Below are 57,438 nucleotides of genomic sequence, written 5' to 3'. Positions count from 1 at the left end.
ATGCTAAGTATTTGAGAGTAGCTAGCAGCCATAATCCTTTTGGTGGGACTTGTCCCAAGTAAATAAGCAGGCCAAGCAACGCTAACACAAATAGATTTTAAACTCCTTGGCGGTATATTGATTATTAAACGGTTAATATCTGCCGTTTTGCACGGCATTTAAATAATCGGTAATTATTCTTATATGTTTACTTGGGTAATACTCTGCTCCCGGATTAATAGTATTAAATACCTTAATGATAAAGCTATGAAAATCCTGCCGTAAAATAGAATTTAAGAGTTCTTTAGAATGGAGCATTGTACCTACATCGTCATTGCGAGCGACTGAAAGGAGCGTGGCAATCTCGTCAAATATCCTAAGATTGCTTCGTCGAATTACTATGTAATTCTTCTTGCAATGACGTTAAAACCTTATCGCAAATTATCATTGCCATTAATCCCCCATAGTATATAATTTTGAAAAATAATATGTTTATTTATGAAGTTACTAAGAATTGTTTTTATCACGATCATATGTGCTTACTCTTCTATATTTGCAGAGAATTTAGAGTCGGTCACTACAACCGAAGATATTGAAAACGATGTATTTATTCCTCTTGATAAAAACCATCCTGTTTTAAACACCAATGATAATATTAATGATAGTTCCGAGTTTAAGAGCTATACAAACGGTAAAATTATTGCTCTAAATAAAATTACCGCTACTTCCGAAGAAATGAATTTTAAAGTTGGAGAGGAAAAATATTTCGGTAATATAAAAATCAAATTGCATAAATGTATAAAAAACCTTGATCCGTATAATGAAAATAATTATTTACTGATGACCGTAACAGAATATAAAATAGATGAAGATCCTAATTTACTCTTTCAAGGATGGATGATTTCTTCAAGCATTTCACTTTCAACATTTGAACACCCAATCTACGAAATTTTTGCTAAAGATTGTTTTTAATTGAAATGATAAATTATTTAACTTCAACTTTAATATTCCTAATTCCAAGCCTTGGAATGGTAGCGGGCTTATCGGTTGCAGCTACTGTAACAGTATTTTTGCTGAGTATGTCATACCGTGGCTTGACCACGGTATCCAGCAAAAATAAAAAAGACTGGACCCCGTGGTCAAGCCACGGGGTGACAGTAATATTCACCGCTTGGTACTTTATATCTTGTTTACTTGCAATTCATCCTATTAATAGTTTAGCTACTTTTATTCAAGTTTTCATAATCTTATTTCTCGGCTTTGCAGTTAGTAATTCCGCTCCTTTCGGGAATCGCTTGCAGCTCAAAAAAGCTTTAATACTCGGAATTCTCACGGCAATATTATTATTCTTCATTGAATATTCTTCTCATGGTTTTTTAACAAGAACATTCAAAGCTAGTTTTGGCTTATATATGCTAGATCGTGGTTGTGCTTTACTTTCAATTACTTCTTGGGTAGCGATTATAATTTTACTCTCTAGCGGTAAAAGAAGACACGCATTAATGCTATATATATTAGTGCTTTATTTATTAAGTATTTCCGATAGTTTAGCAAGTTTTTTAGGCTTTAGTATAGGCGGAGTAATATTTATTTTAGCAAGGCTTATAAAGCCGATATTTTTCAAATTAATTGCAATAAGTTTAATTACCGGCTCGTTACTATTTCCTGTTATAGCTAAACAAATAGAACCACGAGATTTATCTGAAAAATATTTAGCTACACAACCTTCCACTGCTCATCGTTTATTTATTTGGCATTTTGTTGCAAATAAAATCACCCTAAAACCAATTTTAGGCTATGGCTTTGCTTCTTCTAAATATATCGAAGTTGGTGATAATGAAATGATCGATTATAAAGATGAAAAATGGCATCCGTTACCGCTACACCCTCATAATAATATATTACAAATTACTCTTGAACTTGGTATAATAGGATTAGTATTATTTTTATGCTTAGTTTATAAATACTTAAAACAAGTCGATAATATAAAGAGTTCTAATTTTAGAGCAGCTTCTTATTCATGCTTCATAAATTACTATATTATCGGCATGATTTCATATAATATTTGGCAAATATGGTGGATATCAAGCGGTATTTGGGTACTAGTTTTAATGAAGTTACTAGTTAAACCTGATATTGTCGTTGATAATTGATGCTATTTGGTATAGATATAGAATATTGTCATTAAACATACGTCATTGCGAGCAGCCGTAGGCTGCGTGGCAATCTCGTCAAACATCCTGAGATTACTTCGTCGAATCACTGTGTAATTCTCCTCGCAATAACGAAAAACAATAAAAACATATGCTACAAAATTCAGAGCTTTTACAAGAATATCTACCGATTGCTATATTTTTCGGCATTGCGGTATTGGTTTCCGGTTTAATAATGATTCTACCTACCCTATTATCGACAAAGAAATATAATAAAGATAAGCTAGAGCCTTATGAGTGTGGTTTTGAACCTTTTAGTGATGCAAGGTCAAAATTTGATATACGCTTTTACTTAGTTGCCATTTTATTTATCATATTTGACCTTGAAATCGCATTTTTAGTACCTTGGGCTATTAGCCTTAATATGATAGGTAAAATAGGCTTTTTCTCAATGATATTTTTCTTATTCGTACTTACTATCGGGTTCATATATGAATGGAAGAAAGGAGCTTTAGACTGGTAATTATATGAAACACAGTTTTTATCAAGAAAACGAATTATTAAATAATGAGCTTTCTAATAGAGGATTCTTACTCACTAAAGTTGATGACGTTATAGGCTGGGCGAGAGCTAATTCCTTATGGCCTATGACTTTTGGGCTTGCTTGTTGTGCTGTTGAGATGATGCAGGCAGCAGCAAGTAGATATGATATGGATCGCTTCGGTATGTTATTTAGACCAAGTCCAAGGCAGTCCGATCTTATGATAGTTGCAGGAACGCTTACTAATAAAATGGCACCGGCTCTACGTAAAGTATATGATCAAATGGCTGAGCCTAAATGGGTGCTTTCAATGGGTAGCTGTGCTAATGGCGGCGGCTATTATCATTTCTCTTATTCGGTAGTGCGTGGCTGTGATAGAATCGTACCGGTTGACGTATATGTCCCTGGCTGCCCTCCTACCGCCGAAGCATTAATTTACGGACTTATGCAGTTACAGAAAAAAATTAAACGCACTACAGGTTTTAAGTATGACGCTAGACAAACTCATTGAAAAATTTGCAGCTAAATCTAGCACCTTAATAACACCTATTATAGTTAAGGATTACTTAGCTTATAAAATCGAGCTGAATTTTTTATTACCGTTTTTAAAAGCTTTAAAAGAATCGGAAGAATTACGCTTTACTGTACTTACTGATTTATTTGGGGCTGATTTTCCTGAAAGAGACAAGAGGTTTGAAGTAGTATATAATTTACTAAGTTTAAAATTAAATAAGCGTTTAATAATAAAAGTAAACATATCTGAAAAAGAAACTATACCTTCGGCAATGAATATATTTAGTGCCGCTTGTTGGTATGAGCGTGAAGTTTACGATATGTACGGGGTAAATTTCGATGGCAATGACGATAAAAGACGAATACTAACCGATTATGAATTCGAGGGACATCCATTACGTAAAGATTTCCCGTTAACAGGTTATACACAAGTTAAATATGATGAGCAGCTAAAGAAAGTAGCTTATGAGCCGGTCGATTTAGATATAGAATATCGTGAGTTTGATTTTAGCTCTCACTGGCATAGCCCGACTTACGTATTACCCGGGGATGAAAAGGCAACTGATGTCATTCCTGCGAAAGCAGGAATCCAGAAATAGAATTACATCAAAACCGTCATTGCGAGCAGCCTTAGGCTGTGTGGCAATCTCATGAAATAATACTCCTGAGATTGCTTCGTCGAATTACTACGTAATTCTTCTCGCAATAACGTTTGATCAATATATAATTACTAACCATGACTAACAACACCAAAACTATAACTCTGAATCTTGGTCCGCAGCATCCGGCAACTCACGGGGTTTTAAGGTTAATTCTTGGGATGGAAGGGGAAGTAGTAAATAACGCCGATCCTCATATTGGGTTACTGCATCGTGGTACGGAAAAGCTTATTGAGCATAAAACATATTTGCAGGCTATACCATATTTTGATCGCCTTGATTATGTTTCGCCAATGTGCCAAGAACATGCGTTTGCTTTGGCAGTCGAGTCGTTATTAGAATGCGAAATCCCTAGAAGAGCTCAGTTTATCAGGGTACTATTCTCAGAACTAACAAGAATTTTGAACCATACTTTGAATATTGGCAGTCAGGCTTTAGATATCGGTGCTACTACTCCTTTATTATGGCTTTTTGAAGAGCGAGAAAAAATCATGGAATTTTACGAGCGTGTTTCCGGCTCTCGTATGCATTCAAACTACTTTAGACCTGGGGGCGTTACAGAAGATTTACCTGACGGTTTACTTGAAGATATAGATAAGTTTATAGAGCAGTTTCCTCCTAAACTTCATGATATAGAAAGCCTACTAAATGAAAATAGGTTATGGAAACAACGTTTAGTAGATATCGGCGTTGTGTCTCAAAAAGAGGCAATGGATTGGGGGTTTTCAGGACCGATGCTTAGAGGTTCAGGCATAGCTTGGGATTTACGCAAGTCAAACCCTTATGACGTTTACGATGAAATGGACTTTAAAGTACCAATCGGCAAAAACGGTGATTGTTACGACAGATATTTCGTCCGCATGCTTGAAATGTATGAATCTATTAAGATAATCAAGCAATGTATAGAGAAAATGCCGAAAGGTGCAGTTAAAACTGATGATCCTAAGCTTACACCACCGACAAGGGCTAAAATGAAAGAATCTATGGAAGCAATGATTCATCATTTTAAGCTCTATACGGAAGGATATGACGTCCCAGCCGGTGAGACTTATAAAGCAGTAGAAGCTCCTAAAGGCGAGTTTGGTGTATATTTATACTCGCAAGGAGGTAATAGACCTTATAGATGCCGAATTAAAGCCCCAGGCTTTGCTCATTTGCAAGGACTAGATTTTATATCTAAAGGTCATTTAATGGCAGATGTTATTACTATTATTGCAACGCTTGATATAGTATTCGGTGAGATAGATAGGTAGACTCGTCATTACGAGCAGGCATTGCCTGCGTGGACATTAAGCCGTCATTGCGAGCGACTGCAAGGAGCGTGGCAATCTCAGGACTTTAGCCCGAGATTGCTTCGTCGAATTACTACGTAATTCTTCTCGCAATGACGATGAAATCGAACCACACAGAAACAACACAAAAAATATATGAGTACAAATTTTACATTTGATAAGAAAAACTTAAATCTAGCAGAAGATATTATAAAAAAATATCCGCCGGAAGGTAAAAGAAGTGCTATATTGCCACTGCTAGATCTAGCGCAACGTCAAAATGGCGGTTGGCTACCCGTGCCTGCTATCGAATATGTCGCAAATATGCTAGAAATGCCTTATATGCGAGCTTATGAGGTTGCAACATTTTATACTATGTTTAACTTAAAACCTGTCGGTAAATATCATATTCAAGTATGTACTACTACCCCTTGCTGGCTGCGTGGTAGTGATGATATCATGAAAATTTGCGAAAAAAAATTAGGTATAAAACTCAAAGAAACCACTGAAGATCAAAAATTTACTTTAAGTGAGATAGAATGTTTAGGAGCATGCGTTAACGCACCAGTCATACAAATCAATGATGATTATTATGAAGATCTAACTGAAGAAAAAATGGAAAAACTAATAGATGAGTACTCAAATGATTTTAAGAATTGAATTTTCTTTTAAAAGGTGAACACCCGCAACCTATACTTAATAGGTAAGGATATGAATCCTTGAAAAAATGAAAGAGCAATTCTTAAAATCAGAAGAGTAAACTACAAAATGACTAGAATCTTATTATTACTTAGATTTTATCAATATTTCATTTCCCCGCTACTTGGCAATAATTGCCGATTTCACCCCACTTGTTCAGAATATGCTAAAGAAGCTATAACAATACACGGCAGCATAAAAGGCTTGTGGCTTACCTTTAAAAGAATCATCAAATGCCAACCGTTTTGTAATGGTGGGTATGATGCTGTTCCACTCTCTATAAAAAATTCCAAATCATTTAATAAGAAAATATAAATTATGTTTATTGTAAATCTTAAATATACCTTAGGCTTAGACCTTTCTTCCATTGAAAAATTTATTACAGAACATAGAAAATTTTTAGATAAATATTATGATAAGGGATATTTTATTTTATCAGGTCCTATACATCCGAGAATTGGTGGTATTATTTTAGCTAATATAGAAAAACTAAGTCAACTTAAAGATATATTAAAAGAAGCCCCCTTTTACATTAATGATGTAGCAGAATATGAAATTACTGAATTCACTCCTACAAAATGGCACAAAAATTTAAATATCTTTTAAAAAAAATATGAATAAATTAATCCCATTATCTCGTGAATTTTTTACAAGAGATACTAACTTAGTAAGCACTGAGTTAATCGGTAAAGTCTTATATTTCCAAGGTAAAACAGCTATCATTACTGAAACTGAAAGCTATATAGGACAGGATGATCCTGCTTGCCATGCAGCAAGAGGGCGTACCAAAAGAACAGATATAATGTTTGGTCCTGCAGGCTTTAGCTATGTCTATTTAATTTACGGAATGTATTATTGTTTAAATTTCGTAACTGAAACTGAAGGCTTTCCGGCTGCAACCTTAATTCGAGGTGTACATGTTATTTCACCTAAAAATCTATATCTAAATGGTCCGGGTAAATTATGCAGATACCTTGGAATTAATATTTCTCATAATAAATGCGATCTTATCAATAATAACGAATTTTTTGTCGGCGATATCGGCTTAAAGCTACCCTACTCTACTACTGCTCGTATAGGTATTACTAAAGGCACGGATAAATTATGGCGTTATGTTGTTACTGATATAGTATAGTACCGGACAGTTTTTAAAAAATCCTCGATGTCATCCCTGCGAAAGCAGGGATCCATGCTAAAAAAATCTTAACTTAACTGGATTCCCGCCTACGCGGGAATGACATAGAACACTTTTCTCAAGCCATACGAGCAACACCGTAATTTACTATTAATTTATATAAAAGGTGGAAACCGCTTTTCACCTTTTATATTCAATCTTTCTAGCCGAATAGCGGATTATGCAATAATTCGCTATTTGCGTTAAACAAAATCATGCCACACTAAACTATGTCCACTAACAAAGCTTTTTACTTCTAGATGATCACCGTTATGGTCAAAATTTAACAATAACTCTCCTTCCTCATTGGTACTTACGTGGTTAGTATACACACGCTCATCACCGTCTATTTTAACTTCAAAAGCTTTTTTAAGAAACTTTACGCCGTTCTGTCCGAATTTACGGCAAATTAATCCTTTTTCTTCTAAAATCTTTTTAAAAATATCAAATTTAGATGAACCGACCTTAGCTTCAAGTTTTTCTGAAATGACTCCGTAGCAATTTTTTCCTTTAAATTTACCGATAAATTTAGCCTTTTCGGTAGTAATTATTTCGCCGCCTTCAAGCTTCCAACCGCCTATAGGGGTTTTAGTCACTTGTTCTCTTATAAGCAGAAGATCATGTTTCTTTTTTGTCTGATAATATTCATGAATTTTCTTAGCATCAAACTGCTCGACGAATTGTTCTACACTATCTATTTGTTCATCGTTTGAAGAAAAATTAGTAATAATTTCTTCTTGTTTTTCTTCACTTAATTGCTCTATACATTCTTTATCTTCTGCTTTATTTCCGCCTAGTAAAGCAACAACAAATTTCATTTCAAATAAAAATTCATCACTAATTCCGGCATTTTGTTTTTGAACTTCAAGTACTTTAGTAAGTAATTCGGTTCTATTTTCTATTATTAAAGAATTACATGCTATCTTAAAAATAGCTACATTCTCTTCGTTATCTATATCTCCGTATTTTTCCTGTAACGATAATATTGAGGTAGGATCAAGTAAAGCTTTAAGCCTTATTAAGTTAGGAAATGTTTCAAAAAAAAAAAAACTTTAGGAAGTTCTTTTAAAATATCTAAAGCTATTTCATTTTGTTTTGTGTAAAGTGCTACACTAAGTACAAAAGCTTTATCAACATTTGTCGAACTAATAATTTTTTTAAAATCATTAGTTAATTGTTTTTGCTGTTTCTCTTTTTCACTATTTGAATAATTATTATACTTAGCAATATATTCGTAATATTTGTAATTTTGCAAAAGATTAAAAGGTAAGTTTTTTTTATTAATCGTCGCTAATTTTTTTGGAGTAACCTTATCTATACCTAAAGATAAGGTTAAATAATCTTTTATATCTTTGGATGAAATATTAATTAATAATTCTTTTGCTTCTGCTATTCTATAAGTAACGATATAAATGTCATATAAGCTCATTATTAAATCTAAATCATCTTTAGGTAATCCTGCTGAGGAATTTACGAGATATTGCTCTGCTTTGTTATAATTTCCTATACTCATATAAGATGAACCTAGATTATACATACCTTGAGCTATTATATTATCAACTGAAGTAATATTTAATAATTTCGGTTCAAGTAATTCTATTACTTCTTCATATAGGTTATTATCCATAAGTACTTTTGAAGCATGTACTAATGCAATGGTATTTTCCTTTAAATGCTCTTTTAACGCCATTACCGGTTTAAGTTGAAATTTTGGTTCTATACACTGAATTGATGAATTAATTATTTTAAGAGTATGTTGATATTTTGCCGGTTCTTTAGAAAGTAAATCTAAAATTTCTTTAGAATTTTCTAATAAATCTTTAGTAATATTCGCAGTATTCGTAATATTATTGTTTATTATACTTGGTGCTAATGCAACATTTATTGCTTTAATTTTCTCAAATTTATCAATAGGATTTGTTTCTTTTTCTCCGACGGTACATTCTCTCATGCGATTACCCGGATCTAAAGAAGGTATTTTATATGTAAATTTCTTAGGATCTTTTGTTTTTAATATTTTGTAATTACGAAACAATTTATGATTACTATATTCCGAATATTCAAATCTCCTAAATACATCTCCCATAATTTCTTCTATCAATTTTTCTTCAATCGTTTTTTCTTCAACCATTTTTTTTCAGTTTTTTTAACCTTATTAGCTACCCGATTAATACAAAAAAGAATTATTTCTCCTATGTAATCTAGATTATCTAAAAACGGCATAGCATTATGATAATATTTTATATCTTCTTCCTGTAACATTTTTATTATTGTTTTTATGTCCGATATAGAATTTTCTGAAACAATTTTCTCACTAGGTAAAAAAGTTATCTTATTATTATCGCCTTTAGGGATCGTAATATTAGTTTGTGAATTTTGCATGATAAAACCTTAAGATATTAATATTTAATTAAATTAGTAACGCATTATATACAAAATATTAATAAAGTAAAGGGAAAATAAATTTATCTTAAGGATTTATTGAAATATGCACACTTTCCCGCTGCCTTTTATGTCATTCCTAGCTAAAGGCGGTATTGTTGAATGGATTGTTTTATGTCATTCCCGCATGGCATTGTTGCGTGGATCAGTTTTACCTCTGTCATCCCGTGGCTTGACCGGCGTTGTTGCATGGCTCGATTTCACCACTGTCATCCCGTGGCTTGATCACGGGATCCAGTTAAAAATACTAAAATTATTAGTATTTGTTATTGTTTTTATGGACCTAGTTAGCAAGCGAACTAGGTGACACAGTAGGTTTTACCAGTCTACGCAACAATGCCACGCAGGAATGACATAGAACAAAAGCTGTCCGGTACTATAAGGAATGACACAGAATAAAAATTGTCCGGCACTATGAGTCAATTAAGACGTTCGATATAATGTACAGCCTTAATAAGGTCATATTGATTAACGGCAAAAGGACCACGGAAAGGTTTATCAAGGATAAATAATAAAAAGAGCATTTATGATGAAGTGATACAAACTAAACCAACCGAAATCTTATGTAAATAAAGCTTGGTGCCAAGCATACAGACAAAAATTAAATTAATAGCGGTCATTATACATACAACTATCCAATATTGAATATTTAAGGAAAAATAGGACATTTTAATCCTGTTATACCTTACGGTATAAAGCTCTTTTATCTCCTCAATGATTTCCTGCTTAGTAAATAGCTGCATTTGCTCGCTTGCTTTATAAGCTTGTAGTCGCTTATTAATATCTTGGAGGAAAATAAGAGCTTCATGACCGATTTTCTTGCCGTCTTTCATTAATTGCCATTCACGCTGCATTACATCTTTGGTATAATTTTTAATATCTAGATAAATTGCAGGTCTCATTTCATGAGGAAGCCAACCTACACTATCTGCAAGCCTCATCAATACTATAGATTCTGCTGCCACCCCTCTTGTGCTTTATTAAAATTACCGAGTAAATAAATTAATACAAAACCGGTTGATACCGCATACATACTACCGACTACACCTGATAAAAACCCGCCAAGGCTTCCAAGATCTTCTTTTTGAAAATTATTAGGAATAATATATTTTGTTAAATATAAACATCCCGCACAAAAACTCATCAAAACAATATTAGGAACGGTATAGATAAAGTCAATTATATGATTAAGCATAAGCATTGTAGTTTTTACGTTATGTCATTCCCACAGGGCATTAGTCTTGTTGTATGGATACCTAGTCGTCATTGCGAGAAGAATTACATAGTAATTCGACAAAGCAATCTCAGGATGCTTGACAAGATTGCCACGTCGCTTCGCTCCTCGCAATGACGACTAGCTATTCAGACAGGCAATGCCTTGCGAGCTACACTTCCGTCTCTTCTAAGACCACTGTAGAATCAGCAAGTTTAATAATTTTTTCAATTTTTAACCGAGCTTCTTTTAATTTTTTTTCACAATGATTCTTAAGTAAAATACCTCTTTCAAAGCTATTAACTGCCGTCTCTAGACTCTCTTGTCCGTTATCTATTTTTTTAACAATTTCCTCAAGCTCTTTTAAAGCTTCTTCAAAGCTAATATTTTCTTCTAAAGTTTTAGTATTAGTCATTTATTTTTATTTTTTAATGGTTATCTGTAGTAGTTTTGTTTTCAGTTGTTTGTGGTATAAGTAATTTTTTTAGCTCACTACTATCAAAAGTTTTCTTAGGAGCAAAAATACTCCCTTGCATTTTTATATTAAGATGTGCCAAACTATCTTTATCGGAACTTGTATTTGAGGGATTTAACTTAACAAGCCTTGCCGGTACGTAAAATGATAAAATACTAGATGCATCCATATCAAAATTATATATATTAACTGCAAAAGAAGCCGCACCGCTACTATATTGTGTTGCAAATTTTACTTTCTTTAAAAGGGCAATACCTTTTTGTAGTTCAATATCACCGCTTATACCTCTAATATTTTCTTGTCCTGTGGTTATAGCACTATTTATATCTTTATCTAAATTTTGTACCTTATAATCAGCTGTATTAATTTTTTCTATAAAAGAATCAATTCCAAAATTATTAACATCTATATTGTTTATAGCAAATTGTGATTTTGTAGTAAGGTTATATAGCTGGCTTTGAAGGCTATTACCGTTAGTCCCTAAACTACCGCTTATACTTACTTTTCCGCTACTTGCAGTAAATATTTTAGGCATAAGAGCCAAAACTTTATCTAAATCTATTGTATTTAAAGCATATACGAAATTTATAGAATAAGGCTCCAATAAAATATTGCCGCTACCTTGAAGCTTGCCGCCTAATAATTCTGCTTCAATATTATTAAATTGTAATAGATTATTATTATTTGCTACATAAAATTTAACATTTTTCAATATTAAATTATTCTGTGATAATGTTGATAATGTCCCGTAAAATTGCAATGTAGCTTTATCTAAACTATAATCATTTATTAATTTATTTCTTAAATTAAGCATTCCTGCCGGTGATAATAAATCAGTAGTAAGATTACCGTCCTTAATTTCTATGGTCAAAGACGGTAATACACTCGAAGCATCCAAGTTCCAGCTAGTTGATAAATAGCTGCCCGCGGTTTTAAAATCTAAATTACTAATTTTTATATTAGCCGGTACGATTTTAGCAAGCAAATTCATTTTGTCAAATACATGATCGTTATACTTAACGCTATCTATCAAAATATCTAAATTAGCTAAATATCCTATTGTTCTAATAGGAATAAATTTACTTGGATAATCTAAAGTTTTCATATCCTTAGTTAAATTTTTTGTAAATTCGATAAGAGGCGAAATTATCGGATACGTCCTACCGCTTAAGTCAAGTGAAGATATATTAAGCGTAGCATCTAAACGAGGTGTTTGAGCAATAAATTTACTAGAAAAATTTCCCGATAAATTTAAATTGTCCGTTTTAAGTAATAAATTTTTAAAAAATAAATCTATTAAAGTGAGTTTTAAATCCGACGACAAGCTAAAAGAAATAGCTTCTTTAATAGTAACATCGTTAAATCCTAAAATATTCAGTAACGAATTTATATCATTGTGCTTTAAATATAGCTGTCCATCAAACATACTTCTAACGGCATTCTGTGTTACATTACCTGTAAGCTTAAATTCTCCACCTGACTTAATATTACCTGAAAGTTCATTTATCTTTAAAGTACCCTTTGATAAGTTAGAAGAAAAGACTATTTTTTCTAGTGCTTCATTACTACTTAAAATTATTTCGTTAATTGCTACGTCTGCTTTAAGCAATTTGTCAGCAAAAATAAATCTAATGTTTGAAGAAGAAGTATTAAATGTTACCTCTGCATTTGGAGAAATTAACGAACTTAGATCTATTTTAGGAAAATCTAATTTCACATTAGTAGTAATATTATCATTTTTAGCAATGTTAACAAATCCATTACCTGTAATAAAAGAGGATGCTATTACTATGTCTTTTAGCTCTATTTCATCTTCATTATTTGAAATATTAAATTTAACGTTTACTGCCTCATTTTGATTAAATTTATTAAAAAGATGGTTTAAATCCGGTAATATATTATACATTACCGATGCTAAATTTTTAATCTGATATTCACCGCTACCGCTAGTAAGCTTAAAATCTTTGTAAATTTGCGATAGCTTAAAACCATAATCATTATTATCAATATCAAGACTAAAATCTACTATATCGTCACGTTTATTAATTGAACCTGAAATTTTACCTATATAGTTACTTGTAGTTTTAAATATGTAATTAGACGATAAAGCATTTTCTTTTTTTAATATACAATTATTAAAATTTAAAATAGAATAGTCTTGTTTATTAATAATACTTAGATTAGTAACATTTAGATTTATATTTTGTAATTTATATTTAAAGAAATTCTTTATTAACTCTTCATGATTATAAATATTTAATACATTAGAATTAGAATAAAATTTAGCATCTAATATGTCTATTTTATTAATTTTAGGATTAAATTTTATAAGCGACCACAACGAAAAATGAATTTTAATCTGCTCTAAATCTAACTCTCCTCCTTCCTTTATCGTCTCAATAATTAAATAGGGCAAAGGAAATTTATTCATCTTTATTTTACCAATATTTTCTTTTGCAATTCCTAAATGACTGGTAAGATTATTGGTAACCGAATTATAGTTAACAAAAGATAATGCACCAAAGATTATAAATAACAATAATGAGAAACAAATTATAATGCCGGCAGCTATTTTTTTTATCATGTCTGTAAAAAAGTTTTTAAATATATTATTATATATAACTATCAAAATTTAAAGGTAAATTAATGAATTCTTTAGAAAATTTAATTTTAGTCGGTGTAATAAAATCATGTCACGGAATTAAAGGTCATGTAATTTTAAAATCTTTTACCGAACCTGCTACAAAAATACTTGAAAGAAATTTAGTAAATGAGTCAGGAGAAGATATACATATTAAGCTAATTAGCCAAAATACTAAAGGAGAATTAATTTGTACATTTAATGATATAGCTACTCGAAATGAGGCTGAAAATTTAAAAGGTTATAAACTATTTTGCTTGAGAGCAAGTTTACCGAAACTAGAAGAAGATGAATTTTATATAGCGGATTTAAATCATTTACCGGTATTAAAACAAGATCATAAAGAAATAGGCAAAATTAAAAATATTCTTAATTTTGGTGCCGGTGACATAATTGAAATAGAATTTTTAGATCAAACAACCGAATTATTACCTTTCAATAAAGGGCTTTTCCCTCTTATAACTAAAGATTATGTCGTTTTAAATTATCAAAGAGAAATTTAATTTTTTAACCCCTGATTTTTGAGTTGTTTTTGTAATTCTTCAATGCCTTTTTTTGTAAAACCGGTAAATTCAATAATTTCGTCTAAAGGCTTATTTTTCCTTAACATTCTTTTTGCCATCTCTGCTAATTTCATCTCACCGATATTTATCCCTTCTTGTCTGCCTTGCTGCAGCCAATGATCCACTATACTCCCCATAATTTCTTCTCCTTCTTCATGGTTTAAATGTGATTAAGTATTTTTTCTATTTCTATTATATCATTTTGACTAATTTGGGTCAAAGTATAGAATAAAATTAGTTCTATATAATTAATACCAATATTAACCTCAGCAAACTTAGGCAAAAGATCAGCTATTTCTTGCCATCTTTTTAACAAATCACGCTCATGAATATGCTTCATAAAAAATTGTAAAATTCCTGACCAAGCTGTCTCTTTCAATTGTTCATCAGGAATTTCATGAACATTATAATCAGCTGATAATCATTAGTCCAAGTAGCTTTTACCAATTCACTATTTTCAAATAATTTCCATAAATTTCGAGGAGCGTTATATTTTTGTGTGCCATTATAAAACACTAAAGGATATATGAAAGGAAATTTTTTGTTTTTTAGTACTTTCCTATGATGTTCCGCAATATTTAACATATACCTGAATAACCTAAAAGCCATATAATAATCAGGTTTACTTTGATGCTCTAGCAATAAAAATAAGTATCCGTCTTCACCGTCAAATTTAGCAAAAAATAGAATATCCAATATAGATTCTTTAAGACTTGGCTCTATAAAACTATCCTTTTCCATCTTAAGAGTCTCAAATATGAGTGAATCTTTGATATGAGGCGGTAAATGCATCTCAAAAAACTCCCTAGCAACGAAAGGATTTTCAAATGCACTCCGAATAATTTTATCATGTTTAAGTTTTTTAGACATAAATATTATTGATTTGTGGCACTATAAATACATCAATAATATGATTATTTCAATCCTTAATTGAGTAAATTATATGAATTTGACAATTAAGCCTTAAATACTATAATCAATATATGTATATAAATAGAAGGTTAAACTATATGCCTAAAACTTTAAAATACTCACTTATTATATTTATAAGTATAATATTGTTATTAATTATTATTCCTTTCTTTATTCCTTTAAATAATTATAAAGGAATAATAATAGATAAAGTTAAAGAGGCTACAAATAGAGATTTAACTATTAACGGCGATATAAAATTATCTTTATTACCAAATCCGGCAGTATCACTATCAGAAATTAAATTATCATCAATAGACGGCACGAAAGAACCTCATCTAATTTCCGTTGAAAATGCTAAAGCGTCATTAAAGCTTTTTCCTCTTTTTAGAGGAGCAATTGAAGTAGCTTCTATAGAACTGCAAAAACCGATTATAAATCTAGAAGTTTTGAATAACGGACAAAAAAATTGGCAATTTGCTACACCTACCTCTAATAATAACCCTAAAATAAATAATGTTAGGTCTGCAGAATCTACTAATGCTAATAGTGAATTAGAGCTTCCTATTTTAATTAGTCATTTTAAAATTATAGACGGTAAAGTAATATATATAGAAAAAAATAGTGAGAAAATATTTAACGATATTAATTTAGATACTAAAATAAAAAGCCTTAAAGGTCCTATAGACTTTACTTTAGCTTTAAAGGCTTTGGAACAACAGATTAATATAGAGGGAAATATTCAAGAAATCGGAAAAATAATTCCGTTAAGTGCTAATATTAATCTTGTCGGTGAAAAAATTAAAATCGAAGGGAAATTTGATAGCGAAAATAATTCTTTTATAGGTAACGCAAATATTAAAGGCAATACTAAAGCTTTAGGCGTGCCGGCTAACTTACAAAATGACTATGAGCTAACTACGGCAATTACTGCCAATAATAAAAATATAACTATAAAAGATGCCAGACTAAATTATCCAAATATAGAATTACTAGCAAATGCAAATTATGATATAGAACGTAATAACCTAAAATCAAATATTATTATCAATCCCGGTAACATTAAAACCGAGATTAGCTCTAATTTAGATAAGACAAATATTATGCTACAAGCTGATAGTTTAAAACCTATACTTGATGCTCTAAAGCTAAAGACCGATAAATTACCGCCTATTATTAACCAGAAGCTGAATCTTACTTCTAATGTAATTTGTAATTCTCAAACAATAAAATTACAAAATATTAATTTATCGGCGGCCAATAGTAATCTAACCGGAGATATTGAGCTTAAAAACTTAGCACAAGATATCACTATTTCTCATAATCTAAAAATTAATAATTTTGAGTCGTTTATGTCTCTTATGGGAGTAAGTAATTTAAGTAAGATTGGGGTATTACAGTTAAATGGGGAAGTACAAAAAATTAAAGATACTTTCCATATTAATAATAAAATATCTGCTTTTAATACTAACATATCTATTAAAGGCGATATTAATTTAGCAGCTCAGAAGCCAAATTTTAATCTTAACTTATACAGTCCTTTAGTTAATTTGGATAAAATTCTTGCAAGTAATAGCCCTACCACTGTTCCAAGTAAAACTAGTAGCCCTGCTACTCAAAACATACCTACAGCTAAAAATAATTCTCCTTGGTCAAACAATCCTATTAACTTAGGATTTTTAAATGAAATTGAAGGACAATTATCCGCAAATATTGATAAACTAACTAACGACTCATTAATCATAAATAATTTAAAAGCAAAATTAAATATCACCGGCGGCACGCTGAATATTACTTCAGTTAATGCGAGCATTTACGGTGGCGAACTAAGTAGCACCGGTTATGTGAGTTCAGGAAAAGATCAAGAAGCTGCAATTAAAATTGATTTAAAAAATGCCTATCTCAAAAGTTTAACTCCGCAATTGGGTAAAATAAAAATAACCGATGGACGACTAAGTTTTAAAACGGATTTTACTTCTCGCGGTAATAGCGTTTATACATATGTTAATAATCTAAATGGACAATTTAACGTAAATAGTGATAACGGAAAAATAAGCGGGTTTGACTTAAACCGAATTGCAGATGCAGTACATAATGCTAAAAATACCGAAGGAGTATTACGGCTTATTAACAGCTCTTTTAGTGGCGGATCAACATCTTTCAAAAATTTAATTGCCGGCGGCAATATAACGCAAGGCAAGCTTAATTTAAATGAATGTAGTTTAGATGCTACGCCAGCCAAAGCAAATGCAAGCGGTCAAATTAACTTATCGCAATATATGATGGATATTAGTGCAAGCGTTACTATTGCTGATTTACCTCCTATAGCCGTTAAATTATATGGATTTATAAATAACCCGCAGCATAAATTAGATGTTCAAGCTCTTCAAACATATCTAGTTAAAAACGTATTTAATAGCGTTATTAAAGACCTAAAAAGCGGAGAGAAGAAACCTGAAAATATCATTAAAGATGCTTTAGGTCTTAGAAAGAAAAAAGATACAAATACAGAGGAACAAAGCAGCCCTCCGCCGGAAAATCAACAAGCAGATCCTGTGAATAAACTGCTACAAAAAGGATTGAAGAAACTGTTTTGATGTGACCGTCACGTGTGTTGTATGACTTATTATTTCTCTCTGTGTCATCCCGTGATTTATTCGGCTTTGTTGCGTGGCTCAATGTCATTCCCACTTAGGAGGGAATCCAGTAATCCTTAATGTCATCCCGTGGCTTGACCACGGGGTCCAGGTTTTTATTTTTTCCTGGATCCTGTGAATAAATCACGGAATGCCAGAGAAAAAACTAGATTCCTGCCGTTGCTAAGAATGACATTGTACGCTTTTTCTGAGCCATACAACAACGCTTTCTTACAATGACGACATATATATTTAATTAGGAATACCAACTATTCGCATTTAAGTGCATCCCCCAATTGATAAACTTCTATTATTTCCTCAGTATCTAACACCAAATTAGGTATGTTTTTAGGGAAATCTTGAATTGCTTTAGTAATTTTTGCTGCTTCTTCATCATAATTTGCCTTTTTCAACAAAATAATAAAATCTTCATATAATGATTTTTTATTTGGATTTAACCCTATAGCTCTTTTGATAGAAGCGAGTGCTTCTTCCGGATTTATTTTATGTAACTTATTAAAAAACTCTTCGTGGTAGTATGCTTTACTTGGATCTAATTCAATAGCTTTCTTTAATGATTTAATTGCATTATCTTGTTGTTTTTCCATTAAAATAGAACTTAAAATATGAAAAACTTCAGCTTCCCTATTGTTATATTTTTCAGTTTTATTATAAGTTTCAATAAAATTTGAAAGTTCTTCAGGATCAGTTTCAACGAATTTTCGTAGATTGGCTTTTTCTTCTTGATATTGATATCTATTATGAAGAGCAAGACATTTTTTAAACAGCTCTGCAATTTCATCTTTAGTCATAATCTATCCTCTATTAATCTACTATAATATAAAAAAACTAAACCGGTAAAGCTAATATTTACCCATATTGTTTTTTCCATTCTATTTTCATCTTTTTATATTTCTTATTATCTTCTGCCTCTTGCCATTTTTTGAAAAATATATCGGCACTTTTTACTTTTTTTTGGATCACCCCCTCCTCTTTCTAAATTCTTATAATCATGTTCTTTGTCATATTTTTTCCCACCTTTATAATTAGCATAACGTCTACTTCTAGTAAAACCCATTTGCAAATATTTACGAGCCATATCAGCTCCAACAAAATCATTATCCTCTAAGTATTTTAAAAAAATTTCATATATTTTTTCACTACTTTCTTTAGCAATTTCAGGAGTTTTAAACTTCCAATAAGGCAAAATTTCATTTTTATATGGTTGACAAATTAATACTCCTTGTTCACCTTTACCTACTCTATAGCTTTCCGGGCATTTACGATAATCAATATCATTTTTCCATGTATAATTTTTATTATCAAAATTTAGATAGCTTGGTTTTTCCATAACTTATGATATATTTGTAATTAATAATTTATAACTACAATTTCAATATAAGTAAATAAATCTGAAGCTTGTAAAGCTAAGTAAGTATTTTAAATAAACTTTAATTTAAAATCGTATGGTTAAGAAAATAGTACAAAATACGAAAACTTTACATGTACGTCCTAAAGGAAGATCAGCGGATTACATAACTCCTAACTTTATATATGGCTGTGCAGGAGGTTGTAGAAATAGTTATTGTTATGTAATGCGTCACAACTATGAAACATTATATATAAATGAAAATATAGATCAAATACTTGACGTATTAGATAAACATGTAGCAAGTTTACCGATTAAAGTTTCAAATCAAACGGATTCAAAATATTGGACATATGATATAGGTTGTTCTACCGATGTAAGTTTGCATTGGAAACACACTAATTGGTTAAAGATATTTAATTTCTTTAAAGAACATCCGCATGCTAAAGCAACTTTTGCTACTAAATATGTTAATCCTAAACTGCTTAATTTTAATCCTGAAGGCAAAATAAGGATTAGATTTAGTTTGATGCCGGCAAGGATAAGTGAGATATTAGAGCCAAAAACGAGTCCGATTATCGAGAGAATAAAAGCGGTGAATATTTTTATTGAAGCAGGTTACGAAGTTCATCTAAACTTTTCTCCTATTATTGCTTATGAAGGCTGGCTTACCGAATATGCAAAGTTATTTGAAGATTTAGATCAATACATAAATAACCAATATAAACCGTTTATAAAAGCGGAATGTATATTTTTAACACATAACGAAAAGCAGCATGAAAGAAATATTGCCTCAAATAGATTAGAGAGTGAAGCTTTAATTTGGCAACCAAATATACAGGAAAATAAAGTAAGCGAATATGGAGGCAAGGCTGTACGTTATAAAGCCGGTATTAAGAGTAATTTTATCAAACGATGGAACGAGTTGCATGATAGGTTAATTCCTTGGAATCAAATACGATATATCTTCTAACTCTTCTTATTTAAAAATTATAGTTATAAATAAAAAATCACTTGCATGAAAATAAACCTATGACGTATTTCTTTACGTTGGTTTTCAATTTATCTTCCATAAAAGTAACCCGACACTATTATCTCTCAGCTAATAAAGGATATAGTGCTAGTTGAGGACAAAAGTAAAAATATAAAAAACAAATAAAATATCGAATAAGCAAAAAATCGTTTAGCCTGTTTGTTATCAGGGGTGTCATAGAATAAAAAACCGGAATAATATAGAAATACTAACCCTAAAATGCCTGCAATTATTAAATATATAAAATTATTCATTCCGATAAAAAAAGGCATTAACGAAACAATAAATAAAAGAATGCTGTAAATTAGAATTTGTTTCTTAGTATATAAATTCCCTTTTACTGCAGGCATCATTGGTACTTTACAGTTTTTATAATCATCGTTACAGAATAAAGCAAGAGCCCATGAATGTGGTGGCGTCCAAATAAAAATAATCAAAAATAATATAATCGACTCTAGAGATATAGTATTGCTTACCGCTGCATAACCTATCACAGGAGGTAATGCTCCCGATACTCCGCCAATAACGATATTTTGTATAGAACGACGCTTTAACCAAATAGTATAAATACAGATATAATAAAAAATAGTGAATAGCAGTAAAAAGGAGGCAAGTAGATTAACACATAAAGCCATAAAAAATACTGCAAAAAATCCTGTTATCAAACCAAAAGATAAAGCCTCATCAGGTTCTATAGCACCTCTGACGATAGGTCTTTTTTGAGTACGTTTCATTAAGCTATCGATATCTCTATCGTACCACATATTAATTGCTCCTGCACTACCCGCCCCAAGAGCTATGCAAACAACTGCAATACCGGCAATAAAAGGATGCACGGAATAAGGAGCAAGCCATATACCTACAAAACCTGTAAAAATCACAAGCGACATCACACGCGGTTTCATAAGTAAAATATAGTCTTTAACAGTACTCTGTGAATGATTGATTTTATCTAAATTGATTGGCGTTACTAAAGAACTCATATGAAATATTTTTTAATTAAATATAAAAAGTTTTAGGGTAAAAATCAATGATTGACTTTGATATAAGAAATGTATATATTTTCTTGTAATTCAAATATAAAGTTAAGGATATTATCAGTGACAAAAATTGTTCGTTCTAAATATAAAGCTAGTAGAAGACTTGGAGTAAGTCTATGGGGTGATAGCAAGGATGCTTTCAATACACGAAATTATCGTCCCGGACAACATGGGCAGAATACCATGATTAAAACTTCAGATTATGGTTTACATTTAAAAGCTAAGCAAAGATTAAAATGCCATTACGGTCGTGTCACTGAAAAACAATTTAGAAATATTTTTGCACTTGCTCAAAAAATGAAAGGTAATACTGGTGAAAACTTCATTGGGTTACTTGAAAGCAGACTTGATACAGTTGTTTATAGAATGAATATAGCTCCAACTATTTTTGCTGCAAGACAATTAGTTTCACACGGGCATATTAAATTAAACGGTAAGAAAGCCGATATAGCAAGCATACGACTAAAGGAAGGTGATGTTATAGAAGTCAAAGAATCCGTAAAACAAATACAGCTTATCCAAGAATCCGTTTCAAAACAAGGTCAAACAACACCAGGCTATTTATCATTTGATGTACCTTCATTAACTGGTAAATATTTAAGAGTTCCTGCTCTTTCTGATGTTCCATATTCTTTTGAAGCAGAAGTTCATTTAGTGATCGAGCTATATTCTCGTTAATAATTACAAAAAGGCAGGTTTTATTTATCTGCCTTTTTACTTTCTTCCCTACACCTACATTTTTCCTTTATACTATAACACAACTTATCACCTAATTCGGCAGCGTTTATTAAAGATAGATTAGTTAAGAATTTAACGTCTGAGCTAAGAAAAAACTGTAAATTTTGACGTAGCAAGAATGAATTGACACGCTTCTTTTAGTCGCTCGAAAGATATTGTTGCGTGGATCAATTTCACCTCTGTCATCCCGTGGCTTGACTGGAGTTGTTGCACGGCTCGAAAAAAACGTACGATGTCATTCCCGCGTAGGCGGGAATCCAGCATAAAGCGAGATAAATCGAGCTTTTAATTTTAAAAACTTGCCGTATTTATGTTTTTTACTGGATCCCGTGGTCAAGCCACGGGATGGAGGTGAAATTGATCCACGCGGGCAACGACTTGCGATGAGCGAAGCTCCATATATAATAATTGTTTCTACTTGCGTATTATTTTGCGTATTATTTTTAAGAAAATATAATGCCATTATTTTAATAAAAATAATGCTGCTTCTACCTTTTCCAAGAAGTTAGCATATGGAACGCATTTAATAATTAGCGGTATAACTGGTTTTATTGTAAATGGGACAAAAGGAGGCAGTATTTTTGTTTCGGCAACTCTTGCTGATGAAATCTTAATAACCAAAGGGTATTTTCAGAAACATTATCTTACTTCTGCCACATTTAAAGGAAGTTTAATCTACCCTATTACTACAAATCTCATCACGACTTTTCCTAATTATTCAGTACCAATTTATTTAACTTCTACAGCTGCAATATTAAGCTTAACATATTATGGGACTGATTTCTTAAATTATCAGGAAAATTTAAAAGAAATTCAGACAAACTTAACTCCTAATATTAGGGTAATTGACCCTAATATACTTTCTAACAATTTTAAAAATGATTCAAAAAATGAAATTAAAGATGTAACTCAAGGATTTTATCACATTTTTAATAATCCAATTATTAGAAATATGGTTATAACAAATGTTTTAGATTTAATTGAAGCATGTATAAATAGTAGTTTTATTAACTACACCGGAAATGATGGCAATACATTAATTGCATTGACCTTACTCATACAGGACCCTACTGCTGCTATAGGACCTCTTGTTTCTCAAGGAGCAAAAATCAGTATTTCATGGTGTGGAAAAAATATAATAAGCACACTATTCCAATCATATAAAACTTCTTTAACACAAAATACTCAAGATTTAATCGAACAAAAAGCTTTAGAACTGTTACTAAACGAGGAATATAAAAGTAAAATCTTAGGATTAAAGGATATAGAAGCTATTACTAATAATTTATTCTATGATCTTAGAATTACTTTTAATATTGGAATTTTACAATTAGGGAATTTAACAACTCAAAAAATTATACAGCTTATTGCATTGCGAGATATAATGAATTTAGTTCCAGGAGCTATTATATTTAATGAGTTTGAAAATATTAAGCAAGGATTTTTAAATATATTATATCAACTGGATATTTCTTACAGGAAAGAAGCAGAGAAAATTAACGAAACAACAGCTTCTATAGTAAGCAATATATCCTATAATACTTTAAATATCTTGTTAACTGATTCTGCTCAATTTGTACAAAATCAATATGCCAAACAGCTTAAAGCTAAAAAAGAAGTATCAAAGAAGATGCTGGTTTTAGATAACATAAAAAATACTATAACCACTATACTAGATAGCTCAGATAAATTCATAAAATTACTTTACTATATTTATAAAGTAAAAAATGGAGAGATTACATTTGAGCAAGCTCTACTACTTAATCCTTGGCTTGAAACCTTAAAACCATTCGTAACAAGTTCCTCATTAAAAATAATCTTTAGTGGAGCAGTTATATCACAAGAGAGAATTATAAAATTAATAGAGGCACTTTCTTCTGAAGATAAAAAAGGAATAACATGGTCTACTAATGATACAAATGATGAACTTGTAATTTCTGATTATAACCTAATTATAGAAGAAAGAACTATTTTGAGTTTTGAAAAATTAGTATTAAAACTAGGAGCACATTATCTTCTTTCAGCTTCCTCAGGAAAAGGCAAAACTACTTTTTTAAAGAGTTTAGTAAATTGTATTGCTGATCCATGCCATAGTGTTGGTGAAATTTCCATACCTACCCATTATCAAAATCCAAAAATAATATTTATTGATCAGAATAGTTACATACCGGCTCAATCTACTTTATTTGAAGTAATAACCTCTGGTCTTGATCAATCATTAAAAGTAATAAACAATCATTAGAAGAAAAAATTAACACACTATTTATAAAATTGGATCTAGGTACATTAATTACGCACTTAAGTGATAAAAATTATGATGTAATAAATGCACCAAGCGGCGGTCAAAAGAAAAAAATTGGAATCATTAAAGCTATAATTTCAAACCCTAAAATATTAATTTTAGACGAGGTGTTTGCCAATCTTGATAAAATATCTATAGAAAATGCACAACAAGCTTTAAAAGAATTTTTACCGGAAACTTTAATTCTTGTAGTACATCATGACGGTAAATCTCATGATTATAATAATTTTTATGATCAGTATATAAATCTTGAAGATTTGTACGCTGAAATAAAATTATTAGGAGAATAGCTATTCTATTCAACCCTATATACTGTATATACTAAATCTAGGTGTTCAATTATGGGAGTTTTTTAAGATTTCTTTATAGACTTCAAGGTTTTTTCTTAGCATCAGATCAAGAGAGAAATTATTAATTACCGTACGTCTTGCTGCTTCTTGGATTTTCTTAGCAGTATCAGTACCTAAAATCGAGAAGCAATAATCGATTTTCTCTGCTAACGCTTCGGCATTATTCGGTTCTACGTGGAAACCGGTTATATTATTATTTATCGTTTCTACTGCCCCGCCGATATTAGTTGCAATAACAAGCTTCTCCATCGCCTGCCCTTCTATAATAGTACGTCCGAAAGCTTCAGGCTCGATTGAGGCAGAAACGATAATATCGGAAATCCCATATAGGTTTATTATATCCGAATCATTACCGAAAATTTGAATTTTATTTTGAAGCTTTAGAGTAGCTATAAGCTCTTTGACTCTATTAGTAAAATTGGGATGTCTAGATATATCGCCAACCATTAAACAATAAAAATCTCTATGTTTTAACTTACTTAATGCTTCTACTAGAACAAGATGTCCTTTCCAGCTTGTCATTCTAGAAGGCATTAATATTATCGGCACGTTGCTCGGTGCATCATATTTATCACGACATTTTTTAAGTTTTTCAGGCGTTAAATTTGCCGGATCAAAATAATCACAATTTACTCCACGCTCAATTACTACTATTTTGTCTTCATCAATTTTATAGTTTTCAAGCAAATGTTGTTTTACAAAATTGGATACAGCAATAACTTTCTCGCCTTTTAGCATTATGCTATTATAATATTTTTTAAAACTATTCGGAATATTATAAATCCCATGAAAAGTAGTCAAAAATTTAGCATTCGTCCATTTTGTTGCTAGATATGAACTCCATGCCGGTGCCCTTGATCTTGTATGAACTATATCAACATTATATTTTTTGATTATTTCTGCTATCAATTTTGCATTATTCAGAATTACAAAAGGATTTTTACTGCTACTATTCATTTCAATATGCAATATATCTTCCTTATCTAACTCTTTAACTAGAGTACCGCCTGCTGAAATTATGATAGGAGTATGACCGAGAATTTTAAGATATTTTGCAACTTCTATAGTACCTCTTTCAACCCCTCCCGAAACTAGAGCAGGAACTACTTGCAAAATAGTATATTTATTGTATCGTTTACTTGACTTTAATGAAGGCATTAAATCTCAATCTATTAAAATAATTATTTAAAATGCACAAGCTTTATAATAAAACACAAGACAAATTTATTGTCTATGATAATTATAGAATAATTAATACAAATATTCTATCTGTAATTTTTTTACACGGCTTGATGTCTAGTATGCAATCAACTAAGGCTATCTATTTAATAGATTATTGTAAAAAAAACAATTATAATTTTATTGTTTTTGATAATTTCGGCCATGGAAACGCATCAGGACGATTTGAGGATCAAACAATTAGTGATTGGTTAGAAGGAGTATCACTAATTTTAGACAAATTAATTGATAAGGAGGCAATATTAGTCGGTTCAAGCATGGGTGGGTGGTTAGCACTCCTTGCAGCTTTAAAATTCCCTGATAAAATAAAAGGGCTTGTGTGTTTAGCTCCCGCTTCCGATTTTACTGAAGATATTTGGCAAAATATATCTCTAGATGATCAAAATAAGATGCAAAAAGAGAGAATATTAGAAGTAAGAGGTAAAAATTGTGAGCATAAATATCCTATAAGCTATAAACTGATAGAAGATGCAAAAAAACATTTATTATTGACAAAGAAACAGATTGATATAAATATACCGGTACATCTAATTCATGGAATGTTAGATGAAGACGTGCCTTATAATGTTTCAGTAAAATTATTAGAAAAAATAATAAGTAAACAAATAGTAATGAAGCTAATTAAAGACGGTCACCATAATTTATCTAGAGAAGAAGATTTAAAGGTAATGGCAAATTCCTTAGAAGAAATGATAAGTAATATTAAATAAAAAACAAATATGTATAGTAAAATAAATAAAGTTCATGATTTTAAAGAAGTTATAGAAGCGGTAAAACAAGCCGATAATACTAGCTTAGTGCTTTTTGATGTAGATGAAGTAATTGTAATGGATAGTGATGAATCTAGGTTAACACATGATTATAGAAAAGAATTAATGAATAACATTGAAAAAAGACTTACTAGAAAAGAATGTGAATTATTACTTAGCGTTATTCTTAAAGGAAAAAAATCTAGGTTCGTTAATTTAGATATTTTAAAAATATTTAATCTACTTAAAGAAAAAAATATTCCAGCAATGGGGCTTACTAAACTTCCTACCGGTAAATTCGGCGTAATTGAAGATATGATCGAATGGAGAATTCGTGAACTCACTGAATTAAAGGTAAATTTTCAAGAATTTTCACCTTTAGAAGATGAAATAACAATCGAGGATTTTAATATCGGTTACGGTAAACCTACATTAAAAGATGGCATAATTTATACTGCGGAATATGATAAAGGAAGCGTACTTGAATATGTATTACGCAAAACAGATTATTATCCGCAATCAATAATATTTATTGATGATATAGAAGAAAATTTACTATCATTACAAGAAGTTTGTAAGAAACTAAAAATTAACTATCAAGGATTTGAATTTATGGGTTCTGCTATCGTTCTTGAACCTGATCTTGATGAACAATTAGAAAAAATCAGATTTGAAATTCTAGAAAAAGAATATAAATGGTTAACGGACGAGGAACTTAAAAAGCATACTTTGTCATAACTTGGAGGCATTGTTGCGTGGAGCGGTAAAACCCACTGTGTCACCCCGTGGCTTGACCACGGGGTCCATAAAAACAATAAAAAATACTAATAATTTTAGTATTTTTAACTGGATCCTGTGGTCAAGCCACGGGATGACAGAGGTGAAATTAATCCACGCGGGCAATACCTAATGTAGACAAACTAATTAGATGACACCTATTCACCTTAGAGTATAATATTATGCCTGCAAAACTTATTGTTCTTTTTACCTTACTTATTTCCTTTTCTACTATGGCACATAAAAAGGAAGAAGAAAAAATTACAGGAGTAAAAGCAACTAAAGTACAAATTGCCGAGCTTTACGACATATTTAATATTGTAGGGCAATGCCAGAATGATAATAGCCGTGATTATTATGCTAATGCCACCGGAGTAGTTGAAAAAGTCTCAGCACATCAAGGAGAAATAGTAAAGAAAGGAGATATATTGCTAGTTATAGATAAAAACATAGCAGAAACCACTAAATCTAGAGCAGCAGCTTTATTAAATACAAAACAAGAAGATTATAATAGAAAAGAAGCTTTATTTGCTAAAAAATTTGTAAGCAACGAGGAATATAAAAGGTCAAAAAGCGAACTTGAAGATGCTAAATTTAATTATTCCAAAGCTCTAAAAACATATAACAACATGATAATTACTGCACCCTACTCCGGTAAAATAGGCGTAATTAAGTCTATGGTCGGTGATGAAGTAAAAATAGGCAACTATCTTTTTAGCATTACCGGAACAGAAAATTCACAAAGTATTTTTATTGAATTGCCGGAATCTTTAAGCGGAAAAGTTGGAGTCTATACTGAAGTTTTAATTGCAGGAAAAATTAAAAGTACAATCGGGGCAGTATCACATTACTTATCAGATAACGGTACTTTAACAGCTAAAATTATTTTACCTATGGGGACAAAAATCCTGCATAATAGCTTAGTAGATGTTACGCTTATAATTAATCCTCACAAAAATCTAACCGTTCCTGAAAGTTGTATTCAACGAAATAATCAAGGTAACTTTATTTATAAAATAGACGGTGATACGGTAAAACAATTATATGTAAAAATCGGTACACGTACAGAAGGTCTAATTGAAATTACCTCTGACGATATTAAAGAAGGTGATTTAGTCGTTACCGAAGGTATGACTAAAATCGGCGATGGCTCAAAAGTTAAAATAATTGAGGAATAGTTATCTATACATATTTTTAATCCATCTCTGTATTCTAGAGATTGTTGCTTTTACTCCATTATATTTTATAGAGTAAATAGTGAACCTAATTAAACTTGGGGCAATAGAAAAACCTAATCGTATTTTTTTTATTATACGGTTAGAGTTATTTTTTGTAACGTCAGCATCCTCTTTTAATAATTTTAATTGCGTAACAGCCACTAAGAGCAAATTGATAGTAAATGGACTGAATTTACTTAAATCACCATCATTAACAACGTATGCAGCAATATTTATTAACCCTTGAGAATATTTAGTAGGGCTCATAAACGCATTAGTATCGCCATCACGAACACGGTATTTGGATAATGCCTTATTAATACCTCCTACTAAATTCTTACTTGCAATAGAAATCCATACACAACAATCTTCACCGATTTTAATATTTTCAGGAAATAAGTTTTGTCTAAATAACAAAGTCCTGCCCATCACTGTTGTTGTTGTTATCGTACAGTTTTGGATAATTTGAGGAAAAATTTTACCACTAACATTACCAGAATCCACAAAACATATATATTTTCCTTTTTCATCTATTCTTTGATATGAAGTATGAGAAAATACAAAATTATTTTCCATCATAAATCCTAATTGAGTTTCTATTTTATTTGGCATAAATAGATCATCTGAATCAAGAAAAGCAATATATTCTCCTGAAGCTTTTTTAATTCCTAGATTACGTGCTGCACTAGGTCCTTCATTTTCTTTACGGAAATATTTTATCCTCTTATCTTTTTTACATATTTCAGTTAATTCTGATATATCCTCTGTTGATCCATCATCTATTACAAGTAATTCAAAATTTTCATGAGTTTGAGCAAGTACGCTTTCTATAGCCTCTATAGTCCAATTTATCCTATTATATACAGGCATAATCACGCTAACTTTTGTATTATTCAAATACCTATTCGCCATCTCCATAGCTAATTTTTCTGATTTTCTATATGGAGTATAATCTTTAAAGAAAGCTATGGTATCAAATAAAAATGCTGCTATAGAACCGTCGCCCATTATTAGCATTTCTTCTTCTGTTAACTCTTTTAAAAAACCCGACCATAATTCTTCGCATTCTTTTTCATGTATAGAAATAGTATTTGTCCCACGCTCAGGATGCATTCGAGCTTTGATAAGTACTTGATCATCAAAATATATAGGAGCTACTCGAAAAATCTTAAACCACAAATCGTAATCTTGTGTTGTTATTAGCTTTTCATTAAATAGCCCGACTTCATGAAAATATTTGACAGGGATTAATAACGAACACCCATGTATCAAACCACGTAGAAGAGGAAATAATGGGATGTTAAGTTTATTTTCAGGAATCCTATCAATTATTTTATTTGTAGCTATATGTTGTGATTTTTCATTTATTAAATCATAACCACAGTAAAGAATAGTATCTTTATTATCTAATTTATTTAATATATTAATTTGATGTTCAACTTTATTAGGTAAATATACATCGTCATGACTAAGCCATGAAAAATATTTCCCTTTCTTGTTTTTGACACCATAGTTCAAAGCTGAACCGCATCCGCCGTTTTCTTTATAAAAATAACGTATTTTATCACCGTATGATAATGCAATTTGTTCTGTTTTACCATTGTCTTTAGAACCGTCGTTAACAACAATAATCTCAATATTTTTGTAAGTTTGAGCTACGGCACTATCTATAGCTTCGTGCATATAATTTGCCCCGTTATATACGGGAATAATAATCGAAACTAACGGGGAATATGTATTTTGTTTCATCCAACTAACTTTTGAGAATGAGGAATTAATCTAATTAATATGCTCACTAATAGACTAATTATAAAAGTAATAAATGCTAAAGCTAAACCGTCTGTAATTGGATAATTTACCTGATTAAAGCTTGAAAATTCTATCATTATGTATTGTAATCTATCTAGTAACCAAACATGAAAAAAATATATGAAAAAACAATTATCAGAAATACATTTTAATAGTTTATTATAATAGACCGGCACATTAACTTTTTGTAATACTACGAATATTCCTATAGATGCGATTATAACATTTGGTGTTAAATATACATATGCAGTTTCATCAGGTATAGAGGAATTTATATTTAGTTTCCAAGTAATAGTAAAAGTAAATATACTTCCTATTAAATATAAAATTAACCAATAATATATAGGAAATTTTGAACCGATATTTTTCCTTATTAGATATGCTCCTAAAATTGCATAACCGGAATAATTGAGAAAATTACTAATTGCCATCCAATTTGTTATCGATAAAAAGTAATAAGAATTAACACCATTAATTACAAACCATAATATTAAAAAATAACAAGCAAATTTTGTATCTTTAATCATTTCATTAACAATTAAAGCAAGAATTGGCAATAGTAAACAAACCCCAAGCATATAATAAACAAAACCTAGATGATACATTGCAGGTTCACGAAAGATACTATTTAGTACAACAAAAATATTAGATATTTCTCCAATGTTATATAAAACCCAATATTTATAAAGAATACTCCAAAATATTGATGGAATTAATAACCTTTTTACTTTATGCCATAATTTTTCTATCGGCATAGTATTTTGAAGTGCTAAAACACCTGACAATAATATAAATAAAGGAACAGCCACTCTACAACAAGAATCTATAAAATTAGAAAAAATAAAACTTTTAGAAAAAGGGAAAGATGAATATGTATAAAAACACGGAGCGATTGAATGAAGCGTAACTACCATAAAAATAGCTAAAGTTTTTGCTAAATCTACCCAAACTATATGGTTATTATTTATTTTCATTATCATTTATATTTAAAAATTTAAGAAATGTTTCTTTCATATGCTCTAGCGTAAAATCTCGCAAGAAACATTTTGAACCGTTTTTAGCAAATTGTTTATAAGAATCTTCATCAGCTATTGCTCTTTCAAGCTCATATATTATTTTATCGGTGGCAAGAGAATTACACAAATATCCTGCATTATTTTCTGCTATATATTTGCTTGGTGAAGAATAATCAGGAGCATGACAAAAGACCGGTCTACCGGAAGCAAAATATGTAACTAATTTTGAAGGAAAACTTGTACTTGATTCTTTATAAAATTCTTCAGAAAACCAGTAAGGCATATAAAGAAGATCTGAATCGGCAAGTAAATTAATAGTTTTTTCTTGCGAACACCACCCTAAATATTCAAAATTAGCAGGTAATTGTGCTGATACTTGAAAATCTCCTCCTATTACCCGAATTTTAATATTTTTGCCAGCAATAAACCAACTAACGCTATTAAGAGCATTAATAAGACTTAACCATTCAGCTTGAGCATAAAACTGCCCTGCCATACTAATTATAAATTCATTTCTATTATGAGGCGATGCAGCTGGAATACATGCTAATTCTTTCAGTAATCCGGCAATTACCGGTATAGTAGGTGTATTATATTTAGTTTTATAACTCTCAGACATTGCCCATGAAGCAGTAGCACAGCAAGTACTATGTTTGATTACTTCATCAAACTCTTTTAAGAACCTTTTTTGAGTAAACTCATCAATTTTATTAGCTCGAAGCCACCATTCAAAAGAATCCCACACTTGAGTAAATAAAGGCACTGATAGTTTTTTAGCTAAAGGTCGTGTTAACCTAATTATAGTCTGCCCTTGCAATACTGCCCATATAGCATCAACTTGCTGCTCTTTAGCAAATCTTATTATTTTAGGAAGTAACAAATATTTTACTTTTGCAGCATTAAATAACTCAACACTATAAGAAATTAATCCTCCTATTTTCCCTTCTTTGTATATTCTAGCAGTTTCAATAGATTTAAATAATTTTAAGCGAGGAATTTTTTTTAATTCTTTTGGTATTTTAAATTCTAGACTAGGATGTGCAACACTACATATAACAACTTGACCTAAAGGTAGAAATTTTACTAAGGGATGTAATACTAACCCTGCCGTATAATTCTCACACGGTGGTATATCAGTTAAAAGTAAAATTTTCATTTATTTAAGGTCTCTTTATAAATATTTACTAAATTTTTTATGTGCATATCTTGACTATAATGTAATTCAGCTGCTTTTCTTCCTTTATTACCTCGCTCTAAACGCTCTTCCGGATTATCAATTAAGTGCTTTATTGCATTTGATAAAGCATTACTATCACGCATTGGAACAGAAATACCAACATCAGGAGCAAATGTTACTTCAGGTAATGATGTTCCGTCAAAAACAATTACAGGTTTGCCGCATGCTAATGCTTCTATCGCCATGACGCCGAACGCTTCTGCAACAGACGGCATTAAGAAGATATCAGAAGCAGCTAAAACATCTCGAAGTAATACATTATCATTAGTCCAGCCATGTTCTATTATTTCAAATCTTCCTCTAAATTGTTCTAGTAAATTATGCCTGCCAACCGTTAATAAGCATATAGGCTTTGTAATTTCAAAATTTTTTAATGCTTCTATAATATAATTATACCCTTTAAAAATATGGTCAGCTTCACTACGAAAAGAAATTACTATCGTATCTTTACTGATTCTAAACCGTTCTCTTGCTTTTTTAGTAAAATCAGGAGAAAAAAATTTTAAATCTAAACCAAAAGGTAAATGATGAGTTTTTACTTTTTTAAATAATGGCGAAATATTAACCATATTCTGCATCCATTTTGATGCTACAATTATATCAAAATTAGATTTTTCATAAACTCTGCCTTTATGATTAAATAAAAACTTACTATTGTCTTTCCTCATTGCAAATGGAGTACTAAGGTCAGGGCAAATACCGCAATTTTTCTCCCATCCCGTACAACCCATCGGATAAATGCAACGACCTGTCATCGCCCAAGGATCATGCAAAGTCCAAACCGTCGGTTTTAGATTAGTTATTTTAGGCAAATGCCTCATACTAAAAAAACCCGAATGAATAATATGAAGATGAAGTAAATCAGCTTCTTGAAATTCAGGCATTTTCATCATTTGCAAAGCATTACGATATAAAATTGATTGCAAAGATAAGATATTTTCTATTCCGTATAAAAAACGATTTATTTTACGATCTCTCTCACTAAAGGTTAATACTTCAGGATTATCATTATCTTTTTGCCAAACTAAATGTTTTGACTCTATACCATGTTCTTTTAAAAGAGGAGTAATTGCTAAACCGTGAAATCGAGAACCAGGTGACTCATAGGCAGTAATTTGTAATACTTTCATAATTAGTTTTTGCCTATTACTGAAGATTTTGATAGCAAATCTTTGTATAATTTTGCTAAATTTTTAACATATAGCTTTTCATCATAATATAATTCTGCTACTTCTTTACTCTTATTACCACGCTTTAAACGCTCTTCCGGATTATCAATCAAATGCTTTATTGCATTTGATAAAGCATCACTATTACGCATTGGAACAGATATGCCAATATCAGGTGCAAATGTTACTTCAGGTAATGATGTACCATCAAACACTATTACAGGCTTAGCACACGCCATAGCTTCTATTGCCATAACACCAAATGCTTCTGCAACAGACGACATTAAGAAGATATCAGAAGCAGCTAAAACATCTCGAAGTAGCACATTATCATTAATCCAACTATGTTCTATTATTTCAAACCTTCCTCTAAATTGCTCTAGTAAATTACATTTACCAACTGTTAGTAAGCATATAGGTTTTGTAGTCTCCAACTTTTCTAATGCTTCCATTATATATTGGTAACCTTTAAAATGAGTATCTTCGGAACGAAAGCAAATCACTATTTTATCATCACTAATATTAAAACGCTCTCTTGCTTTTTGAGTAAAACTAGGAGAAAAAAATTTTAAATTTATACCGAAAGGCAAATGATGAACTTTAACTTCTTTATCAAACAAAGGTGAAGTATTAACCATATTTTGCATCCATTTTGATGCTACAATTATATCAAAATTAGATTCTTTATAAGCTTTATACTTATAATCAAATAAAAACTTACTATTATCTCTTTGCATAGGAAATTGAGTAGTAAGATCAGGGCAAACTCCACAATTTTTTTGCCACCCACTGCATTCCATTGGGTGAACACATCGACCGGTCATTGCCCAAGGATCATGCAAAGTCCATATTGTTGGCTTTAGGTTAGTTATCTTAGGTAAATGCCTCATACTAAAAAAACCTGAATGAATAATATGAAGATGAAGTAAATCAGCTTCTTGAAATTCAGGCATTTTTATTATTTCTAAAGCATTACGATATAAAACCGATTGTAAAGATAAAATATTTTCTATTTTACGTAAAAAACTATTTATTTTACGGTCTTTTTCGCTAAAAGTTAATACTTCAGGATCCTTAGTATCTTTAGCCCATACCAAATGCTTAGATTCAATACCGTATTTTTTTAAAATCGGCGTTATAGACAAACCATGAAATCTACGCCCCGGAGATTCATAGCCATTTATTTGTAATATTTTCATTTAACTTAGACCTTATTAAACGCTATACATCTCATATCGCTTTCAACTTATTTAACATTCTTATTATTTTAGCGTAAATCTTTATAAAAATAGAACGATTCTCGTTACTGATTTTTAGTTCTTGTTCCTTAACTTCTAACTGTTCCTTAAGTATTTCTAATTCTTCAGTATTAGCAATTAGCTGTTCGGTTAGTTGATCTGTAGTAGATTTTAATAATTCTTGTAAATTATTTATTTGCTCGTATAATTTATTGATATCTTTAAATTGTGAAGCAAATTTATTTATCTTAGATAAATATTCTTGAGCTGTATTAATAGCAAAATTTATTTTTTCTCTCTCTACTATTTCTAGAATTTCTTTTAAAGAGGTTGTCGCTCCTTTCTCAATTAATAGTTCTGTTGTGCGTTGACACATCCATAAACCGCATTTTAAACTATTTTTTACAATTTCATTGTTTATAACTTTTTCTTTAAAATCAGGAAATATAGCTTTTAAATTTTCTAAATGATTTGTAGCATTAAATAAAATATTTTCTCCATATACGTCATTAAAATAATTTTCGGTATATACTATATTTTTTATTGCATAGAATCCTCCATAAGGAGTAGTAAGAAGCTCACTCTTAGCATTATGAGTATGTAATTCTTTACATCCTATAATACTCCATCCGGGAAAATCTTCAGGATGCCATCCAGATTTATGCTCTTGCCATTCTCCTCCATGTAAATTCCAGCCGTCAATATCATGTACTTCTTGCGGCATAAAACCCAAAGGGGTAAATATTATAATTTGTTTGCGAGCTACCCGTTCGCATTCAATTAATACTTCTTTCCCGATTTCTTTAGGCATATGCTCTATAACATCAATTAAAAATATTGAGTCAACAGATTTATCGGAAAATGTAGTAAGAGTAGCTTTTGCGTCTAAAGGAATTATTATTGAATTAGTTCCTGATAAGTTCTTTTTTAATATTTCAGCATATTCTTGATATGGTTCTACACAAATAAGTAAATCAGGAACTATATATTGTTGCGGACGAATCCCGCATCCAATATCCATAATACTAGAAACAGGATTTATAAATTCTTTTATTTTAGTATAAAATATATCTGCCGAATACCATTCTTCAACTATTTTATCTTCTTCTATCATTTAAACCACACCGTACGGTTAACATAATCCACATAACTTAAAACTATACGCAATATTTTCTTTGATACAAGACCCGCTTCAGCATAATCCGGCACGATATCTTGCAAGCGTTTATTATTCTCGTGTTCTTCCGTAATAGCTTTCACCGATTGTAGTACCCGTTCAGCCTTAAAGCCCGACATAATAAGCGTTCCGGCATCCATACCTTCAGGACGCTCATGTGCCTCTCTAATATTTAAAGCAGGTAAATTAAGTATCGATGCTTCTTCGGTAATAGTACCACTATCGGATAAAATACAAAACGCATTCATCTGAAGTTTGACGTAATCCGTAAAACCAAAAGCCGGTAAAAACCTTATTTTATCACCAAGCTCCTTAAACCCCTCTAAATCCTCAAGCCTTTTTTTAGTCCTTGGGTGTGTTGAGAAGATTACGGGGAAATTATACTCTTTAATAAGAATTTGTAAACTACTTAATAATTCTTTCAGATTATTTTTGACATCGACATTTTCTTCACGATGTGAGCTAATTAAGAAATATTGTTTTGGTGTAAGTGACAACTTATCTAAAATATCCGAGTTTAATATTTTAGGCATAAAACGGTCAAGAACTTCAGGCATATGCGAGCCTGATTTTAAAATAAGCTCAGGCGGTAAACCTTCAGCAATTAAATAACGTCTTGCATGCTCGGTTAACGTAATGTTAAAGTCGCTAATATGATCAATGATTTTACGGTTTATTTCTTCAGGTACACGCTGATCAAAACAACGATTTCCTGCTTCCATATGAAAAATCGGAATTTTACGGCGTTTAGCAGCAATCGCCGATAAACACGAATTAGTATCGCCGTAAAATAAAACGGCGTTGGGTTTTTCTTTTTCAAGTACCTCGTCTACTTTTTCGATAATAAGCCCGATAGATTTTGCCGTATTATCTGCCGCTACTTCTAAGAAATAATCAGGCTTTCTAATTCCCATATCATCAAAAAAAACCTGATTTAATTCATATGCATAATTTTGACCGGTGTGAACTAGGAGGTGATTAGTATATTTATCAAACTCAGAAATCACGCAGCATAGTTTAATAAGTTCAGGACGAGTACCGACAATCGTCATTACCTTAAGCATTTTTTAGCTCCTCTTGTACGTAATCAAGCGTCAGTAATAACTCTTTTACTTCTTCTAAATTTAAACGTTTTGTATTATGAGAAGTGTAATCCTCTAAAAGAGCTACTTTCTTTTCACCTTCAACAAAATATTTTGCATAATTAAGATCACGCCCGTCCATAGGAATACGGTAATAATCCCTTAAATCATCAGCTTTTGCCATTTCTTCAGATGATACTAGCGATTCGTAATGTTTTTCGCCGTGACGTGTACCGATAAAACGTATTTCATTTTTGCTATCGAATATATCTTGTAACGCTTTTGCGAGTACTTCAATTGTACTTGCCGGAGATTTTTGTACGAAAATATCTCCTTGACGCCCATGCTCAAACGCATATAAAACTAAATCTACGGAATCTACAAGCGACATTAAAAAACGTGTCATTGACGGTTCTGTAATGGTTAATTCCTTACCTTGTTTTATTTGATTGATAAAAAGAGGAATTACCGAACCACGAGATGCCATAACGTTACCGTACCTAGTGACGCAAAGCACAGTCTCACCTGGAGAATGCATACGTGCTTTTGCTATTGCTAACTTTTCCATTAATGCTTTAGATAATCCCATTGCATTAATTGGATATACAGCCTTATCGGTACTCAGTACAATAACTTTTGTAACTTTGTTATTAATAGCAGCACTTAAAACATTTTCAGCACCTAAGACGTTAGTATTGATTGCTTCCATAGGATAAAATTCACAAGTCGGAACTTGCTTTAAAGCGGCGGCATGAAATACATAATCTACACCATGCATTGCCTCATTAATACTTTTATAATTACGTACATCCCCGATATAGAATTTAAGTTTTGAGTTATTTAAAGCAATACGCATATCCTCTTGCTTTTTTTCATCTCTACTAAAAATTCTAATTTCCTTAATATCATTGATAATATCGGATTTAAGAAAACGAGAAAGCACCGCATTACCAAACGAACCGGTGCCTCCTGTAATCATTAAAGTTTTATCTACAAACATTATTTATTTAGTACCTATTTTGTTATTATTTATTTTGTCATTGCGAGGAAAAATTGTTGCATAATCGTCATTGCTAGGAGCGAAGCGACGTGGCAATCTCGTAAAACATCCTGAGATTGCTTCGTCAAAATTTTCAATTTTTTCTCGCAATGACGACTCGGTATTCACGCAGTCTACGACTGCTCGCAATGACGATTTACCCAAACTCACACATACGCTTTACAAGCTCACGCCAATCAGGTGGCGTATATCCCGTTACCTCATTAAAACAAGTGGCATCCAGTGAGCGATCTATTACAAGCTCATCCGATGGAATAATATCGATTTCTTTATTATATATTTTCGCTACTAATTTTAACAATTCTAACTTATTAATCGGTTTTGATGCAACATGATAAAGCCCATGCAGTTCTTTATTCGGTAATACAAAATCCCTTATTATTCTTGCAAGCTCTACTGTCGGGAATCCTGAATAAATAGCTTTTTCAAAACCTTTCACTTGCCCTTCTGCACTTAAAAACCAATTGATTAAGCTTCTATTGCCTGCCAGCTCATGACCTATAATTGAAGTACGTAATGTAATAGCATGCGAATAATCTACTTCGCCAAGGAATTTAGAGCGACCGTAAAGGTCATAACAGTCAGGAAAATCGCTTTCCTTATAATTACCTTTTTTTCCTGAAAATACACAATCAGTACTAATGTGGATTAACCTTGAATTAGCTAATTTACATAAATTAGCTAGCCTATGCGGTAACAAGCTATTTATTGGCAATGCTTTTAACGGATCGTTTGCATCAGCTAATTGCTTTACAAGCCCTATACAATTTATGACGATTTCGGGTTTTACTTTATTAAATACCTCAACTAACGAATCATGATTCTCAACATCTACATTTGTAATTAATTTATCAGATAAATCTTTAGAAAAATAAGAATGAGCGGAATTATTTCGAGCTGTCGCACAAACATCAAACTTACTATCCTGACTTAAAAATCTAAACATACTGTTACCTAGCATACCGGTAACACCTAGAATTAATATTTTCATGGTATATTTTATTTATTTTCATCGGTTTTATCATAAATAATATATCTTTACAATAAAGTTTTTGAAAAGCTAGAAATTGTATAATTATCAACGAATTAATTTATATCCTCTTCTTTTCTCATAAGCTTTAATTCTTTGTATAAATCAATATCTTTATACTTATCCAATATGTTTCTTGCTTTTTCTATATTTGAATGAAAACTCGATATTATTAATTCTGAATTGTTATACTTAATTGTTACTTTATCTCCTATTTTAAGTTTTAATTTCTGCCTTACTTTTATAGGAATAACTAGTCTACCGTTATTATCAATATAACTTTTTTGTACTATCATAAAAAATAATTAACTTGCCATAGAAAAGGTTCTTATTCTACTTTCTTTAACTTTCCAACCTTCATCTTCTGCGAGTTCTAAATCATATTGATTTTGCATATTCATCCACCAACGAGGATTAACATTAAAATATTTACCTAAGCGGAGTGCCGAATCAGCAGTAATTGAACGATGATGCTTAATTATATTATTGATTCTAGTAACAGGTACATCAATATCACGAGCAAGCTTACTTTGACTAATACCCATAGGTTCCATAAATTCTTCAAGTAGAATTTGCCCCGGTGAAATAGGAGGTAATTTGTTTGTCATAAATTCTTAGTTTTGTTGCATGGACTGTTTTATGTCATTCCCGCATAGGCGGGAATCCAGTAAAGCCTATAAAAACAAGTTTTTATAGGCTTATTTTATTGAATATACAACTTCTATATCGGATATTGAAGTTATTTTTCTGGATCCCCGCTTTTGCGGGGATGACATTGAGTAGGTTTTTCGATGCACGCAACAACTCCTCAATTCCTTCCTAATTAAAGTTTTTTCATAGAATCAAGCACGGTTTCAAGAATCATACTAGCAGCTACGGCATCATCGTTATTATTACGATCTTTTCTTTTAACGCCGAATGATTTAAGGAAATTATTCGCAGCTTTTGTAGTTAGTCTTTCATCTTGTAAATATATAGGAAAATTTATAGATTTTGCTAGCTCTTCAGCAAATTTCATTACTATATTTGTTTGCTCGGTTACCGCTCCGCTCATATCAATCGGTAGACCTATTACCACACCGCAAACTTTATATTTTTCGATTATACTAAGCAAGGAAGTAATAACGATTTTTTTATTTATCTCAATTATAGTGTTTAAGGGCATAGCAATATTACGTTCTTGATTAGATAATGCGATTCCTAATTTTTTGCTTCCGTAATCAATAGCAATAAGTGGAGCATTTGGTATTAAAAGCGGATAAAATTCTTGAAGATTTTTTATGATCATGGTAGTTATAAAAATTACTTTATTTTATTATATATGCTAAAAACTATTCAAAAACATTTAGATACGAAATTAATTAAATTATCGGCTATTTTAGCCTTTATTTATTGTTTGTTATTTAATACCGCAATATTGATTTATAAATTTGATTATTATAAAGCAACGATTTTTAGAGGGATATTAGAGCTATCAAAAGATTTTTGTTATATTTATATATTTTCTTTTATAGCATTTTTTGGTCTTAGCGTACATAAATTAGTGTTAAAAATCGGCGTAGGGTTTTTATTTATAACATCTGCTATTGCTAGCTATTACATTTATTTCTTCAAAATCAATCCTACTAAACAAGTAATAGGTAGTTTTTTCTCAACGGATTTAAACGAAGTTTATGAATTAGTCAGCATTAAATTAATAATATGGATAATTTTTTGCCTTTTTAGCTGTTTTTATACTCTCAAATCTTTTACCGCCGAAAATTCTAAATCATTCGTAACAAAATTATTATCTGCCGCTTGCTTACTTATTTTTGTATATAATATTATTACTCCTTCATTTAAGATACTAAAAAATTATTTTCCCATTCAGTATTTACATAATAGCTACCTTAATTTTGCCGGAAACCTAACCGGTAAAAATTATGCCTGTATAGATATTAGTAAGCAATATAACTTTATAGATAAGTCAGATAAAGATATTATAGGTGTTTTAGTTATAGGAGAATCGGCAAGATTTGATCATTTCGGTATTAACGGTTATGAAAGAGATACGACTCCTTACTTAAAAACTGCCCAAAATCTAACTTCTTTCAAAGCTAAATCCTCTTCTAATCTTACCTATCTTTCCGTACCGTCATTACTTTCACGTTATCCTGCAAGTCAAATTGAAAATACTAGACAAGAGAACAGCTTTTTATCAATTTTAACAAATCTTGGCTTTAATACTACCTGGATCGGTACTCAAACTTTAATGAGGAGTTTCGCAAATTTTGACCTAAGTAATATATATAATGACGTTAATTTTACTATAGTACCGGGCGGCTCTGCTCTATTTTCTTTAAATGATCATGATGAAAAAATATTGCCTTTTATAAAAGAAATAATAACAAATTCAGAGAAACAATTTTTAGTAGTTCATACCTCAGGAAGTCACTGGAACTATAACGCAAGATATCCTAAAGAATTTGAACATTTCACTCCTACCTGCCCTATTAAAGTTAAAGGAGATGCGAGTGATTGCGATAAGCTTGCTTTAGTTAACAGCTATGATAATTCAATTTTATACACCGATTTTTTTTTATCTAATTTAATAGATTTGCTTAAAGATAAAAATGCCTTTTTACTATATGTATCCGATCACGGCGAATCGTTAGGAGAAAATGGTTATTACGGTCACGGTGGTCCACTACTTGCAGAACAAATAACAGTGCCGCTTATAGTTTGGGTATCAGATGATTTTAGAGAAAAATATCCTGAATCGGTAGACTCAATTAAAAATTATGCTAATACCGAAATTAGCCATGATTATGTATTTCATTCAATCCTTGACTGTTTAAATATAGATTCCGACATAATAGATAAAGACTTAAGTATATGTAAATCTAGTTAAAAATTATTGAATTATTAAAAAATTTATATATAAATTAAAATCTCAATAATTATATGATTTATTATTATGTCTGATATACCTAAACTAGACGACTATTATTATAGATTTTTACAAAGTATTTTACTTAAAACACTAGAACAAAATAAAGCCGCTGAAACTTATTTATTACAGGAAGATTTTAATAGTGCTTTAAATGAGATAAAAAATATAAATGAACAACTTGAAGAATATTCAAACATTCTTTCTTTACTCAAAGTAATTAAAACCCATTTTATTGATAAAAAATATATAATTAAGTACCGTTTAATTTAAATTCTTTTTTTATAATTAAAAATAATATAGAGTGGAAATAAAAAAAGGTATTGAATTATGGAATATGCATTATTAATTTTCAGTATTATAGCGATTTTAGTTATAATACAAATGGTTAAAGTTGTACCTCAACAACAAGCATGGGTAGTAGAGAAATTGGGGAAGTTTGACAAAGTACTACAACCCGGTTTAAACTTACTAATCCCTGTCATTCAGAGAGTAGCATACAAACATACTTTAAAAGAAGAAGCTATAGACGTTACCGCTCAAACAGCTATTTCAAACGATAACGTAACATTATCTATCGACGGTGTTTTATATGTTAAAATTATTGATCCGATGGCAGCGTCTTACGGTGTTAATAATCCTTACTATGCTATAACGCAGCTTGCTCAAACTACTATGCGTTCGGAAATCGGTAAACTCCCTTTAGATAGAACTTTTGAAGAGCGCGAAACTTTAAACGTAGCAATTGTAGCAGCTATTAATCAGGCTGCTATAAATTGGGGCATACAATGTATGCGTTATGAAATTAAAGATATTCAACCTCCGCAAACTATACTTAAAGCTATGGAATTGCAGGTAGCTGCAGAGCGTCAAAAAAGAGCTCAAATTCTAGAGTCGGAAGGTAATAGACAAGCAAAAATTAACCATGCAGAAGGTGAAAAAGCACAAATCGTACTGAATTCAGAAGCTTCTTATACTGATCAGGTTAACAGAGCAAAAGGTGAAGCTGAAGCAATAGGCTTAATCGCTACCGCTACGGCAAATAGTATTGAGATTGTCGCAGCTGCCGTACAAAAAACAGGAGGAAGTGAGGCGGTAGCTCTCAAAGTAGCTGAGCAGTATATTAGTGCATTCGGTAATTTGGCTAAAGATACCAACACCGTAATTTTACCCGCAAACCTTTCAGAACCGAGTAGTTTTGTAACCGGAGCGTTAACTATATTTAACCAATTAAAAGCTTCTTCAGAAAAGAAAATAGATAAGTAGCAATTTATAAAGATTTATTATTGTAATAATAATTAGTTTTATATATCATACCAGATTATTAATTAATAAAAGGTTATGGATATGTCAGTATTTGTCGGCAAAACTGCTCCGGATTTTACAGCTAAAGCTATTATGCCTAATAATAATATAGACGAAAAGTTTAAACTTAGCGATTATGCTACAGGGGATAATATAGTGTTATTTTTTTATCCCCTAGATTTTACTTTTGTTTGTCCATCGGAAATTATAGCATTTCACAATAAGCTTGGTGAATTTACCGAAAGACGTACTAAAGTAGTAGCTGTTAGCGTTGATTCTCATTTTAGCCATTTAGCTTGGAAAAATACTCCGCATAATAAAGGCGGACTTGGACAAGTACAATTTCCAATGGTATCCGATATAAAAAAGGATATTTCTTCAAAATATAACGTACTTAATGAAGACGGTGTTGCTTTGCGTGGAACTTTTTTAATTGATAAGGATTTCATAGTACGTCACATGCTAGTTAACGACTTACCTATCGGTCGTGATATTAATTATACATTAAAAGTAATCGATGCTTTAACTCATCATCAAAAGCACGGCGAAGTTTGTCCTGCCGGCTGGCATAAAGGTGAGGAAGCAATTACCCCGTCACATGAAGGTATAGCACATTATTTAAGCTCACATGCCGAGAAGCTGTAGTATTATGTCATTCCCGCGTGGATCGGTTTTTTCGTCATTGTGAGCGAACGTTAGTGGGCGTGGCAGTCTCAGGAATCCTTCCCAAGATTGCTTCGTCAATTTACTATTGTAAATTTCCTCGCAATGACTTTAACAATTAAACCAAAACCCATATCAAATAACCCTAAATAATGCTAAAAGAATTATTTTCTGCTCCTAAAATATCTTATGATATTGAAACAATTAATATTTTACGTCTTATTAGGAGTGAAAATATCGGTCCTAAAACTTTCTTTAGTTTAATTAAATTATTCGGTGATGCAGCAACTGCCATAGATAACGCTCCGGATTTTTCATTGCGAGGCGGAAAGTCAAAACCAATTAAAATTTTCAGTAAAAGCGATGCTGAAAAAGAGTTAGAGCTTCTCGAAAAAGACAATGCTAAGATTATCACATATAAATCTCCGGAATATTCAAAATTATTACTTGAAATTTATGATCCACCTCCAATATTAAGCTATAAAGGTAATATAGAGTTATTAAATCATAATAAATGCGTTGCAATAGTAGGTGCAAGAAACGCTTCTGCAAACGGAAGAAGTTTTGCTCATAAAATTGCAAATGATTTAGTAAAAGAAGGGTATATAACTATTTCAGGATTAGCAAGGGGTATAGATAGCAGCGTACATCAAGATGCAATTTCTCAAACTATCGGAGTTATTGCAGGCGGTATTGATCATATATATCCACCGGAAAATAAAAAACTATTTGAAAATTTAGCAGGAGAAGGTTTAATATTAGCTGAGTTACCTATCGGCTCTACCCCGCTTGGAAAACATTTTCCACAGCGTAATAGGATAATATCGGGGCTAGCCTTAGGAGTAGTGATAGTAGAAGCAAGCTTAAAATCCGGTTCATTAATAACTGCAAAATTTGCACTTGAACAAAATAAGGAAATATTTGCCGTTCCCGGCTTTCCTTTAGATCCAAGATGTCAAGGTACAAATAAATTGATTAGAGAGGGAGCATATTTAGTGGAATCAGCGGACGATATTGTAGCTAATTTACCGCAATATGAAGAATTTATGAAAAAAGATGATGGATTATTTAAGGATTTTGTTGAGCTAGGAACAGTAAATACTAGATATGTTAAAGAACCGTCACAAAAGGAGCATACTGCTATATTGGAATTATTATCGTCAGTACCTATAGATTTTGAATATTTACAAAAAGAAACGGAATTACCGCTTCCTATTATATATACGGTAATATTAGAATTAGAACTCGCCGGCAAAGCAATACGTCACGCCGGCAATAAAATATCATTAGTTTACGCCTAATGCTCTATGTCATTCCCGCGTAGGCGGGAATCCAATACTTTAAAGCTTTTTAAAAGCTTTATTTGAATAAAATCTTGATCAAAAAGATTTTTTGAAAAGCTCGATTTATCTCGCTTTACGCTGGATTCCCGCTTTCGCGGGAATGACATAGTAAAGAGTGGGGCAAATAATAATAGAATAATTATTTTTATAATGAAAAATAACCATCGATGAAATTAGTAATAGTAGAATCGCCGGCAAAGGCAAAAACGATAAATAAATATTTAGGTAATGAGTTTAAGGTCATTGCATCATTTGGTCATATTAGAGATTTACCTTCTAAAAAAGGTTCGGTATTGCCTGATGAAAATTTTGCAATGAAATACGATATTTCCGATAAAGCCGGTAAATATGTAGATACCATAGTTAAAGATGCTAAAAAAGCTGATGCAGTATATCTTGCAACCGATCCGGATCGTGAGGGTGAAGCTATCTCATGGCATGTTGCAGAGGTACTAAAAGAAAAAAATAAGGTTAAATCCGATGATTTTTTCAAAAGGGTAGCCTTTAATGAAATCACTAAAAAAGCAATTATTCATGCCGTTGAGAACCCTAGAAAACTTGACGCTAACTTAGTAAATGCCCAGCAAGCAAGAAGAGCTTTAGACTATTTAGTCGGCTTTACCCTTTCACCTCTTTTATGGCGTAAATTACCTGGATGTAAATCGGCGGGACGTGTACAGTCCGTGGCTCTGCGATTAATATGTGAGCGAGAAGATGAAATAGAGCGTTTTAAGTCGGAAGAATATTGGGATATTAGCCTTAAAATGCAAAATAGTAATAATGAACTATTTACTGCTAAATTGACTCACGTAAACGATCAGAAGTTAGAAAAATTCTCAATTATTAACGAAAAAGATGCCAAAGATTTAACCGAAAAATTAAAATCTCAAAATTTTCATGTTGATAAGATAGAAAAGAAACAACAAAAACGTCAGCCGCAACCTCCTTTTATTACTTCATCACTACAACAAGAAGCAGCAAGAAAATTAGGTTTTAGTGCTAAAAAGACTATGCAAATAGCACAAAAACTTTATGAGGGCGTTGACATAGGTAAGGAAACTATAGGGCTTATTACCTATATGAGAACCGACGGCGTTACATTATCAAATGACGCAATAGCTGATATACGTAAGTTAATCGATAAAAATTACGATGACAAATATTTACCGAATAGCCCTAGAATTTATAAATCCAAAGTAAAAAATGCTCAAGAAGCTCATGAAGCTATAAGACCGACAAATATTACTTATACTCCTGATAGCTTAAAAGAAAAGCTAGAAAAGGATTATTATAAGCTTTATGAACTAATTTGGAAAAGGACTATAGCCTGCCAAATGGAAAATGTGATAATGGATTTGGTAGTTGCAAGTTTAGCTTCGGAAAATAAAGAATATTTGGCAAAAGCAAACGGATCAACTATAGCATTTGACGGGTTTTATAAGGTTTATCGTGAAAGTGTGGACGATGAGGCTGAAGAAGAAAATAAAATGCTGCCGCCTTTAAAAGAACAAGAACCGCTTAAAACTAAAGAAATTATTCCGAATCAGCATTTTACCGAGCCACCTCCAAGATATTCGGAGGCAAGCTTAGTGAAAAAACTTGAAGAGCTTGGGATCGGTCGCCCTTCGACCTATGCTAGTATTTTATCGGTTTTACAAGATCGAAAATATGTCTCTCTTGAGAAAAAGCGTTTTATGCCTGAAGAACTTGGACGTTTAGTAACGGTGTTCTTGGTCGGTTTTTTCAAGAAATATGTAGAATATGATTTTACCGCAGGTCTTGAAAATGAGTTAGACGAAATAGCAGCAGGTAAGCTTGAGTGGAAAGCTGCCTTAAATAATTTTTGGAGCGGTTTTAACCATAATATTGAATCGGTAAATGAGCAAAAAATCACCGAAATTATTAGTTATGTACAGAAAGCTCTTGATTATCACTTGTTCGGTGAAAATAAAGAATCTAAAGTTTGTCCTTCATGTAAAACAGGCGAGCTTAGCTTAAAGCTCGGTAAGTTCGGAGCATTTTTAGCATGTAGTAATTACCCTGAATGTACTTTCAGAAAATCTATTGTTAGCGGTAACGATAATAATGAAAATGATGGCGACCTTGCCGCTACTCCTAATGAGAATAAGGTTTTAGGTACTGATAAAGACGGAATAGAAATATATCTGAAAAAAGGACCTTACGGACCTTATGTTCAGCTCGGCGAACAAGAAGGCAAAGTAAAGCCAAAACGTAGCCCCGTGCCTGCTAGCTTGAATCAAAACGACATCACACTTGAGATGGCATTAAAGCTTCTAAGCTTACCGCTAAAAATAGGTATTCATAAAGATAGCGGCGAGGAAATTATGATAGGATACGGTAAATTCGGTCCTTACATAAAATATATGGGTAAATTTATTTCAGTGCAAAAAAAATATGATTTTCTAAATTTAAGCTTAGATGACGCAATGAAACTTATCGAAGATAATAAAGCAAAGCTAGAAAAGAAGCAGGCTTAAATAGTTTAGTGTTACCCCGTGACTTAATTAATGTCATTCCTGCGAAAGCAGGAATTCAGCATAAAGCGAGATAAATCGAGCTTTAAATTTTAAAAATTTAGTGTATTAAGACTTTTTAGTGGCTGGATTCCCGCTTCTAGCTAGGAATGACATAAAAGTATATAAATAATGACAAAAAAATAAGTAAAAATGACAAAAGTTATAACACGATTTGCTCCGTCACCGACCGGTATGTTACATGTCGGAAATATCAGGGCGGCACTACTTAACTGGCTATATGCAAAGAAGCATAACGGGCAGTTTATTTTAAGATTTGACGATACGGATTTAGAGCGTAGTAAACAGGAATATAAAGACGCTATCGAAGAAGATTTAAAATTTTTAAATCTTAATTGGGATCAGACATTTAATCAATTAAGTCGTTTAAGTAGATATTATGAAATCAAAAATCTATTATTAGACAAAAAAAGATTATATGCCTGCTATGAGACTCCTGAAGAGCTAGAATTAAAGCGTAAATTTCAATTATCTAAAGGTTTACCGCCAATTTATGACCGTGCTAGTTTAAATCTAACTGAAGAACAAATACAAAAATATATAGAACAAGGAAGAAAACCACATTATAGATTTTTGGTAAATTATGAACCGATTAGCTGGCATGATATGATCAAAGGCGAAGTTAAATATGACGGCAAGGCTTTAAGTGATCCAATAGTGATAAGAGCAGACGGTAGTATGACTTATATGTTATGCTCGGTTATTGACGATATTGATTATGATATTACTCATATTATTAGGGGTGAAGATCATGTTAGCAATACCGCTATTCAAATTCAAATGTTTGAGGCTTTAAATACTACTCCTCCGACTTTTGGACATTTAAGCCTAATTATTAACAAGGATGAGAAAATTTCTAAAAGAGTCGGGGGATTTGATATTGCAACTCTTAGAAAAGAAATCGGAATCGAAGCTATGGCAATAGCTAGCTTTTTTAGCTTACTTGGTTCATCGGCACAAATCTTACCTTATAAATCAATGGAGAAGCTAGCAAATCAATTTGAAATAAGTAGTTTTTCTAAAAGCCCGACTATTTATCAGCCGGAAGATTTGGAAAGACTAAATCATAAATTATTGATAAGTTTATATTTTGACGAAGTAAAAGACCGCCTTAAAGAAATCGATGCCGAGTATATTGATGAAAATTTTTGGTTATCGGTAAGACCTAATTTACAAAAATTACGTGATGTAAAAGATTGGTGGGAGATTTGTCATAAAACTCCGAATATAGAAAATCTAAATTTAGATAAGGACTATTTAAAGCAAGCTGCAGAATTATTACCGCAAGGTGAAATTACCAAAGATAGCTGGAGTATTTGGACTAAAGAAATAACAAATATAACAGGCAAGAAAGGTAAGGAGTTATTTTTGCCTCTTCGCCTTGCTTTAACCGGTAGAGAATCAGGACCGGAAATTGCAGGAGTTTTACCTTTGATTGATCGGGAAGAGATAATAAAACGATTAACTAGTGCTTAACTCTCTATGTCATTCCCGCAAGGCATTGCCTGCGTGGATACTGAAGGTCGTCATTGCGAGGAGCGAAGCAACGCGGCAATCCAGGAAATAATTAAAAGAATTCTGTAAATTAAGAATTTTTTACTGGATTGCTTCGTCAAAATTTTCAATTTTTCCTCACAATGACGGATAAACAGGTCCATGCAACAATGCCTGCTCGCAATGACGATTGAGTATAACAATAGACTTCTTGCATAACCTATCTTATAAAGAGGAATTTGAAGGAAACACGGAACGCAGCACCACAGCGTATAAAACATACGTGAGGATGCGAGTACCGGATTGACGTACAAATTACCTTTAGAAGGAGGTTATGCAAGAAGTCTAATATTTTAGCTATAATACTCTAGCATATTAGTATTAATAGCACCAGCAAGTTCTGCAGTATCGCCGTAGATATTATCAGCAATAAGAGAAACTATACCTGCTGCTCCTGCCATTAAACCTTCCACAGTTTCACAAGCTACATATCCTGCATCTATCCCTTCTTTTATTGTATTTTCTGCACATTTGATAGAATCGTACGGCGAAATTGCAATTGCTCCTAAAGCACAAGCACCTATAAGAACAGGCGGATTGTAATAAGCAAAAGTTGCAAGGCTTGCTACAGTTGCTTGAGCAAATGTAGATATAAAAGAATAATTAGTACTTACATCAGAAATAACACCTTGAATAGAACATACAGCACTTGCACCATTCTCTATCACATTAATAGCATGTTCTGTTGCTAAGGTAGCATACATTGTAAAATCTGCCGCAGCTTTAGTAGCATTTTGAAAATGAATTGTAGCACTATCAAAGTAACTAGATGTTTTTTTTGAGGTTTGTGGACCCGTATAGATTTTTGTCATGATTTTTCCCCTTAAAATTAAATCGTGACGACACGATAACTTAAATGTTGGGGCGTGTCAATGGATATTATTAATAAAAAATTAATAATATTTAAATAAAAGAGATATTTAGCTGTTAAAAAACTTTTTGATTTTTAGCTTATCTTCTTTAGACAAATTAGGCTTGAAGCTGTATATATCTTTTTTATTAGCATTTTCAGGTCTAAATTTAAACTCACCTTTAGTTGTTTTGATTGTAACTATCTGATCAGGAGAACCCCATTTAGGAAAATCATATTTTATAACTATGTCCCCGTTTCTAAGTCCGGATTTATAAGCGTTACTATTTTCATCAATATTTTTTATTGTATAATTATTTATTAAAGCATCTTTATCAAAACCACGGTCATATGACCCCATTTTTATTTTCTCGATCGGCAACACTTTAGCAACATCAGCTAAATCTATAGTTTTACCTTGTTCTATATATTCATTTATCTATCCCTTTTGGAACATAATCTTTAACTATTTTTTTAAAATAATCGCTTAAAAATTCTTGTTCTTTTGAGGTTTTAAACAAATCAAGCATAACATTATCCAGCGATTTACTCCTATTATTCTCTTTAATAAGATTATCCAAATAAAGTACAAAAACAAACCCACGATAATACGGTAATTTCTCTACTGCATAATCTCTCCAATAATCTGTTTTGATTAAATTATTAGGTTCATTTATTACAGGTGATAAATAATAATCCTGAAAGAATTGGTTAAATGCTTCTACAAACTCTTCAAGTGTTATAACTTCGGCACGCAAAGCTAAAACACGTGAATAATAATCGGTAAACCCCTCACTCCACCAATAATTTAATCCTCCTAAGTTATTACGTATTTTCTTCCCTGTCCAATTATGCAAATGTTCATGAGCAAGTAACGTTATATAATCCTGTTTGTCCAAACCTTGAGGAATAAACGCAGTAAAACTATTTGTTAAACCTATTCCTCCCATGTGATCAGGCTCATCACCTTCAATTAAACTGATTACATAATAAGGAAAATCATTATCATGGAAAAATGCTCTTTGTCCCTTGATAATTTTATTTATATAAGAAGCTATTTCTTCATCTTTAAGATCAAATTGACCATGCAGAGAAAGATATACAGGATTTTTTTGATCGACAATTTTGTAAACACGTAAATCACCCGCTGCATAAACTGCACTATATAATTCAATCCGCGTAACTTTAAATTTCACGCTTTTACCAAGACCATAATCTGATATTGTTTTCCAGCTATCAGGAATATTATTCCATTCTAATATTAAACTCTACTATGTCATTTCCATTTAAATCGTCGGGAGTAACAAAAAGCCTGTAACCCGGTGAATGAATTAAATTTTGTCTAATTATTGCTTCGTGGATATCACAAAGATTACCGGTTTTTTGATATATTTCGTAGCTTAAACGAATAATATTGATTTTTCCCGTATTTAAAATAGCTTCATTTGAGTCTTGATTTCTAAACTGCAGCTTTCCAATAGGATATTCTAGCTTAACATTTTTGATTTGCTGATAGTATGAACCGCTTGCCCAAGCATAGGGTAAATCTAAAATAACTTCACCGCTCATATCGCCTATTATTTCCGTTTCAACTTTAACAGCTGAAACAGGCATATTAGACAAAGGTGTTATTTTGTAATTTATTTGCCGATAAGTATTTGCTAATACTAGATTTGGAATTAGAATTATGAATATTATCAAAAAATTTTTTAGAAAGTACATTTTCAAAACTCATGGATTTTAGATATTATTTAGATTGTTGTACGACTCTCGATGCCATTCTTGCGTGGCATTGTTGCATGGAGCAGTTTCACCTCTGTCATCCCGTGGCTTGACCACGGGATCCAGTTAAAAATACTAAAATTATTAGTATTTTTTTATTGTTTTTATAGACCTAGTTAGCAAGGGAACTAGGTGACACAGTGGGTTTTACCGCTCTACGCAACAATAGATGCTCGCAATGACGATATCTATGTAGGCAGGTGTTCTATTTAATAATTACTTTCTGCCATTAACTCATAAGCTTCTTCGTCTTCAAGCCATTTAGCGTTTTCTATTAAATATGATTCTTGAAATGCGGCGAGTTTTGGATCAGGTTCTCCCGTTAAATGTTTAAGCCCGTCAAATAAAATACCTAAAAATCCAATATTATTCTTTTTACAATAATCTCTTACATCTTCCACATGTTTCGCACAGTCATCAATAAATACAATAAAACTAGCATTTAGCTCTTCAGAAAATTTTGATAAAGTACCGCTCTTTGAATGATTACCGGTTATGAATATACCTTTATAAAAAATAGCATCATCTTTTCGTCCTGAATTATAAATTACCAATTCTTGATTATCTGAAAATTCGATACCTAGACTCTTTAATTCTTTATATCGCCAATCTTGCATCGAAGAAATATTGCCAAATTCTCCCGTATTCATTTGTGTAAGAGCATAAACAGGAAACTTTGCCTTGAGCTTGTTTATAACTTCTGCCCACTCTTCATCAATTAATATTACTTTTCGCTGAAGCCGCCAATTACTGACAATTTCTTCATAATTATCATAATTACTTTTATTTTCCTTAATTCTATCAATCATTTTATTATAAGGCGGCTTCTTAAAAGTTTTTGATTTAGGAGTTATAATAGTATCGTCAACATCAATAAATATAGATACATCATCAGGGGCATTTTTTATTATTAAATCATAGATTTTTGCGGCACTATCGGCAGTTTCAAAATCTTTCATATGTTATTAAATTTAATCCCAAGTTCTTCAGTTAAAATATCCATCAGCTCAAGCCCTGCTCTATTTTTCCATTTTCCTTGTTCATAAAAAAAATGATAAGGACCGCTAACCGGTGACGATAACCAAATTTCTTTAGCGGCACTTTGTTTATTTATTACATATATACCCTTATCAGTATCAAGATTTAATATATCACCTTGTAAATCTACGTCTATACTTGCTTCTTTATCTTGCTCTTCTATCTTGTCGGCTATATATGCAATTGTTGTTTCGGCTATTTTACTAAATTCTGTATTATTCATGATAACATCCGTTATAAATGGATAAAAATATACGAAGATCAACTTCAAAAAGAGCAAGAAGTCTATAAGGCGAGGAACGCAGCGTATACTTAATACGTGAGTACCGCAGATCTTATAAGACTTTGTGCCAATTTTTGAAGTTCATCGAGTAGATGGTTTGTCAGGATCAATTTCCGGCTCAGGTACTCTAATCAAACTTTTTCTATAAGTCTCAACAAATCTATTATGATCATTAAGATTGTTAGAAAAATTATGTCCGCCTTTACCGTCAACCACAAAAAATAAGGCATCCGTTTTAGCAGGTTTTACCACTGCTTCTAAAGATTTTAACGACGGACAAGAAATCGGACCGGGCGGTAAACCTTTTATATAATAAGTATTATACGGCAGTTCTTGCAATAAATCTTTTTTTGTTAAAGCTCTTGCTAATTTAAATTTACCCTCAGTCAAAGCGTAGATAGTAGTCGGATCGGCTTGTAGCTTCATATTTTTCTTTAAACGATTAATTAATACTGCAGCTATAATAGGCTTTTCTGCATTTGAACCGGCTTCTTTTTCAATTATCGAAGCTAGAGTTAATACCTCAAGTCTAGTTTTTAACAGAGAATCCGGTGAAAGATTTTGCATTACTTTATCTAAATTAGCAGACATTAAATTTCTCATTTGATCGATTATCTGCTCTTTTTGATCTCCATAAGAGAAAAAATACGTTGACGGCATTAAAAACCCTTCCGGTATTATCCCTTTTATTTCTCCAAATAAACGATTTTCTTCATTAATTTTCTTTATAACCTCACCAACCACCGTACCTTCCGGAACAATTATCTTATGTATTATAGATTTACCGCTTGCTAATATTCTTAAAGTTTGCAGAGGCGATATATTACGAGTAAACACATATTCACCGCTTTTAAGAGGTCTTTTTATAGAATAAATTTTAGCAATTACCTTAAAAATTCTCGGATATTTGATTACTTCATTAGAATAAAGTTTTGTAACTATTTGATTTACGGATAATTTAGGTTCAATAATTATCGTTTTATTTTGAGTAAGATTACCCGGCACAAAAATATAAAATATACTAAAATTTAGCAAAGTAATAAATATAGTTAGAGATACTATAACTAAAAAAAGTTTAGTTTTTAATAGGTTTTTTAACATAATAACTATTATTTTTATAAGACTTAGAAATATTGATAAAGAAATTACCACGAAATATGGTTTTTTCTTGACATTTGAAATAACATATAGTAACACTAACTTAAAGTTTGGTTGAAGTTAAATATTTGCTGAATTTAAATTATATAGTTTTTGCTAAATAAATAAATAGTTTTAATATTTGGTAATTAAAATATTAAAATTAGATGACTAACAAGCAACAAATTAATAACGTAAACCAATTTACTATAACAATAGTATACTCCTGTAAAATGAAAAGTTAGAATTTTTATTACAAACGAAAAATATAAATCTTTATTCATAGTTCATATTACTATACCGGCGTTAATACTGATCTTATAATGGGCATTATATATTATGATACAAGATCACAATACCGATCTAAAACACGAAGAACATACGGAAAGGTTAAAAGCTTTACAAAATAAGTTAGGAAACTTATCCGGTTTCTTGACAACAATGCGTTCTGATAACAATGAGGAATACAAAAAAATTTCCAATGATTTAGAAATTTTAATAAAACAAATTAATACTATAAGAAAAAATATAGAAATATATTTTGTTATTATATTAATATTAATGTTTATTATAATTCAGAAAATGTTGTGGACCACCGGTTCAAGTACTAATCTTTCTCTTTTAACAACTTTATTTTAGGTTCTAAGAACTCCTGTTTAATAATTTCTGCAGCTATATAAGAAGGTATAGCATCATCTCGATCACTTGATACAAACGAATTTTCCAAGCTAAGCCTGTGTTCACGTACTTTTGTACGCTTAGCTAGCTTGCCTTTAAATTCATCGTGTCTAAAGCTTTCTGATTTTAGCTGTAATCGTTTTGATTTAAATCCTAATTGCTGCAAAATTTTTTGGCTTTCTATTACCTGCTCATACGCTTTTTTAGAATTAAATAATAACTCTTGAAGCTTATTACTAATAAGACTAGCTCGGCAATTAAATTGGATAAATTCCGGAATTATTTCGCTACCTGCTATAATATTTATCAACGTAACATATTTTATTTTTATCAATAACCTGATAATAAAAAAGCTTATAAGATTAACTTTATAAGCCACAATCATAGGAGTACCGGAAGCTGCTATCTCTAAAGTATTAGTACCGGATTTTGCTAAAGCTAAATCAGCAACGGCATAAGTTTTAAGTCTCTCACTTGAAAATAAATAATTAAACTTAACATCTTCTAAAAACGGCTTTATTATTGCCTCATGAGCAGGATTTGCAAGAGTAAATATAACTTTAAGATTATTACAACTCTTGAATATTTCTTCAATAGAAGAAACAAAAACCGGTAAATGCCTTAGAATCTCTCCTTTTCTGCTTCCAAGAGTAACACATAAAACTCTCTCATTCTCGTCTATTTTAAACTCTTTACGTAAAGCTACTTTATCGCTATAAAACTCCTGCTCCATGATCGGGTGACCTATATATCTACAATCAAGTCCGAGCCTAGTAAAATATGGCGGTTCAAAAGGTAATAAAGCAAATAAACAATCATAAATTTGGGCGTATTTTACTGCCCTATCCTCTTTATATGCCCAAACTGATGGTGCAACGATATGAATCATTTTCAGCTTTGGTAAAAGTTTTCTTACTCGCTTTGCCACACGATAAGTAAACCCCGGTGAATCTATGGTGATTAATAAATCGGCTTTACTATTTATTATATCCTCCACAGTTTTATCAATTAATTTTTTAAGCTTAAAAATATGAGGCAAAATTTCTACAAAGCCCATCAAATTTATGGAAGTAATAGGAAATAAGCTTTTAAAGCTACCGGCTTCTTCCATATATCTACCGCCAACCCCCATACATTTTATTTCTATATTATCTTTTAAATGCTGAATTATGCGTCCACCGATAAAGTCTCCTGACATCTCACCGGCTATAAAGTAAATTTTTGTCATTGAAGCTAATTATTTTTTAAGGTTCTCAATTTCTGCTTTCAACTGCCTTATTTTTTCTATAGATAATTCAGTAATCTCATATATTTCTTCTATCGAGTTTTTTTTCATTAACATCTTTTTGCTATTTTTATACTTTTTGTAACTTCGCCTTCTTCTATACCCTTTGCCATACCTTCTTCTATACCTTTTTCTTCAGCAGAAACTATATAATCGCGGTCTTTAAAGCCTTTGCTCATATGAGCACGATAAATAATTCTTTCTTTAGTTGTCATTTTAAGGATATCAAGTTTTTTTGCTACCTTCTTCATATACGGTGATTTAAAGTCTTTCTTAACTTCAGAATGTTTTACTACATATAACCATTCGTCCAATTCGTCTCTTATAATATCATTAAATAACGGTACCGATATTACAAAATATTCCGGAAACACATTACATAAATCGAATATTTTACCTCTCATATCTCCCAAAGAAAATTTCATAAGATGTTTTTTATCAACTTCTCTAAAAATAGTCTTACCGTGATATAAAGGTGCTTTCATATCAGCAAAAGGAAAATACAATAAATTAATATGAAATATCTTTTTTAT

At 31.4% G+C, this 57,438-nt stretch carries 63 protein-coding genes and 4 pseudogenes (2 of these 67 running past the window's edge); 29 read left to right on the top strand and 38 right to left on the bottom strand.

Annotation, left to right across the window (positions count from 1 at the left end; genetic code table 11):
- Together ACE38Q_RS01580 and ACE38Q_RS01575 are read right to left on the bottom strand one after the other, a co-directional pair.
- Nucleotides 1-158, bottom strand: the start of a protein-coding gene (locus ACE38Q_RS01580; RefSeq protein ID WP_500189837.1) for a hypothetical protein. Its footprint begins 718 nt before the window's first position; only the first 158 of its 876 coding nucleotides appear in the window; it begins with the start codon at nt 156-158; the stop codon falls past the left edge of the window.
- Complete coding sequence (locus ACE38Q_RS01575) at nt 133-297, bottom strand: hypothetical protein (RefSeq protein ID WP_500189836.1); 165 nt, start codon at nt 295-297, stop codon at nt 133-135. The genes ACE38Q_RS01580 and ACE38Q_RS01575 overlap by 26 nt, the downstream gene beginning before the upstream one ends.
- A gap of 180 nt (nt 298-477) precedes the next feature.
- Between ACE38Q_RS01575 and ACE38Q_RS01570 the strand changes: the two genes are divergently transcribed.
- The 10 genes and pseudogenes from ACE38Q_RS01570 to ACE38Q_RS01525 all read left to right on the top strand — a co-directional run bounded on the left by ACE38Q_RS01570 (nt 478) and on the right by ACE38Q_RS01525 (nt 6,950).
- Complete coding sequence (locus ACE38Q_RS01570) at nt 478-951, top strand: DUF2155 domain-containing protein (protein ID WP_500189835.1); 474 nt, start codon at nt 478-480, stop codon at nt 949-951.
- An 8-nt stretch (nt 952-959) separates the two neighbouring features.
- Nucleotides 960-2,132 (top strand): annotated as a pseudogene (locus tag ACE38Q_RS01565) (O-antigen ligase family protein).
- Between the two features lie 151 nt (nt 2,133-2,283).
- The gene (locus ACE38Q_RS01560) at nt 2,284-2,655 is read left to right on the top strand and encodes an NADH-quinone oxidoreductase subunit A (protein ID WP_500189834.1); all 372 of its coding nucleotides are present in this window, start codon (nt 2,284-2,286) and stop codon (nt 2,653-2,655) included.
- 4 nt (nt 2,656-2,659) lie between these two features.
- Nucleotides 2,660-3,184: a NuoB/complex I 20 kDa subunit family protein gene (locus tag ACE38Q_RS01555; RefSeq protein WP_500189833.1), complete on the top strand. Its 525-nt coding sequence runs from the start codon at nt 2,660-2,662 to the stop codon at nt 3,182-3,184.
- Entirely contained in the window at nt 3,162-3,785 is a 624-nt protein-coding gene (locus ACE38Q_RS01550; protein ID WP_500189832.1) for an NADH-quinone oxidoreductase subunit C, read from the top strand. The genes ACE38Q_RS01555 and ACE38Q_RS01550 overlap by 23 nt, the downstream gene beginning before the upstream one ends.
- Nucleotides 3,786-3,922: 137 nt before the next feature.
- Nucleotides 3,923-5,098, top strand: a complete 1,176-nt coding sequence (nuoD, locus tag ACE38Q_RS01545) for an NADH dehydrogenase (quinone) subunit D (RefSeq protein WP_500189831.1) — start codon at nt 3,923-3,925, stop codon at nt 5,096-5,098.
- A 165-nt stretch (nt 5,099-5,263) separates the two neighbouring features.
- A pseudogene (gene nuoE, locus ACE38Q_RS01540) lies at nt 5,264-5,776 on the top strand (NADH-quinone oxidoreductase subunit NuoE); the annotation flags it as partial.
- Nucleotides 5,777-5,884: 108 nt separating this feature from the next.
- Nucleotides 5,885-6,130, top strand: coding sequence for a membrane protein insertion efficiency factor YidD (gene yidD / locus ACE38Q_RS01535; RefSeq protein ID WP_500189830.1), 246 nt, complete (start codon nt 5,885-5,887; stop codon nt 6,128-6,130).
- A 3-nt stretch (nt 6,131-6,133) separates the two neighbouring features.
- Nucleotides 6,134-6,421: a YciI family protein gene (locus tag ACE38Q_RS01530; RefSeq protein WP_500189829.1), complete on the top strand. Its 288-nt coding sequence runs from the start codon at nt 6,134-6,136 to the stop codon at nt 6,419-6,421.
- 7 nt (nt 6,422-6,428) lie between these two features.
- A complete protein-coding gene (locus ACE38Q_RS01525; RefSeq protein ID WP_500189828.1) occupies nt 6,429-6,950 on the top strand; it encodes a DNA-3-methyladenine glycosylase in 522 nt (173 codons plus the stop codon).
- Between the two features lie 242 nt (nt 6,951-7,192).
- On the opposite strand, the gene ACE38Q_RS01520 is transcribed toward ACE38Q_RS01525, so the two are convergent.
- From ACE38Q_RS01520 to ACE38Q_RS01510, 3 genes are all read right to left on the bottom strand, one after another.
- Entirely contained in the window at nt 7,193-7,807 is a 615-nt protein-coding gene (locus ACE38Q_RS01520; RefSeq protein ID WP_500189827.1) for a hypothetical protein, read from the bottom strand.
- Between the two features lie 200 nt (nt 7,808-8,007).
- On the bottom strand, nt 8,008-9,120 hold the full coding sequence (locus ACE38Q_RS01515; RefSeq protein WP_500189826.1) for a tetratricopeptide repeat protein: 1,113 nt from the start codon (nt 9,118-9,120) through the stop codon (nt 8,008-8,010).
- Complete coding sequence (locus ACE38Q_RS01510; RefSeq protein ID WP_500189825.1) at nt 9,087-9,371, bottom strand: hypothetical protein; 285 nt, start codon at nt 9,369-9,371, stop codon at nt 9,087-9,089. The genes ACE38Q_RS01515 and ACE38Q_RS01510 overlap by 34 nt, the downstream gene beginning before the upstream one ends.
- A gap of 106 nt (nt 9,372-9,477) precedes the next feature.
- On the opposite strand from ACE38Q_RS01510, the gene ACE38Q_RS01505 reads away from it, so the two are divergent.
- Nucleotides 9,478-9,738, top strand: a complete 261-nt coding sequence (locus ACE38Q_RS01505; protein WP_500189824.1) for a hypothetical protein — start codon at nt 9,478-9,480, stop codon at nt 9,736-9,738.
- 112 nt (nt 9,739-9,850) lie between these two features.
- Here ACE38Q_RS01505 and ACE38Q_RS01500 read toward each other — a convergent pair.
- From ACE38Q_RS01500 to ACE38Q_RS01490, 3 genes and pseudogenes are all read right to left on the bottom strand, one after another.
- Nucleotides 9,851-10,575: pseudogene (locus ACE38Q_RS01500) on the bottom strand (bestrophin-like domain).
- A gap of 241 nt (nt 10,576-10,816) precedes the next feature.
- Nucleotides 10,817-11,059 (bottom strand): exodeoxyribonuclease VII small subunit, encoded by a 243-nt coding sequence (locus ACE38Q_RS01495; RefSeq protein WP_500189823.1) that lies wholly within the window; start codon nt 11,057-11,059, stop codon nt 10,817-10,819.
- Nucleotides 11,060-11,072: 13 nt separating this feature from the next.
- A complete protein-coding gene (locus tag ACE38Q_RS01490; RefSeq protein ID WP_500189822.1) occupies nt 11,073-13,703 on the bottom strand; it encodes an exodeoxyribonuclease 7 small subunit in 2,631 nt (876 codons plus the stop codon).
- A 62-nt stretch (nt 13,704-13,765) separates the two neighbouring features.
- Here ACE38Q_RS01490 and rimM point away from each other — a divergent pair, with 62 nt between their 5' ends.
- The gene (gene rimM, locus ACE38Q_RS01485) at nt 13,766-14,263 is read left to right on the top strand and encodes a ribosome maturation factor RimM (protein WP_500189821.1); all 498 of its coding nucleotides are present in this window, start codon (nt 13,766-13,768) and stop codon (nt 14,261-14,263) included.
- On the opposite strand, the gene ACE38Q_RS01480 is transcribed toward rimM, so the two are convergent.
- Genes ACE38Q_RS01480 through ACE38Q_RS01470 form a run of 3 tightly spaced genes read right to left on the bottom strand, consistent with a single transcriptional unit; the run spans nt 14,260 to nt 15,193 of the window.
- The gene (locus tag ACE38Q_RS01480; protein ID WP_500189820.1) at nt 14,260-14,460 is read right to left on the bottom strand and encodes a transposase; all 201 of its coding nucleotides are present in this window, start codon (nt 14,458-14,460) and stop codon (nt 14,260-14,262) included. The two genes, rimM and ACE38Q_RS01480, sit on opposite strands and share 4 nt — an antisense overlap.
- Nucleotides 14,461-14,483: 23 nt before the next feature.
- Entirely contained in the window at nt 14,484-14,702 is a 219-nt protein-coding gene (locus tag ACE38Q_RS01475; RefSeq protein ID WP_500189819.1) for a hypothetical protein, read from the bottom strand.
- A complete protein-coding gene (locus ACE38Q_RS01470; RefSeq protein ID WP_500189818.1) occupies nt 14,699-15,193 on the bottom strand; it encodes an Rpn family recombination-promoting nuclease/putative transposase in 495 nt (164 codons plus the stop codon). Before ACE38Q_RS01470 ends, ACE38Q_RS01475 begins: the two co-directional genes overlap by 4 nt.
- A 140-nt stretch (nt 15,194-15,333) precedes the next feature.
- Here ACE38Q_RS01470 and ACE38Q_RS01465 point away from each other — a divergent pair, with 140 nt between their 5' ends.
- Entirely contained in the window at nt 15,334-17,832 is a 2,499-nt protein-coding gene (locus ACE38Q_RS01465) for an AsmA family protein (protein WP_500189817.1), read from the top strand.
- Between the two features lie 308 nt (nt 17,833-18,140).
- Here the strand turns inward: ACE38Q_RS01465 and ACE38Q_RS01460 are convergent, their stop codons facing one another.
- On the bottom strand, nt 18,141-18,479 hold the full coding sequence (locus tag ACE38Q_RS01460) for a hypothetical protein (RefSeq protein ID WP_485441440.1): 339 nt from the start codon (nt 18,477-18,479) through the stop codon (nt 18,141-18,143).
- A 311-nt stretch (nt 18,480-18,790) separates the two neighbouring features.
- Nucleotides 18,791-19,222: a DUF4385 domain-containing protein gene (locus ACE38Q_RS01455; protein ID WP_500189816.1), complete on the bottom strand. Its 432-nt coding sequence runs from the start codon at nt 19,220-19,222 to the stop codon at nt 18,791-18,793.
- 115 nt (nt 19,223-19,337) lie between these two features.
- Here ACE38Q_RS01455 and ACE38Q_RS01450 point away from each other — a divergent pair, with 115 nt between their 5' ends.
- Entirely contained in the window at nt 19,338-20,213 is an 876-nt protein-coding gene (locus ACE38Q_RS01450; protein ID WP_500189815.1) for an SPL family radical SAM protein, read from the top strand.
- Nucleotides 20,214-20,338: 125 nt separating this feature from the next.
- Here the strand turns inward: ACE38Q_RS01450 and cyoE are convergent, their stop codons facing one another.
- Complete coding sequence (gene cyoE, locus ACE38Q_RS01445) at nt 20,339-21,256, bottom strand: heme o synthase (RefSeq protein WP_500189814.1); 918 nt, start codon at nt 21,254-21,256, stop codon at nt 20,339-20,341.
- Between the two features lie 117 nt (nt 21,257-21,373).
- Between cyoE and rpsD the strand changes: the two genes are divergently transcribed.
- The 3 genes from rpsD (at nt 21,374) to ACE38Q_RS01430 (ending at nt 24,643) form a co-directional block, all read left to right on the top strand.
- Nucleotides 21,374-21,991 carry a 30S ribosomal protein S4 gene (gene rpsD / locus ACE38Q_RS01440; RefSeq protein WP_500189813.1) on the top strand — a complete coding sequence of 206 codons (618 nt, stop codon included), beginning with the start codon at nt 21,374-21,376 and terminating at the stop codon, nt 21,989-21,991.
- Between the two features lie 1,012 nt (nt 21,992-23,003).
- Nucleotides 23,004-24,293, top strand: coding sequence for a hypothetical protein (locus ACE38Q_RS01435; protein ID WP_500189812.1), 1,290 nt, complete (start codon nt 23,004-23,006; stop codon nt 24,291-24,293).
- A gap of 29 nt (nt 24,294-24,322) precedes the next feature.
- Entirely contained in the window at nt 24,323-24,643 is a 321-nt protein-coding gene (locus ACE38Q_RS01430; protein WP_500189811.1) for an ATP-binding cassette domain-containing protein, read from the top strand.
- 45 nt (nt 24,644-24,688) lie between these two features.
- Here the strand turns inward: ACE38Q_RS01430 and ACE38Q_RS01425 are convergent, their stop codons facing one another.
- Complete coding sequence (locus tag ACE38Q_RS01425; protein ID WP_500189810.1) at nt 24,689-25,861, bottom strand: glycosyltransferase family 4 protein; 1,173 nt, start codon at nt 25,859-25,861, stop codon at nt 24,689-24,691.
- Between the two features lie 32 nt (nt 25,862-25,893).
- On the opposite strand from ACE38Q_RS01425, the gene ACE38Q_RS01420 reads away from it, so the two are divergent.
- The 3 genes from ACE38Q_RS01420 (at nt 25,894) to ACE38Q_RS01410 (ending at nt 28,646) form a co-directional block, all read left to right on the top strand.
- Nucleotides 25,894-26,652 (top strand): alpha/beta hydrolase, encoded by a 759-nt coding sequence (locus ACE38Q_RS01420; RefSeq protein ID WP_500189809.1) that lies wholly within the window; start codon nt 25,894-25,896, stop codon nt 26,650-26,652.
- Between the two features lie 9 nt (nt 26,653-26,661).
- Complete coding sequence (locus ACE38Q_RS01415; RefSeq protein WP_500189808.1) at nt 26,662-27,429, top strand: DUF2608 domain-containing protein; 768 nt, start codon at nt 26,662-26,664, stop codon at nt 27,427-27,429.
- 218 nt (nt 27,430-27,647) lie between these two features.
- The gene (locus ACE38Q_RS01410) at nt 27,648-28,646 is read left to right on the top strand and encodes an efflux RND transporter periplasmic adaptor subunit (RefSeq protein ID WP_500191190.1); all 999 of its coding nucleotides are present in this window, start codon (nt 27,648-27,650) and stop codon (nt 28,644-28,646) included.
- Here the strand turns inward: ACE38Q_RS01410 and ACE38Q_RS01405 are convergent, their stop codons facing one another.
- The 13 genes from ACE38Q_RS01405 to ruvX form a co-directional block, all read right to left on the bottom strand.
- Nucleotides 28,647-30,434 carry a glycosyltransferase family 2 protein gene (locus tag ACE38Q_RS01405; protein WP_500189807.1) on the bottom strand — a complete coding sequence of 596 codons (1,788 nt, stop codon included), beginning with the start codon at nt 30,432-30,434 and terminating at the stop codon, nt 28,647-28,649.
- On the bottom strand, nt 30,431-31,474 hold the full coding sequence (locus ACE38Q_RS01400) for an acyltransferase (RefSeq protein ID WP_500189806.1): 1,044 nt from the start codon (nt 31,472-31,474) through the stop codon (nt 30,431-30,433). The genes ACE38Q_RS01405 and ACE38Q_RS01400 overlap by 4 nt, the downstream gene beginning before the upstream one ends.
- Entirely contained in the window at nt 31,455-32,666 is a 1,212-nt protein-coding gene (locus ACE38Q_RS01395; protein WP_500189805.1) for a glycosyltransferase, read from the bottom strand. Before ACE38Q_RS01395 ends, ACE38Q_RS01400 begins: the two co-directional genes overlap by 20 nt.
- A complete protein-coding gene (locus ACE38Q_RS01390; protein ID WP_500189804.1) occupies nt 32,663-33,877 on the bottom strand; it encodes a glycosyltransferase family 4 protein in 1,215 nt (404 codons plus the stop codon). The genes ACE38Q_RS01395 and ACE38Q_RS01390 overlap by 4 nt, the downstream gene beginning before the upstream one ends.
- A 2-nt stretch (nt 33,878-33,879) precedes the next feature.
- A complete protein-coding gene (locus tag ACE38Q_RS01385) occupies nt 33,880-35,115 on the bottom strand; it encodes a glycosyltransferase family 4 protein (protein ID WP_500189803.1) in 1,236 nt (411 codons plus the stop codon).
- A 31-nt stretch (nt 35,116-35,146) separates the two neighbouring features.
- Nucleotides 35,147-36,268 (bottom strand): methyltransferase domain-containing protein, encoded by a 1,122-nt coding sequence (locus ACE38Q_RS01380; protein WP_500189802.1) that lies wholly within the window; start codon nt 36,266-36,268, stop codon nt 35,147-35,149.
- Entirely contained in the window at nt 36,265-37,395 is a 1,131-nt protein-coding gene (gene wecB, locus ACE38Q_RS01375) for a non-hydrolyzing UDP-N-acetylglucosamine 2-epimerase (RefSeq protein ID WP_500189801.1), read from the bottom strand. Before wecB ends, ACE38Q_RS01380 begins: the two co-directional genes overlap by 4 nt.
- Nucleotides 37,388-38,413: a UDP-glucose 4-epimerase gene (gene capD, locus ACE38Q_RS01370; protein ID WP_500189800.1), complete on the bottom strand. Its 1,026-nt coding sequence runs from the start codon at nt 38,411-38,413 to the stop codon at nt 37,388-37,390. Before capD ends, wecB begins: the two co-directional genes overlap by 8 nt.
- Before the next feature lie 3 nt (nt 38,414-38,416).
- Nucleotides 38,417-38,563 (bottom strand): hypothetical protein, encoded by a 147-nt coding sequence (locus tag ACE38Q_RS01365; protein ID WP_500189799.1) that lies wholly within the window; start codon nt 38,561-38,563, stop codon nt 38,417-38,419.
- Between the two features lie 46 nt (nt 38,564-38,609).
- Complete coding sequence (locus ACE38Q_RS01360; protein WP_500189798.1) at nt 38,610-39,464, bottom strand: dTDP-4-dehydrorhamnose reductase family protein; 855 nt, start codon at nt 39,462-39,464, stop codon at nt 38,610-38,612.
- 95 nt (nt 39,465-39,559) lie between these two features.
- A complete protein-coding gene (locus ACE38Q_RS01355) occupies nt 39,560-39,799 on the bottom strand; it encodes an AbrB/MazE/SpoVT family DNA-binding domain-containing protein (RefSeq protein WP_500189797.1) in 240 nt (79 codons plus the stop codon).
- A 9-nt stretch (nt 39,800-39,808) separates the two neighbouring features.
- On the bottom strand, nt 39,809-40,111 hold the full coding sequence (locus ACE38Q_RS01350) for a HigA family addiction module antitoxin (protein WP_500189796.1): 303 nt from the start codon (nt 40,109-40,111) through the stop codon (nt 39,809-39,811).
- Between the two features lie 215 nt (nt 40,112-40,326).
- Nucleotides 40,327-40,791 (bottom strand): Holliday junction resolvase RuvX, encoded by a 465-nt coding sequence (gene ruvX, locus ACE38Q_RS01345; RefSeq protein ID WP_500189795.1) that lies wholly within the window; start codon nt 40,789-40,791, stop codon nt 40,327-40,329.
- A gap of 33 nt (nt 40,792-40,824) precedes the next feature.
- Here ruvX and ACE38Q_RS01340 point away from each other — a divergent pair, with 33 nt between their 5' ends.
- From ACE38Q_RS01340 to ACE38Q_RS01305, 8 genes and pseudogenes are all read left to right on the top strand, one after another.
- Nucleotides 40,825-42,393 (top strand): phosphoethanolamine transferase, encoded by a 1,569-nt coding sequence (locus ACE38Q_RS01340; RefSeq protein ID WP_500189794.1) that lies wholly within the window; start codon nt 40,825-40,827, stop codon nt 42,391-42,393.
- Nucleotides 42,394-42,459: 66 nt separating this feature from the next.
- Nucleotides 42,460-42,705: a hypothetical protein gene (locus ACE38Q_RS01335; protein WP_500189793.1), complete on the top strand. Its 246-nt coding sequence runs from the start codon at nt 42,460-42,462 to the stop codon at nt 42,703-42,705.
- A 57-nt stretch (nt 42,706-42,762) separates the two neighbouring features.
- Nucleotides 42,763-43,698 carry an SPFH domain-containing protein gene (locus tag ACE38Q_RS01330; protein ID WP_500189792.1) on the top strand — a complete coding sequence of 312 codons (936 nt, stop codon included), beginning with the start codon at nt 42,763-42,765 and terminating at the stop codon, nt 43,696-43,698.
- Nucleotides 43,699-43,779: 81 nt separating this feature from the next.
- Nucleotides 43,780-44,382: a peroxiredoxin gene (locus ACE38Q_RS01325; RefSeq protein ID WP_500189791.1), complete on the top strand. Its 603-nt coding sequence runs from the start codon at nt 43,780-43,782 to the stop codon at nt 44,380-44,382.
- Between the two features lie 170 nt (nt 44,383-44,552).
- The gene (dprA, locus tag ACE38Q_RS01320; RefSeq protein WP_500189790.1) at nt 44,553-45,701 is read left to right on the top strand and encodes a DNA-processing protein DprA; all 1,149 of its coding nucleotides are present in this window, start codon (nt 44,553-44,555) and stop codon (nt 45,699-45,701) included.
- 209 nt (nt 45,702-45,910) lie between these two features.
- Nucleotides 45,911-48,241 carry a type I DNA topoisomerase gene (gene topA / locus ACE38Q_RS01315; RefSeq protein WP_500189789.1) on the top strand — a complete coding sequence of 777 codons (2,331 nt, stop codon included), beginning with the start codon at nt 45,911-45,913 and terminating at the stop codon, nt 48,239-48,241.
- A 189-nt stretch (nt 48,242-48,430) separates the two neighbouring features.
- Nucleotides 48,431-49,774, top strand: coding sequence for a glutamate--tRNA ligase (gltX, locus tag ACE38Q_RS01310; protein WP_500189788.1), 1,344 nt, complete (start codon nt 48,431-48,433; stop codon nt 49,772-49,774).
- A gap of 214 nt (nt 49,775-49,988) precedes the next feature.
- Nucleotides 49,989-50,143, top strand: a pseudogene (locus ACE38Q_RS01305) (palindromic element RPE1 domain-containing protein); the annotation flags it as partial.
- Nucleotides 50,144-50,145: 2 nt separating this feature from the next.
- On the opposite strand, the gene ACE38Q_RS01300 reads toward ACE38Q_RS01305, so the two are convergent.
- From ACE38Q_RS01300 to mltG, 7 genes are all read right to left on the bottom strand, one after another.
- Nucleotides 50,146-50,664 carry a hypothetical protein gene (locus tag ACE38Q_RS01300; RefSeq protein ID WP_500189787.1) on the bottom strand — a complete coding sequence of 173 codons (519 nt, stop codon included), beginning with the start codon at nt 50,662-50,664 and terminating at the stop codon, nt 50,146-50,148.
- A gap of 108 nt (nt 50,665-50,772) precedes the next feature.
- Nucleotides 50,773-51,084 (bottom strand): hypothetical protein, encoded by a 312-nt coding sequence (locus ACE38Q_RS01295; protein ID WP_500189786.1) that lies wholly within the window; start codon nt 51,082-51,084, stop codon nt 50,773-50,775.
- Between the two features lie 49 nt (nt 51,085-51,133).
- Complete coding sequence (locus ACE38Q_RS01290) at nt 51,134-51,898, bottom strand: M61 family metallopeptidase (RefSeq protein WP_500189785.1); 765 nt, start codon at nt 51,896-51,898, stop codon at nt 51,134-51,136.
- 49 nt (nt 51,899-51,947) lie between these two features.
- Entirely contained in the window at nt 51,948-52,316 is a 369-nt protein-coding gene (locus ACE38Q_RS01285) for a hypothetical protein (protein WP_500189784.1), read from the bottom strand.
- A gap of 377 nt (nt 52,317-52,693) precedes the next feature.
- Nucleotides 52,694-53,443, bottom strand: coding sequence for a DUF2608 domain-containing protein (locus ACE38Q_RS01280; RefSeq protein WP_500189783.1), 750 nt, complete (start codon nt 53,441-53,443; stop codon nt 52,694-52,696).
- Nucleotides 53,440-53,745: an iron donor protein CyaY gene (gene cyaY, locus ACE38Q_RS01275; protein WP_500189782.1), complete on the bottom strand. Its 306-nt coding sequence runs from the start codon at nt 53,743-53,745 to the stop codon at nt 53,440-53,442. The genes ACE38Q_RS01280 and cyaY overlap by 4 nt, the downstream gene beginning before the upstream one ends.
- 141 nt (nt 53,746-53,886) lie before the next feature.
- Nucleotides 53,887-54,906, bottom strand: coding sequence for an endolytic transglycosylase MltG (gene mltG, locus ACE38Q_RS01270; RefSeq protein WP_500189781.1), 1,020 nt, complete (start codon nt 54,904-54,906; stop codon nt 53,887-53,889).
- A gap of 375 nt (nt 54,907-55,281) precedes the next feature.
- Here mltG and ACE38Q_RS01265 point away from each other — a divergent pair, with 375 nt between their 5' ends.
- Nucleotides 55,282-55,581, top strand: a complete 300-nt coding sequence (locus tag ACE38Q_RS01265) for a hypothetical protein (protein WP_500189780.1) — start codon at nt 55,282-55,284, stop codon at nt 55,579-55,581.
- On the opposite strand, the gene lpxB is transcribed toward ACE38Q_RS01265, so the two are convergent.
- The 3 genes in view from lpxB to ACE38Q_RS01250 are tightly spaced (at most 9 nt apart) and all read right to left on the bottom strand, a layout consistent with a single transcriptional unit that may run on beyond the window.
- A complete protein-coding gene (lpxB, locus tag ACE38Q_RS01260; protein ID WP_500189779.1) occupies nt 55,550-56,848 on the bottom strand; it encodes a lipid-A-disaccharide synthase in 1,299 nt (432 codons plus the stop codon). The genes ACE38Q_RS01265 and lpxB overlap by 32 nt on opposite strands.
- Before the next feature lie 9 nt (nt 56,849-56,857).
- On the bottom strand, nt 56,858-56,956 hold the full coding sequence (locus ACE38Q_RS01255) for an inorganic polyphosphate kinase (protein ID WP_500189778.1): 99 nt from the start codon (nt 56,954-56,956) through the stop codon (nt 56,858-56,860).
- Nucleotides 56,956-57,438 carry the 3' portion of a PD-(D/E)XK nuclease family transposase gene (locus ACE38Q_RS01250; protein ID WP_500189777.1) on the bottom strand. It continues 330 nt past the right edge of the window, so only the last 483 of its 813 coding nucleotides appear in the window; the start codon falls outside the window, past its right edge; the stop codon is at nt 56,956-56,958. Before ACE38Q_RS01250 ends, ACE38Q_RS01255 begins: the two co-directional genes overlap by 1 nt.

It is taken from the genome of Rickettsia endosymbiont of Thecocarcelia acutangulata, assembly GCF_964263195.1.
Taxonomy (GTDB): Bacteria; Pseudomonadota; Alphaproteobacteria; order Rickettsiales; family Rickettsiaceae; genus Rickettsia; species Rickettsia felis.
This window is presented reverse-complemented; position numbering and strand designations above follow the sequence as displayed.

Bases quoted from the DNA above. Each gene is read 5' to 3' on its own strand.
- ACE38Q_RS01575 (WP_500189836.1), bottom strand. From the start codon at position 297: ATGCTCCATTCTAAAGAACTCTTAAATTCTATTTTACGGCAGGATTTT.
- ACE38Q_RS01570 (WP_500189835.1), top strand. From the start codon at position 478: ATGAAGTTACTAAGAATTGTTTTTATCACGATCATATGTGCTTACTCT.
- ACE38Q_RS01560 (WP_500189834.1), top strand. From the start codon at position 2,284: ATGCTACAAAATTCAGAGCTTTTACAAGAATATCTACCGATTGCTATA.
- ACE38Q_RS01555 (WP_500189833.1), top strand. From the start codon at position 2,660: ATGAAACACAGTTTTTATCAAGAAAACGAATTATTAAATAATGAGCTT.
- ACE38Q_RS01550 (WP_500189832.1), top strand. From the start codon at position 3,162: ATGACGCTAGACAAACTCATTGAAAAATTTGCAGCTAAATCTAGCACC.
- nuoD (WP_500189831.1), top strand. From the start codon at position 3,923: ATGACTAACAACACCAAAACTATAACTCTGAATCTTGGTCCGCAGCAT.
- yidD (WP_500189830.1), top strand. From the start codon at position 5,885: ATGACTAGAATCTTATTATTACTTAGATTTTATCAATATTTCATTTCC.
- ACE38Q_RS01530 (WP_500189829.1), top strand. From the start codon at position 6,134: ATGTTTATTGTAAATCTTAAATATACCTTAGGCTTAGACCTTTCTTCC.
- ACE38Q_RS01525 (WP_500189828.1), top strand. From the start codon at position 6,429: ATGAATAAATTAATCCCATTATCTCGTGAATTTTTTACAAGAGATACT.
- ACE38Q_RS01520 (WP_500189827.1), bottom strand. From the start codon at position 7,807: ATGAAATTTGTTGTTGCTTTACTAGGCGGAAATAAAGCAGAAGATAAA.
- ACE38Q_RS01515 (WP_500189826.1), bottom strand. From the start codon at position 9,120: ATGGTTGAAGAAAAAACGATTGAAGAAAAATTGATAGAAGAAATTATG.
- ACE38Q_RS01510 (WP_500189825.1), bottom strand. From the start codon at position 9,371: ATGCAAAATTCACAAACTAATATTACGATCCCTAAAGGCGATAATAAT.
- ACE38Q_RS01505 (WP_500189824.1), top strand. From the start codon at position 9,478: ATGCACACTTTCCCGCTGCCTTTTATGTCATTCCTAGCTAAAGGCGGT.
- ACE38Q_RS01495 (WP_500189823.1), bottom strand. From the start codon at position 11,059: ATGACTAATACTAAAACTTTAGAAGAAAATATTAGCTTTGAAGAAGCT.
- ACE38Q_RS01490 (WP_500189822.1), bottom strand. From the start codon at position 13,703: ATGATAAAAAAAATAGCTGCCGGCATTATAATTTGTTTCTCATTATTG.
- rimM (WP_500189821.1), top strand. From the start codon at position 13,766: ATGAATTCTTTAGAAAATTTAATTTTAGTCGGTGTAATAAAATCATGT.
- ACE38Q_RS01480 (WP_500189820.1), bottom strand. From the start codon at position 14,460: ATGGGGAGTATAGTGGATCATTGGCTGCAGCAAGGCAGACAAGAAGGG.
- ACE38Q_RS01470 (WP_500189818.1), bottom strand. From the start codon at position 15,193: ATGTCTAAAAAACTTAAACATGATAAAATTATTCGGAGTGCATTTGAA.
- ACE38Q_RS01465 (WP_500189817.1), top strand. From the start codon at position 15,334: ATGCCTAAAACTTTAAAATACTCACTTATTATATTTATAAGTATAATA.
- ACE38Q_RS01460 (WP_485441440.1), bottom strand. From the start codon at position 18,479: ATGGAAAAACAACAAGATAATGCAATTAAATCATTAAAGAAAGCTATT.
- ACE38Q_RS01455 (WP_500189816.1), bottom strand. From the start codon at position 19,222: ATGGAAAAACCAAGCTATCTAAATTTTGATAATAAAAATTATACATGG.
- ACE38Q_RS01450 (WP_500189815.1), top strand. From the start codon at position 19,338: ATGGTTAAGAAAATAGTACAAAATACGAAAACTTTACATGTACGTCCT.
- cyoE (WP_500189814.1), bottom strand. From the start codon at position 21,256: ATGAGTTCTTTAGTAACGCCAATCAATTTAGATAAAATCAATCATTCA.
- ACE38Q_RS01435 (WP_500189812.1), top strand. From the start codon at position 23,004: ATGGTTATAACAAATGTTTTAGATTTAATTGAAGCATGTATAAATAGT.
- ACE38Q_RS01425 (WP_500189810.1), bottom strand. From the start codon at position 25,861: ATGCCTTCATTAAAGTCAAGTAAACGATACAATAAATATACTATTTTG.
- ACE38Q_RS01420 (WP_500189809.1), top strand. From the start codon at position 25,894: ATGCACAAGCTTTATAATAAAACACAAGACAAATTTATTGTCTATGAT.
- ACE38Q_RS01415 (WP_500189808.1), top strand. From the start codon at position 26,662: ATGTATAGTAAAATAAATAAAGTTCATGATTTTAAAGAAGTTATAGAA.
- ACE38Q_RS01405 (WP_500189807.1), bottom strand. From the start codon at position 30,434: ATGAAACAAAATACATATTCCCCGTTAGTTTCGATTATTATTCCCGTA.
- ACE38Q_RS01400 (WP_500189806.1), bottom strand. From the start codon at position 31,474: ATGATAATGAAAATAAATAATAACCATATAGTTTGGGTAGATTTAGCA.
- ACE38Q_RS01395 (WP_500189805.1), bottom strand. From the start codon at position 32,666: ATGAAAATTTTACTTTTAACTGATATACCACCGTGTGAGAATTATACG.
- ACE38Q_RS01390 (WP_500189804.1), bottom strand. From the start codon at position 33,877: ATGAAAGTATTACAAATTACTGCCTATGAGTCACCTGGTTCTCGATTT.
- ACE38Q_RS01385 (WP_500189803.1), bottom strand. From the start codon at position 35,115: ATGAAAATATTACAAATAAATGGCTATGAATCTCCGGGGCGTAGATTT.
- ACE38Q_RS01380 (WP_500189802.1), bottom strand. From the start codon at position 36,268: ATGATAGAAGAAGATAAAATAGTTGAAGAATGGTATTCGGCAGATATA.
- wecB (WP_500189801.1), bottom strand. From the start codon at position 37,395: ATGCTTAAGGTAATGACGATTGTCGGTACTCGTCCTGAACTTATTAAA.
- capD (WP_500189800.1), bottom strand. From the start codon at position 38,413: ATGTTTGTAGATAAAACTTTAATGATTACAGGAGGCACCGGTTCGTTT.
- ACE38Q_RS01360 (WP_500189798.1), bottom strand. From the start codon at position 39,464: ATGAAAATATTAATTCTAGGTGTTACCGGTATGCTAGGTAACAGTATG.
- ACE38Q_RS01355 (WP_500189797.1), bottom strand. From the start codon at position 39,799: ATGATAGTACAAAAAAGTTATATTGATAATAACGGTAGACTAGTTATT.
- ACE38Q_RS01350 (WP_500189796.1), bottom strand. From the start codon at position 40,111: ATGACAAACAAATTACCTCCTATTTCACCGGGGCAAATTCTACTTGAA.
- ruvX (WP_500189795.1), bottom strand. From the start codon at position 40,791: ATGATCATAAAAAATCTTCAAGAATTTTATCCGCTTTTAATACCAAAT.
- ACE38Q_RS01340 (WP_500189794.1), top strand. From the start codon at position 40,825: ATGCTAAAAACTATTCAAAAACATTTAGATACGAAATTAATTAAATTA.
- ACE38Q_RS01335 (WP_500189793.1), top strand. From the start codon at position 42,460: ATGTCTGATATACCTAAACTAGACGACTATTATTATAGATTTTTACAA.
- ACE38Q_RS01330 (WP_500189792.1), top strand. From the start codon at position 42,763: ATGGAATATGCATTATTAATTTTCAGTATTATAGCGATTTTAGTTATA.
- ACE38Q_RS01325 (WP_500189791.1), top strand. From the start codon at position 43,780: ATGTCAGTATTTGTCGGCAAAACTGCTCCGGATTTTACAGCTAAAGCT.
- dprA (WP_500189790.1), top strand. From the start codon at position 44,553: ATGCTAAAAGAATTATTTTCTGCTCCTAAAATATCTTATGATATTGAA.
- topA (WP_500189789.1), top strand. From the start codon at position 45,911: ATGAAATTAGTAATAGTAGAATCGCCGGCAAAGGCAAAAACGATAAAT.
- gltX (WP_500189788.1), top strand. From the start codon at position 48,431: ATGACAAAAGTTATAACACGATTTGCTCCGTCACCGACCGGTATGTTA.
- ACE38Q_RS01300 (WP_500189787.1), bottom strand. From the start codon at position 50,664: ATGACAAAAATCTATACGGGTCCACAAACCTCAAAAAAAACATCTAGT.
- ACE38Q_RS01285 (WP_500189784.1), bottom strand. From the start codon at position 52,316: ATGCCTGTTTCAGCTGTTAAAGTTGAAACGGAAATAATAGGCGATATG.
- ACE38Q_RS01280 (WP_500189783.1), bottom strand. From the start codon at position 53,443: ATGAAAGATTTTGAAACTGCCGATAGTGCCGCAAAAATCTATGATTTA.
- cyaY (WP_500189782.1), bottom strand. From the start codon at position 53,745: ATGAATAATACAGAATTTAGTAAAATAGCCGAAACAACAATTGCATAT.
- mltG (WP_500189781.1), bottom strand. From the start codon at position 54,906: ATGTTAAAAAACCTATTAAAAACTAAACTTTTTTTAGTTATAGTATCT.
- ACE38Q_RS01265 (WP_500189780.1), top strand. From the start codon at position 55,282: ATGATACAAGATCACAATACCGATCTAAAACACGAAGAACATACGGAA.
- lpxB (WP_500189779.1), bottom strand. From the start codon at position 56,848: ATGACAAAAATTTACTTTATAGCCGGTGAGATGTCAGGAGACTTTATC.
- ACE38Q_RS01255 (WP_500189778.1), bottom strand. From the start codon at position 56,956: ATGAAAAAAAACTCGATAGAAGAAATATATGAGATTACTGAATTATCT.